The sequence below is a fragment of the Planococcus beijingensis genome, from assembly GCF_016820615.1.
Classification (GTDB): Bacteria; Bacillota; Bacilli; order Bacillales_A; family Planococcaceae; genus Planococcus; species Planococcus notacanthi.
The window spans coordinates 1-57671 of record NZ_JADHDZ010000007.1; the positions used below are offsets into that span (position 1 = coordinate 1).

Genomic DNA, 57671 nt, shown 5'->3' on the forward strand with positions numbered 1-57671 from the left:
CGAAGAGAGAAAATCTCAAAAGAATCGCTTTATAGTTGAATATAATCTATTGACTAATCGTAAGAAATGCCGCACCGAGGAAAATGGATTCCTTCAGTGCGGCAGTGTATTTATTCCAGACAAGCCTGTGGCATCAAAACGCTTAAGCTTGCGTCATCCTCGGTAAAGCGGAAAATAGTTGGGATTATCAACGTCGCCTCTGCTCAATTGATAATCCGACAGGAGCTTATAGATCGTTTCATTGCGGATTTTCTTGCCAGTCAGGATGTCGAGTGGCTCGGTTTTCGTAAACCCTCGCTTGAAGCGGTACAGTTCTTCTCCGGTAGAGCCGCCGAGATGTACGTGCTTCATGCCATGCTCAACTCCCCAGCGGCACCCTTCGTTCAGCACCAGGCTATTGCCCGCGACATGGAAAAAACAGGGTCATTCGCTGTCAGATGGTAATGCAGTAAATCCCCATGATGCGCATACAAAGAACCCGAAATATAATTCCCTTTGTATTTCGCATAGACGATGAATTGTTTTCCTTCCAGCAAAGAGAACGATTCGGCCAGCAGCTCTTTTGAGAAACGGTAATGATCCGGCATGTCGTTGCGCTTCGCCATGATTTCGTATAGCCGATGAAACTCGCCAATGGTGGAACCCGTGTAATCATACTCGATTTCCACATTGTTTTTTAAAGCTCCGCGGACTTGCCCACGCGTTTTGGAAGTGAATTCGTCCATAAAATAATCATCCACAGTCAAGTCAATATACGTTGATATTCCTCGGTTGTCGAGGCTGTAGATGTTCTCGAAGTCTTCAGCATTCTTCACCCATGTATTGAAGCGGACGTATTCAGAAACAATGTTGTGGTCATTGCAGTATTCCTGGAATGCTGCATCGAATGACGCCGCGAGTTCAGCTCTTCTGCCATCAGCACACCGGATAATCACCGGCCCACATGGTCCAAAAGGGGTGATGGTATCGTAGTACCTGACGCCTCCTACATCAATTGGAATCGGCCGCACCACAAATTGATAAGACACCTGTCCATAATCCGTTGCGAAATCAAAAACCTCATGTTCGCCCTTTTCCTGTCTCGCATAAATTTTTCCCTATTCCGGCAAGAAAAAGATATCAGGCATTAACGACTTCGACACAAGTGTCATTTCATCTTCCCCTCCTTTTTTAAACACAACTAAATCTCGAGATCAAAGAAATGGGCAATCCCCAGTGGCTTGGCCCTTCTAATAAATGAGGGTGTTTTCAGCCAGTAAATCATTCATATTTCCTGAAAGCCACCTCCCTTTCTTCGTGTCAAAATATAAAACAGTGCTGCATTTTTTAATTTGATAATACCATATTCGCATATAAATTATCTAAGTTTTCCATCATATCAAAAAACTTTTTTCAATGATATTTTTATAGATAAGATGTTGGCAAAAACTTTAATTTTTCAGCTGACGAAGGGGAATTATTTCGGGGTGTTGGACAGAGTCAAAAGTTGAGATAAACAATAAAACCCGCAACGTAAAAGAGGGGCTTTTACGTTGCGGGTTCTCTTAGTATTGCATCTTTTCTGGATCGGGTTTCCGATTTTCACTTTGGAATATACGCATATACCTTGCCTCCATCGGCCGTCTCCACTAATATTTCTGAAGGGACTTCTTGAGCCATGTCTTTTTGCTGATCGATTCTTGCCGGCACAAGTTCTTTTAAGCTTCCCAAATCCCGGTATTTCAAAGCTTTTATGCCTAAGTTGATCTTTACTTTGTAATTTTCTTCAATACTTCTGACTTTGTCTTCAATGTTATTGATAATTGAATGGTTCTCGACTATCAAGTCAGACAAGGTTTGTGATTTCACATTGACTTCCCCGTAATTCCGTATGGTGCTGAGATAGGGCTCGTAACATTCTTCGATAAACTTTATATTTAATCGAACCAGCTCTTGCTTCTTTTCAAACTGTTCAATGAGGGTTTCATACTCTTTTTTTACCGGGGCTTCACCCCATTTGCGAATGTTTTCATATTCCTTTAACCCTTCAATCTGATTGCCAATCGCTTTAAGGTCTTTCATTAAAACTTTCAAATCTTGGAGAGTGTCTGCGTAAAACCCTTCTATTTTATGGTCTTCCACTCCGCCAAGGGTAATCCCGTTTCTCCGAAAACGTTCGATGACTTCTTTAAAATAACCAAATCTCGATTCGATTTTTCCGGCAAAATCATTATCTCTATTTTGAACAAGAGCATCTAATTTCCTTTCAATGCTTTTCAGCGAACTTTGGATCTCCGCCAATTGTTGTTGTCCGACAACAGCTGCCAACAAACCGTAACTCGCATGTGCCACCAATCCTGGATTGATTTTCCTTACCAATACCCCTTGCTTATATATCCCTTTCACACCTTCTTTATTTACTGCTGGAAGATAGCCTTTGCCATTTGCCTTTTCAATCAGCGTCATGCTTTTATCCTTCAAGCCTTTTACAACTTCAGGGCTGAATTCCACTTTATACGTTTTATAATCTTCGATGATCATTGATCCGGCTGCAAGGGTTTGTTGGATATCCATCTTCAATACTGATGGAATTTCAATTTTTTTGTATTTGGATTTTACGCTTTCTTCATTTTGAACTTCTGTAACTTGGGGCAGGAAGGGTTCATTTGCATCTTCTTCCACATCCGGTTTGTCATTGTCGATTGGCGCGCCACTTTCTTGGGGCGATGTTTGGTCACCCTCTGGAACGATCCTGTTTTTTCTGCGGAAATAAATAACAATAACCATTACCAATAAAATGGCTAAGGCAGCTGATAATAGAAAGATGTTTTCCATATCTTATCCCTCATTTCTTTTAAGCTTTTTAAAGACAGCTATATTGAAACACCAAGTTTTTTAAAGAGCTTTCCAGTTTCCTGAAAAGCTCTTTTTGCAGTGTTCTATAGTATTTACCTACCAATATCGCTAAGTTTACCAGATTTCAGCGAAACGTGGTGGTATGTCATAAGCTGGTTTTCTCCCGCTCCATTTCCATTAAGCTAAGAAAGTGTGAGTTATTCCCGATCACGGTACCTGTAGAGAGATTCATAAGATTGGACTCGGCGATCCGTTTCAAAGGAAGAGCGGCTCCAGATGCTCGCTTCATCAAATGATTCCTCCGTTTCGACCAACTTTAATTCGCCTGCTTCCAGCGTCATGACATCCGAATCGATCACCTTCAATTCATTTTGTTCGGAATCGAGTGCTCGAATCCGCACTTGGACTTCTTTTTGTGTACTTAAGTTGTTTTTAAGGAAGAACGTGTTTTGGTAGGGTTGGGAATGGCAATTCGATGTATTCGTCCGCATGCATTTTCTTTCAGAACTCATAAACAATACTGTGATTTCCTCATCGCCTTGTTGTTGTTCGGACAATGCTAGAGCATTTTCAATTTTGTTGATATACGAGGCCTTCTCCGCCAATGGATACACCCACATAGTGAAAAACAAAATGACAGCACAGAATACTGCCATGAAACGCGTGACTGCCTTAGGATTGTGAACTGATTTAGGTGCGCCTTTGAACAGACGGCTGACAATCAAATTGACGATGACAATCACCAGCAGGAATGCGGCACAAAGAATGAGTGCAACTATGCTTTCAGATCCATTCTGAAAAAAAGAAAGCTGATAGGCATTGGAGAAATAATAATTTAAACCGACGCTGATCAGGACCACTGCAAAGAGAGCAGCCAGAGATATTTTCCAATGCGTTTTATTCTTTTTTCCACTTTTCAAATCCATGCTCGTCCAGAAAAACCAGGCGCATGGAAGGATAAAGAGGAAGATAACAAGTGAAACGGTACCCATTTAATCATGCCTTTCGAAAATAATAAGTGAATAACGAACCTTTAAAGTTAGTGGATCACGTGAAATCTTTTAAAGGCGTACTTTTATTATAGAGTGCTTTTCCGTTATTTATTTCATTATACGAAAGCCATGATAAAAAAGATTCAATAATTTAGCGTTAAGGCTGGGCAGCAAGCCTTCCTACCACTAATTTTTCCAAGTTCTTATAGCTCTATATAAAAAACCGTATTGGAACCATGTAGGTTTTCAATACGGTGTTAATAAGAGCTCCAGTTAGGAACGGCTTTCTTCTTTACTATAAAATTCGTAAGCAAAATAGCCGACCAGCATGCCGATTCCTGCACCTAATACAATGGCGTTGCCCAACGAAATGTTGAAAATGATACCAACAACTACACCGAGTGCGCTACCGAAAATCATACCGAGGGGAATCAAACTGTCCAACATCGTCTGGGCTTCTGTTGTCTCTTTCTTGCCGAGTGTGCCTCGCTTTTGTTTGGCTTTAAGCCGGGTAATTACAAATATAGCAATCGTCCCTACAAACACAATAGGCAAGACTATGAGGATAATGTCCATCAACAACTCCATTTGAAGAACTCCCTTCCGTAGCGTGTGAACTCTAGCGTAACAAACCAGAGAAAAATATCAACCTTTTAAAAAATGCCGAACTTCGCGCTGTTTCTGCGCAAAGTTCGGCATTTCTGGTAGTGATGAGAAGTTCCATCACCTGGTTTTCCTATTTAGTTCTTTTATCGAAAGCTTTCACCAATTCCTCAGCAAGTGCTTCAGAAGAAAACGGGTCACGGCCAGTCACCAATTGATCATTGCCCCAGACCACTTTTTGCTCAGCGGAATAGTTAGCCACTTTGCTCATTTCACCTTCCAAGCTGAATGGCAGGATTGCCGGAAGGCCTTCCGGTTCAACCGCTTCCGGATACCCGGTTACGTCCAAGCCGGAAATGATGCTCTTGCCATCGGGACGTGTTGTCCAAAGCAATGGAGCGGGTCCGTGGCAAACCGCTGAAACAATGTTTCCTTTGTCGTAAACGGCATTGATGATTTTATGCAAGGTTTCATCTTTAGCCAGGTCATACATCGCTCCATGGCCTCCGACGATAAATATTGCGTCGTATTCTTCCGGATTGATTTCCGAAAGTTTTTTTGTGTCATCTGCTAATCCCGATTCATACATTTTTTTGTATTTGCCGTCTGGATCATAATCTTCACTGATGCTCGCTTGGTCAAGTGTCGGTTTCCCACCTTTTGGTGAAGCCAGGTCGACTTGATGTCCTGCGTTCTGAAATACTTCCATCGGCGCAAATAATTCTTCGGCCCACCAACCGGTTTCGTAATTATTTTCTGTATCCGTATGTCCACTTGATAGAACTGCTAAAACTTTAGCCATTTTTAATTTCCTCCTCGAGTTTATAAATCATCCTAATACTAGGCTTTCCCGAATATTTTTCGCTTTAAACAAACTGACAATTCCTGCATTTTTTCTGAGCTAGTGAAAAAATTACTCTCCCATACCTTCTCTCAGCCACTTCGCCGTCACAGTTTCGGCCTTGAGCATGTCTGCCGGTATTCCTTCAAACAGGACTTCTCCGCCATTTTTTCCTCCGCCTGGCCCCATTTCGATAACCCAGTCGCTTGCTGCAATCAAGTTTAAATTGTGTTCGATGAGGATCACGGAATTCCCTTTGTTGACGAGTCTTTGGAACACGTCCAGTAATTGTTCACTGTCTTTTGTGTGCAAGCCTAAAGACGGTTCATCCAACAGATAGATTTGTCCTTCTTTTTTAAGGTGGCTGGCCAGTTTAAGGCGCTGCACTTCTCCACCGCTCAACGAACTGGTCGTCTGACCGAGTGTCAGGTACCCCAATCCGACATCTTTTAATGTATCCACTTTCTTGGTGATTTTCGGCATATCTAAATACTGATTGGTTTCCTCGATCGTGAGTTCCAAAATTTCCATAATATTTTTTCCGTTGTATCGATAAGACAGGGCTTCATCCGAATACCGAGTCCCTCTGCATGCTTCACATGTAACGGTAACGGGATCCGCAAAAGCCACGTCCGGTGTGGTGACGCCTTTGCCTTCACAGACAGGGCAAGCCCCCGACGAATTAAAGCTGAACAATCCCACCGGCTGTCCTGTTTCTTTTGACAGAATCGATCGAATGTCATCCATAATCCCCATGTAGGTCGCGAGTGTCGAACGGCTGGATGTCCCGATGCTGCCTTGGCCAACCGAGATGGTTTCCGGATACTTCTCTGCAAACGCGCCAAACAGCAACGAACTCTTGCCGGAACCTGAAACGCCGCAGACCGAGATCAGGACATTCTTTGGAATTTCCACGCTTACATCTTTTAAGTTGTTGGCTGAAGCATTCTTTATGGAGAAGCTTTTTTCTGATTTTCTCGGATTTTGATTGAGTGTCAGTGTGTGGTCTAAATTGGTGATGGCTGAAGCTTTTTTCAAGCCTTCCAGTTCGCCTTGGTAAACCACATCCCCGCCGCTCACTCCCGCACCGGCGCCCATTTCGATGATTTCATCTGCAGTTTTGATGACGGCTAGATTGTGCTCGATGACCACTACGGTATTGTAGTTGTCCCGTAAGCTCTCCAGCATTTTCGTCAGTTTTTCGATTTCTTCGGGATGAAGCCCCGCACTGGGTTCATCGAAGATATAGGTGATGTTATTTAAACTGCTGCCTAAATGGCGGGCAATTTTCACGCGCTGTGCTTCTCCGCCGGAAAGTGTGCCCATTTTTCGTTTCAGGCTCAAATAACCCAAGCCCAAGTCCACCAGTTGTTTGACGTTAGGCAATACTTGCTGGGCAATTGATTTTCCGACTGGGTCTTGGATTTTCTTCAGTTCCTCCAGCAAGTCCGTCAATTCCAAATGGTCGTAATGGGCGATATTCAAGCCGTTGATTTTGCATTCCAGCACTTTCGGATTCAGTCCCGATCCTTCGCACGTTGGACACGCGGTGTGCGTAGTCATTGCCAAGACATCTTCCTGAGACGTTATTTTCAATTTCGTGAGGTCCCTATTAATGTACAGGCGAATAAACCTGGGAAGGATGCCGTCCCATTCGATGTCCCGATTGCCTACTTTGTAATAATAAGTGCTGAATGCCCGTTCGCCTTCCGGCGGTCCGTAGACTAAAAGATTGTATTTTTCTTCCGTAAAATCTTTGATGGGGAGATCGGGGTCGAACAACCCGCCGTCTACCATCCATCTGCCTTGCCAGCCGGGCGGCGCCAGCGGCTTGAATCTCACTGCGGAATCCCTGAGCGACTTCGTGTGATCGATGAGTTTGGTGATATCCGGCGCGACAATTTCTCCGTACCCGCTGCATTCCGGGCATTTCCCGAAAGAACTGTCACTGGAAAACTCGGTGGCAGAACCGATCGATGGGCTGCCGATCCGTGAAAACAACAGCCGGATCAACGGATCGATGTCCATATACGTGCCGACAGTTGAGCGTGAATTGCCTCTTACCGGTTTTTGTTCCACAACAACGACCGGGCTCAAATGCTGCATCAAATCGGCATGCGGTCTTTCGTACCTTGGCATCTGGTGTCTGACATACAACGGGTAGTTCAAAGTCATTTGCCTTCTGCTTTCTGTCGCCAAAGTATCAAAGACAACCGAACTTTTCCCTGAACCTGACAAGCCGGTAAAGACATTTATTTTTTCTTTCGGGATATTTAAATCAATATTCTTCAAGTTATTTTCCTGAAGCCCTCTTAAAATGATTTCGTCTCTTTTATCTGTCATGTTGATATTCTCCTTTTTTAATCAAATCCAGGAATTACCCTACTACTAAAAGCTTTCCCTATTTTGGATGGGTTCACACAACTGTCTCTCTGGTTATGAGGAAGGCGAATATAAAAAACACACCCGCAACAAGAAGGTTGCGGGTGTGAGACTATAACAGAAAAAACTCAGATAGTGGCTCTCATCATTTCTTTAACGGTCCATCAAACGTTTTTTATACAAGACAAACGAAATCACTGTCAGCACAATCGCCCAAATGGAAATAATAACCAAATGAGTGACCAGTTCATCGGCCGCCGCACCGATTTCCAAAGCATTCAGCAATTCACTCAATTGGCTGCTCGGCAAATAGCGCAGGACTTTCACAAACGGGTAATCTTCTTCAAACACCAAAGCGAATGGCCCCATGGTAAAGATGATCAATACTGGGAAGATCGAAAGGGATGCTTCAATCAAGGTTTTTGAATACAAACCGCAAATGGTCCCGACTGCCGTGTAAAGAAGAATGGAAATGCCGATCGCTGCCACCAGCACCATCATATTCGATGTATCGTAACCGAAGATGTATGTCGAAAGCGCCAGTACGCCCGCGGAAATGATGAATACCAGTGCGTTTTTCCCAATCAGCACATCCAGCATAGAAGCCGGTGTCATCATCAGCGAACGCAGCGTGTTGCGTTCTTTCTCCTCAGCAATCAAACAAGCCTGGACAAAACTGGTGAGCATCGCCAGAGAAAAGTTCATGACAAATGCATACATGACAGCTTGTTCAGTGCCATCCGACCGGTACATAAAGGCAAAAAGCAATGGGAACAAAATCATGACTGAAATTGCATAGTTTCTGGAAAACTCTTTATAATCTTTCACTATTATGGCTTGGATGCGTTTTAATGACACGTTCATACCAATTCACTCCCTGTCAGTTTAATGAATATATCGCCTAAACTCAGCTCATTTGTGTAGATGCGATCAATTTGCCCTTGGCTCATCCAGTTGGCAACTTGAGTAGCCGAGTTTTCGTTCATCGGTAGCCGCTCGCTCTGGCCAGACGTCAATTCCACTGTCAGCGTGCCGTCGCGATGGGTCTTTTTAAGTTCAGCAGGTGCCCCGATTGCGCGGATTTCGCCTTTATGCAAAATCGCTACCCGTTCACACAGTGTTTCCGCTTCGGTCATGTCATGTGTCGTCAAAAAGATGGTTGTGCCTTTTTCATTCAAATAGCGCAAGCCTTTATGGATATGTGCCGTATTCACTGGATCCAATGCGGATGTCGGCTCATCCAAAAACAGCATTTCCGGTTCGTGGATGATGGCACAGGCCAAGGTGACACGTTGGCGCATCCCTTTTGACAGGACACTGATCCGCTTCTTGCGGTCTGCAGTCAAATTGACAAAATTGAGTACTTTATCAATGGATGATTTCGGCAAGTCGTACAAGCCGCGAAACAGTTCCAGGTTCTCCTCAATCGTTAGCCGTTCATATAATCCACTGTTATCGGTCAAAATGCCGAAGCGTCTTTTTTGATCGGTTTTTTGCATCAGTCTGGCCGGCTTATCCAGCACGGTTGCACTCCCGCTTGTCGGATCCAATTGTGCAGTCAAAATTTTCAGCAAGGTCGTTTTGCCGGAACCACTCGGTCCCAGGAAACCGAAAATCTCTCCTTTCGGAATATCGAATGAGACATTTTTTAATGCCGGTTTGCCAGCAAATGATTTTTGAATGTTTTGGACGGAAATTGTGTTCATGTGTTCCACTCCCTTTCGTTGATAGCCTAAGCATATAAAGAAAAAGAGAAGAACACCTCCAAATCAGGCTAAAATGTACCCTATCCCGGCTGAACTGTACCCCCAAAGCGCCGGTTTGACCAAATATTTCCTGGGAAATTTAAATGTTCAGAAGTTTTTTCAACTCCACTAATTTAGTCCGTGACAGCGGCACGACCGAATCCTGGCCGGTCGTCAGGCGCAGGCTATAGCTGTTTTTTGTCCACGTGATCAATTCCCTCACTTTTTGCAGGTTGACGATATATGAGCGGTGGCAACGGAAAAAGCCGTAATGCTGAAGACGCTCTTCCAATTCAGCCAAAGTCAATGCGCAACTATAGGTTTCGCCTCCGACATGTACCACAGCCATACTGTTGATGCTTTCAATGTAATCAATTTCCGGAGGATTGAACAAAATAACTTTGTCGTTCTTTTTTGTCGGGATCTTTTGAACTTTGAATTCCGCTTCCTCAATCTCTTCCTGCACTGGCGGCTCACTGTCTGAATCAGCAAAATCCAGCTGATGCAGTCCGGCATTGTCCAAGCGGAAGATTTCATCGCAGCTGATGAGCGCATCTTCCAGATTGGACGTAAGGATAATGATTCGTTTTTCTGCCGAAAGCTCCTGCAGCAATCGTGCAAAGACAAGCCTCTCCTGTTCTTCGAGCTGGAAATATGGTTCCTCCAATACAATGGTTTGCTGGTGTGCGTAATAAATGCGTAGCAGCGACAAATAGATTTGTTTCGATGAAGGCAAATGGCTGATTTTCATCTTCCTTAAATCCTCCAGCTGAAACAGGCGGAGCATCGTGCCAACCGGTTTGTCATGTCCACTGATGTTTTTCATAAAACGCAGCAACTCTTCCACCGTAAGGCGCTTGTACTCTCCCTGCTCAACAAGCGACACGTACGTATCCGGCTGCTTAGCCAGTTCAGCCAGCAGGATTTTCTTGCGCTGAACATTCGTCTGAATGCCGATGACTTTCTGCTTTTGAAGGCCGACTTCTATGGATGGAATTATTTTTTGACCATTTACAACCACTGCTTGAATTTTCATAGCTGCCTCCCGCATGTAAAAAAGATATCGATTCTACCATTTATTGTATCGCTAAATAGGGCGAGTAGAACAGCCCATTTCAATTCAAAACATGCACCCAGTTTAATTAAGGACTGGGTGTATGTTTTGATGGTTCAGTATTCATGACTTCTTCTCTGATTCCTTCCAAATATAAATCCCTTCAATCCAAAATCTCCAAGCAATCTCTCCTATCAGTAATTTCCAGCTAACGTCACTTAATTTTCCGAGTTAAAACTATCCGGTTGCGTTAGTGTACTATTTCTGTTCCAACAACTTTAAAATAAAGAAACTCAAAGAGAACGTCGGGTTTTGTTAGAGCAAATTCAAGAATGAATTAATAAAACTAAATATTTCCAGACAGGAAATTATCATCCCCTAGTATTTACCTTCTGAATCGTGTTATATTCATCTTTGGAAAATAGCAATATAGATCTAGAAAGAGACAAATCAGGGGGACATATTAAATGGATGTGGTATTTGTTTTATTGATATTGGTTGCCTTATTGGCTTTCGCTGCGAGTATTTTTTTGCTGCTCGTCAGTGCTTTGTTCAAAAAAGGGTTAACTGTTAAGCAGGCTGGTCTTGCGGCTGCTCTTTCATTCGCAGTAATAATTGGTTCTGGCGTTGGAGTCGCCTTTACAGCAGACGAAGTCGATACGGCGGCTGGCGTCGAAAGTGAACAAATGGAAGCACAGAAAGAAAAAGAAGCTGAAGAACAACGCATCGCCCTGGAAGAAGCCGAGATCCAGGCTGCAGAAGAAAAGGAAGAAGCACGCCTGGCAGCTGAAAAAGAAGCCGAAGAAAAAGCGGCAGCTGAGGAGCTGGCGAAAGAGAAAGAAGCGCAGGAACTGGCAGCGAAGAAAGAAGCTGAAGAAAAAGCAGCGGCCGAGAAACTTGTGAAAGAGAAAGAAGCACAGGAACTGGCAGCGAAAAAGAAAAAAGCTGAAGAAGAAGCCCGGCAAAAAAATGAACTGTTCGCAGGATATAAACTGATTGAAGTGGATGGCGGCGATGTATCTGGATACCGTGAAGCCAACATCGTCGTTGACATTGGATACGGGGACCGTGAATATTGGGCCTTTACGAATGAACACGGGCAACTGGAGCGTGTCGTTGCTGACGAAATCATTGTACAGGACGACAGCAGCGAATCTGTCTTGTCGTCCGGCAGGTATTATTCGGATGAAGCAAAGGTTCCGGGCGTCGAAAGCGACGTTTTAGATGAAGGGCATGTCATCGCCGATTCTCTTGGAGGGGTATCGAATGCCTATAATATTACCCCCCAGGAAAGTACGCTCAACCGGCACGGTGATCAAGCTTATATGGAAGACAGTATCCGTGACGCAGGCGGAGCGACGAATTTTGAAGCCATCATCACCTATCCGGATACGGAAACGCAAATCCCTTCCAGTTATCAGTACAGCTATACGATAAAAGGAAACCAAGTCGTCGATGCATTTGACAACGTGAACCCGGATGAAGTAAACGCCTCACTCGGTTTAACAGACAGTGAGCCAGATGCTTCATTCAGTGCGGCCACAAACAGTGAACCTGCCGAGTCAGCCGCTGCAGACACAGGCGGAGATGTATCCAGCGTTGATACGAATGGCAATGGACAAGTGACGATCAAAGAAGCAAAAGCAGCCGGTTTTAGCATGCCCATCATGAGTGATCATTGGCTATATCCATACATGCGGGACAATGATCACGATGGAATGGTCGGAGAGTAAGTTTATATGAGAACAATGACGAAGCCAAAATTTTCACAGGGCACCAATAGATTTATTTCCTTAACGGACTGAATACTGGTTTTCTTTAAAAATAAACTGGGTACACAGGAGGCAAATACAAATTCTGGAGGAATCAGCCGTGAAGAAGAAATGGATTCCAACGTTGCTGGCATTTGGTTTATTGGTTGCCTCTCCCCTCACTTTCCAACCGGTGGAAGCTACAAATCATCCATCTGCAGTCACCGAAGATAAGCTGCCAGCCCGCCTTGCGAATTTAATGGACATCGCCCCGGAACATCAGTTTATTTTGCGCAACGGAAGTGAACGCATTGAAGTGGAACTTCTCCAGTGGACATTGGATCATTACGGACTCGAAACCGCGGTTGATGGCATCTTTGGGCCTCAAACAGAAAAAAACGTCCGCCAATATCAGGCAGATAAAGGCTTGAGAGTTGATGGCGTTGCCGGTACGAACACGTGGGCCGCACTGTACGGAGAACATGATAAACCTGCAGACCCAGAAGGAGAACTGCCCGCCGAACTCCGGAACTTAATGGATATTGCACCGGAGCATCAGTTTATCCTGCGTCAGGGAAGTGCACGCATTGAAGTGGAACTTCTCCAATGGACATTGAATGAATATGGACTACCAACAACGGTTGATGGAATCTTTGGACCCGAAACCAATAAGAACGTCCGCCAATACCAGACAGACAAAGGCTTGAAAGTCGACGGCATTGTCGGCACGAATACGTGGACGGCGTTATACGGGGAATATTAGAAAACCTTATTTTCGTAGCATCGCTTATATAAGAAATACGTTTAAAACTTAGGCACTGTGTGCTCCAACAAGAAATGCCCATCCGGAAAATCGGATGGGCATTTTTCATTTAACATAGCACTTTATAGGTAACGCAAAACGACGTGAATACTCTAGCCGTTACAGGACAATCGGCGCTTTCTTCGCTTCTTGTTTGAATGTTCTTGTCGCCGCTACTGCTTGTGTCCAGCCATCGTATAGATGCTCGCTTTGTTCAGTTGGCATATCGCGTGTAAAGGTCTTGTCGATTTGCCATTGCTTGGCGATCTCTTCTTTGTCTTTCCAGAAACCGACTGCGAGTCCGGCCAGGTAAGCTGCCCCCAGTGCTGTCGTTTCCTGAATGACTGGACGCTCAACCGGCACATCCAGAATGTCGCTTTGGAACTGCATCAGGAAATCATTCGATACCGCCCCGCCGTCTACACGCAAGGTTTTCAGTTCAATGCCGGCATCTTTGATCATGACATCTACAACATCTTTTGTCTGGTAAGCCAGTGATTCAAGTGTCGCACGGATAAAATGCGCTTTTGTCGTACCGCGCGTCAAGCCGAAAATGGCGCCGCGGGCATCTGTATCCCAGTAAGGAGTTCCGAGGCCGACAAAGGCCGGCACCATGTAGACGCCGTCCGTCGATTCGACTGACGTGGCATACGCTTCACTTTCCGGTGCAGTGTCCAGAATCTTCAAACCGTCACGCAGCCATTGAATGGCGGAACCGGCAACGAAGATACTGCCTTCCAACGCATATTCCACTTTGCCGTCAACACCCCAAGCCAAAGTAGTCAATAGGCCGTGCTCCGAAACCACGCCTTCTTCGCCAGTATTCATCAGCATAAAGCATCCTGTGCCATACGTGTTTTTCGCCATGCCTTTCTCGAAGCAAGCTTGTCCGAACAAAGCAGCTTGCTGGTCACCGGCAATCCCGGCAATCGGCACTTCCTGTCCGAAGAAATGGTAGTCAATGGTATGCGCGTAAACTTCTGAAGACTGGCGGACTTCCGGCAGCATACTCTTCGGCACGGTCAGGATGTCCAGAAGTTCCTGATCCCATTCCAAATCGTAGATGTTGTACATTAACGTACGCGAAGCGTTGCTGTAATCCGTCACATGGGTTTTTCCGCCTGATAACTTGTAGACAAGCCAGGAATCAACGGTCCCGAACATCAAATCGCCGTTGTCCGCTTTTTCCCGTGCCCCTTCCACATTGTCCAAAATCCATTTCACTTTTGTCCCGGAGAAATAGGCATCAATCAAAAGGCCGGTTTTCTTGCGGAACAGTTCTTCATGTCCTTGTTCTTTCAGCTCTTTACAGATGTCGCCTGTCTGGCGCGACTGCCAGACAATCGCTTTATAGACGGGCTTTCCGGTATTGCGGTCCCAAACGACAGCCGTCTCGCGCTGGTTCGTAATCCCGATTCCCGCAATCTGGTCCGGATCCACATCCGCTTTCCGCAAAACACCCGCTATACATGCTAAAACAGAAGTCCAGATTTCGTTGGCATCGTGCTCTACCCAGCCTGGTTTCGGAAAGAACTGTTCAAATTCCTGCTGTGCCGTTTCAACGATTTCCCCTTTATGGTTAAACAATACCGCACGTGAACTTGTTGTTCCTTGGTCGATCGACAAAATGTAATCTTTGCTCATTCTCTATTCCTCCTCAGATGTTTTTATGAACGGACTTTCGTCACTTCGGTATCTTCCACTAAAGTGTCTTCAATTTCATTGGCCACTGTATGGCCTTTCTTCAGTTCTGCGTTAGCCGCTCCGACTAATATCAAGGCCATAATTGCACTGAGTCCCCAGAAAAGCAGATTAAAGTCTCCTGTAAACATGGCTTTGTAGAAAACGGCTCCATAGATACCGCCGAAAATCGGTCCGACTACAGGTACCCAGGCATAGCTCCAGTCTGAACTGCCTTTGTTTGGAATCGGCAGCAATGCATGCGCAATACGCGGTCCGAGGTCACGTGCCGGGTTGATGGCGTAACCCGTCGTGCCGCCGAGCGACATCCCGATCGCAATGATCAATGCGCCGACAATCAGCGGATTCAAGCCTTCCGTGAATTCATTGGCACCGATGAACAACAAGCCCATCACGAGAACGGCAGTCCCGATGATTTCACTGACCAAATTTGAGAACGGACTGCGCACAGCAGGACTCGTGGCGAACACGCCCAATTTTGCTCCTTGGTCTTCTGTCCGTTTCCAATGCGGCAAGTAATTTAAAAAGACAATTGTTGCCCCAATGATCGCCCCTAAAACCTGTGCTGCTATGTAAATCGGCACTTTCGCCCACGGGAAATCACCTACTGCTGCAAACCCAAGCGTCACCGCTGGATTTAAATGTGCTCCCGAAATACCGCCGACTGCATAAACACCCATCGTTACTGCCAATCCCCAAGCAATCGTAATGACGATCCAGCCACTATTCTCAGCTTTGGAATCTTTCAATACCACACCAGCGACTACACCCGCACCAAAAATAATCAGGATCATGGTACCGATCACTTCTGCTAAAAACTCCGACATCAATTATCACTCCTTTTTCCTGTTTTAAAGCAAAAATCGTTTGAAAAGCCATAAAAAAATTCGCACTCAATGAAAGCTCTCCTTGTCAGAAGTTCTCATTGATGTGCGAATCTCTCGGTCTCCAACACAATCTTTAACTTGTTACCTATAAGTTATACGTAAAAGAAAGCGCTGTCAATAACACATTTAGAATTTTCAGTAAAAAATCGATTAATAAATCTTTTCGAGCACGAGTCCATTTTTTAGCGGGAGTTCTCTACTTCTGAAGATGTTAGCTGCTCCAATCATTCCTTTTCGATTCAAAACACACCTGCAACGTGCTGCTGCAGGTGTGCCATTATTTACCTAGAGCTAATACCGATTTTAAAATTCTTCATGCGTAGCCGGGTCCATACCAAACAGCCGGCCATCCGGACGGGTCAATTTTGCAATGTCAGCCATTTCAGCTTCACTTAATTCAAAATCAAAAATGGCCAGGTTTTCCCGCTGCCGCTGAGGAGAAGTGGAGCGCGGAATCGAAACAGAACCGATCTGGTATTGCCAGCGCAGCACAACCTGCGGAACTGTTTTATTGTGGGTTTCGGCAATCTTGCGCACCGTTTCATTCGACAGAATATCTGCTGCTCTGGCAAGTGGGCTCCACGATTGCGTTTGAATCCCGTGTTCTGCGTGCACGCGCCGCTGTTCTTCCTGATTAAAGAACGGATGCAATTCAACCTGGTTCAAACTCGGCGTCACTCCGGTCTCTTGAATAATGCGTTCCAGGTGCTCCGGCAGGAAGTTACTGACGCCGATCGACCGGACAAGGCCCCATTTTTGCGCATCAATCAAGGCTTGCCACGCTTCCACATAGAGATCTTGATTCGGAAGCGGCCAGTGGATCACATAGAGATCGAAATAATCCAGATTGGAGCGGTACAGCGATTCCTGAATCGCCACCATTGCTTTGTCGTAAGTATGGTAACGGCCCGGCAGCTTGGACGTCACCCAAAGTTCTTCACGGGAAATGCCGCTTCGTTTGATGCCTTCCCCGACTGCGCCTTCGTTCTCGTAATTATAGGCGGTGTCGATCAACCGGTAACCCGCATTGATGCCGCTGCTGACTGCGTTCGCCCCGGCATTGCCCCACAGTCCGTATGTACCGAGTCCCGTAACCGGCAAGGTTGTTCCATCGTTCAACGTCACTTCTGGTATCGCTTTTTCCATTCACCTTCACTCCTCTCGTTTCTATTTTCAGATTACTCTTCCCTCATCGCAAACTCAAACGATTCGCCCCTTGTTGGACATGCTGAAATCTCTGATGAAGTTGAATTGACTTTGAATAAAGATAGAACTGTCCACCTGCAGTTCGTTATCCGTAAGCAGCACTCATTATTCCTAATTAAATTCCAGCATAACGAGACATTTTCCAACAACATAAAGATATATTTGTTACAAATAGCATAAATCCTATTCCATAATCATCCAATTAATGCTACTATTTATTAGATATTATAGTAGAAAAGAAAGATGGGGAATGAAAATGAAAAAATTAATGAGTTTAATGTTCGTCGGTTTTATTACAGGTCTTTTAGCAGGCTGTGGATCAGAGAATCCTAGCGCTACTGTAGATGACTTTCTAACTGCTGTCCAAAAAAATGATTTTGAAAAAGCAGGTTCTTATGTTCAAGGTGGTACTGACAGTCTGACTACTGATCAAGAAGCGACTGAAGAAGCAGATGAAGAATTAGCAATGACTTTATTTGAAAACATCTCTAAGAACTATGACTTTGAAAAGACTGAAGAAGTATCAGTTGATGGTGATAAAGCCGTTGTAAAAACTGAAATTACCTCTCTTGATATGGGAAGCGTTATGACCAGTACTATGGCAGAAATCATGCCTTTAGCTTTTGCTAGTGCTTTTGATGAAGAAACTCCAGAATCAGAAAAAGCTTTTGAAGAAATGACTGAAAAAACCATGATTAAACATATGACTGCAGAGGATGCTCCTCTTGTTACAAGATCAGTAGAATTGAATCTTGAAAAAGACGATGAAGGAAATTTCAAAATTCTAGATGACGAAAACTTAGAGGAAGCGGTCTTTGCTAATATCTCCCAACTTGAAGATATGTTCAGCGAAGAAGACGGTGAGTCTTGGACAGAAACGGAAGAAACAGAAGAAGAACAACCTGAGCAAACCTCTGAAGTATTGTCTGTTGTAACCGAGAATAAGTCTTATGATGCAAAACCAATAAACGTTACATTGGAAGAAGTATCGTTCAAAAAAGCGAGCAATGTCTCAGAAGATCAGCAGTTCGATATAAACAATATGTATACAGACGAACCAATTGGGGCAGAGTTCAATTACTTTTATATTAAATACACGGCTGAAAATACTTCAGATCAAGATATAACTTTTAGCGGAATCGATGAAATCGTCTTGTTCTCAGAAGGTAAACAAGAAAAAATTGAGGTTGCATATGATTGGAAAGACTTTATCGATTACGATGAAGCGCAGGATCCAGATTATTATGGAACTGTAAGTAAAGCTGGTGAGATTGGAGTAGTAATTAAAACTGATCCCACTAAAGTAGAAAAAGTTAGGCTTGTGATTAGTGAATCTATGTCCACTGAGACTTACGAAACTCTATCAGATGCACAAAATATTGAATTTGAAATAACTAACTGAGCCAGCTCTGAATATATAAATAGTGTTGATTATAGAACCGATGATCTATAAGTTAGATATGAAAAAGCCTATGCCAAAATCAATTAGGATAATACCTATAAAAAGTAAAGCCGCCACTCAAAACGCGGCTTTTTTTGTTGTCTTATAAAACTTATAACGGATTTTCAAAAGTTACCTGTGCGTGCTCCTATCAACCAAATAAAATTCGAGCAGCAAATTGCCAAACCAATTAATAAATACGAATAAATCCTCGAATATTTCAGTGAATGACAGCTTCATTCTTATTCACTTAAAATAAAGCTTACCTATTGGAATTCAAACTTTATTTAAAATTAAGAATTGGTGTACACTTAACTCTATTCCCATAACCAGTTAGGAGCCCAGAGATGAAGACAACCTCTTTTAAACTAATTGAAGCAACAATAGAAGAAATTCAACAGGCTTTCCAGGAAAACAAGCTGACTTCAGTCGAATTGGTGCAGGCTTACCTTGACCGCATCGAAACATTCGACCGGAACGGCCCGAAGATCAATTCCGTCTTAACTGTTAATCCAGATGCCTTGAAAATCGCTGCTGAGCTTGATGAGTTGCGCGGCCAGGATGGACAAGGGCCGCTATACGGCATTCCCGTGTTGCTGAAAGACAATATCGAAACGGTGGACCGGATGCCAACAACGGCCGGCGCCATTGCACTTGAGCACAATTTCGCCAAAGAGGATTCCTTTGTTGCCGCACAATTGCGCAATGCCGGCGCTATTATTCTCGGCAAAGTGAACATGAGCGAATGGGCTTATTTCATGTCGAAAGACAGTGTGAGCGGCTACAGTTCACTTGGCGGCCAGGTGCTGAACCCTTATGGAGTCGCTACTTTCAAAGCTGAAGATGTCGGTGGATCGAGTTCAGGGACAGGCGCTGCCATCGCCTCGAACTTCGCGGTTGTCGGTGTCGGCACTGAAACTTCCGGGTCGATTTTAAGTCCGGCAAGCGCCAATTCCATCGTCGGCATCAAACCGACGGTCGGACTCATCAGCCGCTCGCGCATCATCCCGATTTCTGAAAGCCAGGATACCGCAGGACCGATGGCGCGTACCGTGGCGGATGCTGCAATCCTGCTCGGCGCTATGACCGGCGTCGATGAGCAGGATTCGACAACACTGGGGAGTGCTGGAAAGGCACTAACCGATTACACACCTCACCTGAAAACGGACGGCTTGAAAGGCGCCCGCATCGGCGTTGACCGTACCTATATGAACAATGAAGAACCGGAAGAAATCGCCATTTTGGATGAAGCCATCGAACAAATGAAGTTGCTTGGTGCCACTGTCGTAGAAGTGAAGATTCCCCAACAGACATTCGAATCCGACGTTTTGTGGTATGAATTCAAGCGAGGCGTCAACGACTATTTGCGCACCGTGACGGACGAAGTGCCGGTCAAATCGCTGGCAGATGTCATCGCGTTCAATAAACAAGATCCGGAGCGCCGCATGAAGTTCGGCCAGGCGGAACTGGAAAAAGCACAGTCTTTAAGCGGCGATCCAACTGACCCGACGTACATGGAACACAGAGAAATCGATTTGCGTTCTTCCACTACCGAAGGACTGGACCTCGTCATGAAAGAACACCAGCTGGATGCGTTGCTGTTTCAAAACAACCGCGGCGCCGCCAAACCGGCAAGAGCGGGCTATCCGTCCATCACCATCCCTGCCGGCTACACCAGCAGCGGGCATCCCATCGGCGTCACATTCAGTGCACAAGCTTTCAGCGAACCGCGTCTAATCGAACTGGCCTACGCTTATGAACAAGCCACTCGAAAACGGCAGGCACCGGATTTCCACGATTTTATTGGTTGAATAGATGTTAATCACCTAACTAAAAAGACACATCCGCAATCGTCTTGCAGCGGATGTGTCTTCGCATTGAATTTAAATTGTCGTAGCGTCTAGTTAAAAGTAGATGATATACTATACTACAGCCCAAAAAACTACATAAAAAAGATGGTGATTAACATATGAATCGATCCTTCCAGGGCAGCCGGATTCTGAAAACAGGTATAGCCATATTTTTAACGGCTAGTATTTGTTTATGGTTCGGCTGGCCTCCTGTCTTTGCGGTCATCACGGCCATCGTGACGATTGAGCCGACCGTCAGCGATTCCATCAAAAAGGGACTCGTACGGTTCCCGGCATCTGCGATTGGTTCTGCATTCGCCGTTCTTTTTATTACACTCTTCGGGAATTCTCCGATCACCTATACACTCGCTGCTGTTTTCACCATATTGGTTTGCTACAAACTTAAGCTGCATGCAGGCTTACTGGTTGCCACATTGACTTCTGTCGCGATGGTGGAAGTCATCCACGATCATGTCCTGATTTCATTCTTCATTCGCTTGGGGACAACGACAGTTGGGTTGCTTGTATCCACCGCGGTAAACATGCTCATTTTCCCGCCCAATTACCGGACAGATATTCTGAAAAACATCGAGAGCATCAGCCGGCGTGCAGGAAGACTGCTGGAACACACATTTCACACAGTCCTCTTTGAGGGTGATGCGAACCTCCAAAAAGATCAGGAACTGGTGAAACGGCTGACGACGGAAATCAGAAAGACCGAGACATTGATTCAGTACCACCGGGATGATTTCAGCATCTACCCTTGGGTCCGGAATCGGGAAACAGAACTCCAGATGGCAGAAAGGCAGTTGCTGTTTTTGCACAACCTGGAATTCCATTTGAATGCTTTGCTTCGCATTCCGCTGTACAGCATCAAGTGGTCACCGGCCGAGCGGAATATCATTATGCGTGCCGTTGCAGAGCTGGCGGAAGACTTACAGAATGCCAATGAATACGATCAAGAAACGCATCAGCAGCAATTAAAAATCATCACCGACTTCTTTTGGGAAGACAGCAAAGGCGTCTCGACAAGCGATGCCATGCACCCCATCCTGTTCCCACCAGAGTTCAAGATTCTTTATGAGCTCATCACCATTTATGATTTGGTCGATAATTTCTTTGATCCGAATAGTGTGAAGGCTGCGCGGGAAGCGGAGAAGTGATAGAGCTGCAGAATTCTTAAAAACAGCTGTGCTTGAAACAGAAATGTTTCCGGCACAGCTGTTTTTCTATTTATTTCCGGCCATAAACCCCTGAAGGCAGATCGCATGATTTCAGGATCCCGGACTGCTATACTCCTCTATATGCAAACCTGCAGTTAACGAAAGGAAGTTAGATAGATGAAACTAAGTGTATTGGACCAAGCGCCTGTCACGACAGGAAACACGGCAGAAGCTGCTATGACGAAAGCGGTGGAACTCGCGGTTCTCGCCGACAAATTGGGCTACAGCCGAATGTGGATGGCGGAGCATCATGGCTCCGACGCATTTTCCAGCTCTGCCCCCGAAGTCACTGCCGCATACTTAAGCGCCAAAACAGAGAGGATCCGAATCGGCACTGGCGGCGTGATGATGATGCATTATTCGCCTTTGAAACTTGCGGAGGTCTTTAAAACATTGAGTGCACTGGCGCCAGGCCGCATCGATTTCGGCGTGGGACGTGCTCCGGGCGGCGACCACATTTCCATCTACGCCTTGTCCCAAGGACGCCGAACCATGACGGACGATATGTACGGAAAATTCGACACGGCCCTGAAACTGATCAACGACGAAACGCCGGAAGACAATATGTACAATAAAACCATCGCTTCCCCAACCCATATCCAGTTGCCTGAAGCCTGGCTGCTCGGTTCAAGCGGCAACAGTGCACTGGAAGCTGGTCGAATGGGTGTCGGCTATTCGTTTGCCCAATTCTTCAACGGCGGCATGACGAAAGACATTTTAGATTCCTACCGGGCAAATTTCACGGCTTCCGCTTTCATGGAAAAACCCGAAATCTCGGTATCGTATTTGGTGACAACAGCTGAAACAGCCGAAGAAGCAGAATACGAAGCATTGCCGCAGGATATTGCGCGCCTCATGCTGATGAAAGGACGCATCATGCCCCTCATGACACCTGAAGAAGCACAAAACTCGGCGCTCTCGGAAATGGACCGCATGCAGATCCAGGCAAGCCGCAAACTCCATCTAGTCGGTTCCGCCAAAGACGTCGCCGATCAATTGCAGCGGGAGCAGCTTGAATACGGTTTTGAAGAAGCCATGATCTGCAGCATTCCGCATTCCCAGGAAAAACGGTTGGATGTCTACCGTTTATTGGCGCAGGAGTTATTTTAAACGTGAATCAAATGAAAAAAGCAGTACGCGGCCGCGTACTGCTTTCTTTGTCTCACTTTCCTCTTCCAGCGCTTGAATTCCCTCTAAGAAGCTTATTCAAGCACACCTTCTTCTACAGAAACCTCCAGCAATTCTTTCAAATGCCCATCAATCTGGCTGTGATACCCTTCCCCTTCGCCGCCGAACAGACCGAAATGGCCGGCAATGCTGTTGATTACTCTCAGCTCACTGTTCGGAATCAGCTGTTGTTCGGGTTCACAATCACTCGGCGGGAAAAACATATCGGTATCAATCGGCATGACATACACCTTGGCTTTAATGCGGCCTAGTGCTTTTTCCAGATTCCCTTCAGTCAAACGGCTGACGTCACCCCGCTGCCATTTCCAAGCCATCGTCAATAAGGCATTGGGGTCCATCATCTGGAAAAATGGCTCAAGGAAACCTTGCACCAGTTCTTCCGCAGTCTCCACACCGAACAAGACCCATTTTTCCTCTTTGAAAAATTCCGGAGTGAAGCCCATCACGGCCCATATATCGGCATGGCGCTTCAATCCGTCCGCTACTTCTGTATTAGAGGTGTAGTTTCCGCCATTCCATCCTGGATCGGATGTGATCGCATCCATCAACGTCTGTGTAAACAGGAAATCATGGATCGTGTTTTTCGCCGTTCCAGCAATCGGCGCCGCTCGCTTTACCATATCCGGAAATCTGACCGCCCATTCATAGGTTTGCTGGGCTCCCATCGAACCGCCCACCACCAGTGCCAACTCTTCAATCCCAAACTTTTCTGTAATAAGCCGGTGCTGCGCTTTCACATCATCCCCAATGCGGACATTCGGAAAATCACTCATACCGATGGGATGAGGACTATTATGCGGCGAACTGGAGAGGCCGTTTCCAATCTGGTTGATCACAATGATGAAGTACTTGGTTGGATCCAGTGCCCTTCCTTCACCTATGTAAGTCTCGTAGTCTTTGCTGGTGCCGGAAAACCAGGTGGGAATCAAAATAACATTGTTTTTCTGTTCATTCAATTCTCCATGCGTCGCATAAGCCAGTTTGCAGTCCGGTATCCGTCCCCCTTCTTCCAATTCAAAATCCCCTAAGTCATAAATCTCGTAAGGCCCTTGGTTTTCTTGTGAATAAAATTGATTTTCAATCATTACACATACCGCCTTTTCTCAGGATTTTTTTGATCGGAAGCAGGAAACCATTTTACGCAGGAGCTATCGTTTCACTTCCTTATTTTCATTATACGTGAGTTCCAATATAAGTAAATGCAGAATTTTCTGATATTAAAAATCAGGTAGGATATGAACTTTCAATCGTTCCATCTTCCGTCAACTGCTCAACATGATCCTGTACAAAACAATCCTGTATCCTTAGAAATTATAAATAATCAACTTTTCTTTTAAAACTATAAAAGCCGTATCCGCTAACCCTTCAGGTTAGTGGATACGGCTCTGTTACCAATTATTTATGAACACCCGTTATCTCTTCCATCAATTGAACCCATTCTTCTCTTTTGAAATCATACAACTCCAGCTCTGTTTTTCTCAGAACCATATGGAGGCTGTCGAATTTCTGGTCCGATCGGAACCGCCACCAGCTTTTCGCTGTCGACGTCTTGGTGCCTGGCTCGTAATAAGTCAATGTGAATTCGGGATCGATGATGTCATCTAACCGATCAATCTCTATATAATTATGCGGGAAATCAATATAGAGTCCGAGCGCCGCTTTGTGAGGCGTAATGGACCCGATTTTATGCGGCGATTCAGTGTCACTCCAGGGAACCGGATTGTCGCTCACAATCAAAATCCGGCCGGCCTCATCGGTTTCAATCCGGCAATTCGGCAGGCTGTTAAATACTTCTGTCATCTCGCTCATTTTTTGTTCTACCATCTTGTTCATTTTGCTATCCCATTCCTTTCAACTCATCTATCAATAATGAATGCTGCATTTTCTGCTAGACAAGGCATACCGTTTATTTTTCTGTTCCACTACCTGTTATTCTATCACGTCCCGCTGATTGCTCCGTGTTTAAATTGTAGTGTACTGTCAAAATCGCTTAAAATTGTTTCTTGCACGGGGACACTTTTTTGCTTGAAATGGACCGATTAAGGATATAGTAGCTGTACAAGATCTTTTCGATTCAGTATCAGCTTTTTTTTTCTTATAAGAACTTTTCCTATACTCGATTTTATAACTTCACACGACACTTGAAACTAAATCGATCAGCAGGCGCGATACTCATTAGGAGGTCTCTAGGATGAACCCACAAATCTTAATCGTCGGAGCTGGCCCCACTGGCCTGGCTCTTGCCTATAGCCTGGCGCGTCAAGGCGTGCCGTTTCGGATCATCGATAAAAACGCAGGAACCGGCACAGCGTCACGTGCACTCGCCGTGCATGCGCGCATATTGGAGCAGTACGACCAACTGGGCCTGGCCGAACGCAACATCAAGCGGGGGCATCCGATTTTGTCGCTGGATGTCAGCGACGGCAAACGAGTGAGAGCCACGGTAAAATTCCATAAGTTGGGCAAAGGGCTGAGCCCATTTCCGTTTATCTTGAGTTTGCCGCAAGACGAGCACGAAGAAATTCTAGTGGACGAATTAAGTAAAATAGGCGTCGAAGTGGAATGGAACACTTCCTTGCTTTCGTTTGAAGACACAGGAGCTGGCGTAAACGCTGTGATGCAGCAGCAAGGACAACCAGAAGAAAGAGCGGAATTCGCCTATTTATGCGGATGCGACGGAGCCGGCAGCATGGTCCGGAAAGGACTGGGACTCGACTTTCCCGGCGGCACGTACAAGCAATTATTCTTTGTCGCGGATATCGAAACTGAGCAGCCGGTAGACGATATGGAAAAGATGGATATGTACATGGACAATGACGGCTTTATGCTGTATATGAACGTCCGCAACGCCAACACCAAACGAATCCTTGGCATTGTGCCCGATGAATTCAACGAGCGCACCGATGTCCAATACAGTGAAATCACCAATTACATTGAAAACAAAATCCGCGTGAGCGCGGCCAAGGTCAATTGGTTTTCGACCTACCGCGTCCATAACCGAGTCAGCGAGCGATTTGCCAAAGGGCGCGTCTTTATCCTGGGAGACGCCGGCCACCTGCACAGCCCGACCGGCGGACAAGGCATGAACACCGGCATTGGGGACGCCATCAATTTGGGGTGGAAACTCGCAGCGGTGGTTCAAGGCAAAGCTGCTCCTGGCATATTGAGCACCTACGAACAAGAGCGCATCGCCTTTGCGCGCCGGTTGATCGCGACGACCGACAAAGCGTTCCAAACGATCGTCAATCAAAAACTGCCCGGCACATTACTGCGGGAGTATGCGGTACCTTACGTCTTGCCGTCAGTATTCAAATTTTCCTTCCCCTCAAAAAATGCGTTTAAGATCTTGTCTCAAATCCACATCAATTACCGCAACAGCCTCTTGAGCAAAGGCAAAGCCGGCAAAGTTTACGGCGGCATGCGCTTGCCTTGGATCGAAACTGACATAGGCGATAATTTCGCGCCGCTGCGCTCCGTCGATTGGCAAATTCATATATACGGCAAAGCGCAGCCTGAGCTCATCGACTTTGCCCACTCACAGTCGCTCCAGCTCCACGAGTTTCCATGGGAAGCACAAATGAAAGACGCAGGATTCAAGCAAGATGCGCTGTACCTGATTCGACCGGATGGGCATGTGGGGCTTGCGACTGAAAAGCAATGGCTGCGTGTGTTGAAACTGTATTTGGAGACTTATGGGATTGTGGCTTTTGGAGCGGAGTGAGGTAGAAATAATAAAAGACATACTTATAAAGTTTGAGAGGTCAGCTTCATCGAATTTCTTCAAAAATCCTACATGTATAAGACTCGACACTACAGAAAAAAGAACCTTGAAAGTGTCAAGGTTCTTTAAAAATATATATTAAGCATTTAATTTATATTGCGCTGCTTCACCATACATGCCGTTTTCAGCTGTTACATCATTCAATTCTGCAATAATGACCTTAGGTCTAGAAGGACCGATTATTGTAGAAATATAGCTAACTTTAAATGTGTAAGTAGCTTTTTTGCGGAAGTTTCGATATTCAAGCGAATCTTCTGTAGTTGTCCAATAAACAACATTGCCATCTCTATCTATTAAAGCGATTACTCGATATTCATCGCTTTTAAAGCAAGAAACAAACTCAAGTTCCTTCGTATATTTCTTTCCTTTTTCAAATCCGTTCACTTCTTTGATTGCAAGCACCATCGAAATACACCTCATTCCATAGTGGTATGCATTTAATATAACAGAACCTATGTTCGATTACCAGCAAAAACATTAAAAATATTAGAATATTTAAATAAAACGGCAAAAGAGCGTTAAAACCATCCCTAGCACAAGCCATTCGTAACGCGCCTACTCCATAGTCGAGAAAAATAGTAGGAGGAGGATTCAAATAAGAAAGCCGTATCCGTTAACCATTGAGGTTTTAGGATACGGCTTATTTTTCATCCAATTGTAGTTAATCAACTGAATCCTTTTTGACACAGGGGCGCGTTTTCATTCACTTGCTGCAGTAATCTTATAAATCGCACCGCCATCAGTGGATGCAATAAGCGCGCCATCCTCAGTTACAAGAATATCACGGAAACGTTCGCCTTTATCAGTTAATAGACGTTCTTCTCCAACGATGGTGTCACCTTCAATAACGACACGTGCAATATAGCTCGACACTAAACCACCGATGAACAAGTTGTTCTCCCATTCAGGAATTGCGTCGTTATCATAAAATGAGCTACCACTTGGCGCACTTGTTGGATCCCAATAATATCTTGGTTCAATAAAACCTTGCGCCTCGTGTTCTGAAATTCCATCATTGATTAATTCACCAGTGTACTCGATACCATAAGAAACAATCGGCCATCCATAATTATTGCCTGGTTCAACAATATTCAGTTCATCCCCAGATTGTGGACCGAATTCAACAATCCATAAGTCTCCTGTTTCAGGGTGGAAGTCTATACCTTGAATATTACGATGACCGTAGCTGTAAATACCATCCAGTGCGTCTTCATCTTCGACAAATGGATTCGTATCTACTGCTTCTCCGTCTTGTGTAATGTGAATGACTTTACCTAAATAAGCATCTAGGTCTTGTGCACGTTCACGAATTGGATCATCTGAACGCTCACCAGTTGTTAAGAATAGGTTGCCATCATCATCAAAGATAATACGTCCACCATAGTGTAAGTCACCTTCATATGCTGGTGTCGCTTGGAAGATTACTTCAAAATCTTCAAGTGAGGCTTCATCTTCTGATAAAACACCTTTACCGACAGCAGTTACAGTACCACCTTCGACATCTTGAGAAAACGTCAAAAATACTAATCTTGATTCGTCAAAATCAGGTGCAACGGCTACATCAAGTAAGCCACCCTGACCTGAGTTATTTACTTCTGGTGTGCCTTCGATTGGTTCTGAAACAGCGAACTCATTAAGGTTTACAATAAGAAGTTCTGCTGTATCTCTTTGCGTAACAAGTAAGCGGTTTGGTTCAAACTCTGCCATACCCCAAAGCACGCCAAGACCCTCAACAATAACTTCCTCATTAAGTTCTGTTTCAGTCACTACTGCAGGTGCTCTTGTTTGTTCTGGAAATGCTGGTTCAAACTCAGTAATTTTTGGTTCAGTTTCTGCAGATTCTCCATCTGCACTTTCCTCAACACCCTCGTCAGTACCTTCTGCTGTTTCAGGGCTCTCGTCAGCACTCTCGTCTGTCGTAGCATCAGAATCATCCGTTGCTCCTTCGTCTGAAGTTTCAGCATTGCCACATGCTGCCAAAGCCAATACAAAGATCAGCATTATAAAGAACAGTAATCTTGACCACGAAACTTTCGTCATCGTTTTTCCTCCCCTTTCTAAAATATTAAACTGAATATATATTGAAGTTCAGTCCCCCTGTAAACCAGTATCAAAACTTGGTTAAGACTTTCATATCCTAACTAAAAATATGAAACTCCTTTGAAAATTATGTTATCACAATTTTCTGAAAAATAATAATAACCTTACTTTTTTATGATATTTATTAAATTCTTGTAATAATATCTTATTAATAGACAACAACCGGAGTTGCCGTCTTTTGTGATGTACTAAGCCCGTCTTTGTCTCGCATCCCCTGCACGGCGTAATGCTTCGCCGATGTTACGTAAACATAGATCCTGAATGCTGCCGGCAGCCATACCCACCATCTGTCTTGCAGGGCCTGGGACATAAAAAAAAGATACTCTTTAGAGTATCTGAAGTAAAAATTCTTTAGAAGTATAAGAGTAGTAACCTAATAAAAACACAATAACTATGAGTGAAAGTTATAGCAATTTATCCAGGTATACTTTTTTATTATTTAAAAACACTCGAATAATTATTAATATATTAGTTTTTTCCTTAATAGTATTTATAAATTTTTCTAATGAGTCTTCGTTTTCTTCATTTGATTCTAAAAAAACATAAAGTTCTGCTCTAGAAAATGAAGAACTTTGTTGAAAAATATAACAATCTATTGTCTTTATCGAAACCTCTGGAGGCAACAGATAGCCTAATTCGTAAGCAATTTTGACTATTCTTTTTTCTTCTACTTTATTTTGTTTCGGCTTAATATCTTTTCTAACTCTTAAATAAGAAATTAGAGTGGTACTAATAATTACTAAGGGAACTATTAATAACATACGAATTTTTTCATTATCTGAGAAAATCAAAAGCCCTATAGAAAATAGTGCTATCAAAATCTCTAAAAATATTAGTCGATGAAGTAAATATATATTAAAGAAATGAAAATAGGTATTTATTTTTTTTTTATTAACATAAGAATAAAAGGTCACTATGACAATATAGACGCACATTAAAAAGAGTAGGGATAAAATTAAAATTGCCATAGTAATTCCTCCTTTATTCTAATATTAAACTTTTACTATAAATATTTCTTTTGCTTTTTTTATTATCCTTAATTTCTATTTTCAGCTTAGTAACTGCTTTAGTTAAATACCTTGTATCAATTGAAAAGGTATAAATACCCCCCTTTTCTTTTTTTACAGCAGGTCTTTTTATATCCTGGACTTCATCTAAAATTGGCAACAAAGAATAGATAACTATGGGTTCTAATTCTTTAATAACTTCTCCTTTTGAATCATATACAGAAAAACTCATTTTAACCGTTTTTTCTTTTCTCTGGATAACTTCAGAATGATAATGGAAATAAACTTCTAGCTTATTAATTAATTTAATATTTAGAATAAAACTACCATACTTTACTACTAAATATTTTGCAGTGACAGGAATTTTATCAGATAGTTCTTTTTTGCTTTTCCCAATTAGAAATTCTGGTGTCCTATTTCCTATTCCGTCGATTCTTTCCGTTAAAGCTTCAAACGTCTCGTTGTATCCATCTGCTGACCATAAGCTTTCAATTAAATTTCCAAGATTGATTTCTTTTTCAATAAAGCTTTTATTTCCGAAGATATCTGTAATGATGATTTCGACAGAATTTTTTTTCGTTGGATCTAGGCTATCCATTAATTCTACTTCTTTATTATTAACCTTATACTCAAAGTTGTATTCATTTAAGCCTTCGTACTGTGATAAAATTTCAATTTCCATCAAAGAATCGGGTTCTAAATGTACATTATAGATAAATTTAGGTTCTTCAGGATAGATATTAATACTTCTACTTCTAGTTGCTTCTTTATTACCAAAGATATCTTCACTGTAAAATTCAATTTTACTCTTCCCATAATCAATATTTTTTTCGGGAATCAAATTAATTTCTCCATTATAGATTTTCCATTCACTTGAATTAATACGATAAAACGTATCTAATACGTATTCACCTATATTTTCTAAAAATAAAATTGCTCCATTGTAGTCGAAATTCGAATTAACTTTTTTTTCTCTTTCCACAATTCTGCTGCTTGTTCTAGGAATTTCTAAAATTGTTACATTTAAGGGGACTTCCATTCCCGTGACTTCTCTTGCATTTATATTCTCGGTTGCTAATTTCACAGTAGAAATTGGCTTCTCATTTTTAAAATCTACTTCAACAATTGCTTTTCTAGCCGGATCAGCCTCAATCGTTTTAAATTTAAACCTATTTATTATTTCACTGTTCTCTTGAACTATTGTTTCTATTTGGGTGATACCATCATCATAAGGATCTACTTCAATTACTGTATTACTTTCACTATTGTGTATTAAATATTTGGTATCCCCAAGCTTAATTTTTGTAACATGTGATTTAACGTTATTTACATCCTCTATTTCCCCATCATAAAAAACATCTACAGGACAGTCGACCTTAGTAAAAGTCCAATCTTCTTTTTGCTGATAAGTTTCTAAAATTTCTTTGTTTTTGTAGTGAGTATTTTGTATAATACTGTTTACTTTTTCTAACAGTGGAATATGCTTTATCATTCCCATATGAGAAGCATGTACATAGTATAACTTCGATTTTTTTGAAAAAGACGGCAAAGCAGAATATAGCGGAACTGTTTCATCACCATCAAGAGCTTTGAACTCTTCTTTATTACTATTATCTAAAGGAATTGTACCTAAGGTTCCATGCTTAATTCCTATAAAATTATGATGTTCAACATCATTCTCCCATTCTACATTAATGTATTTCTCTAGTTCTTGATTGACCTGCTCTCCATCTGTATAAGAATCTTCTATTATTTCATAAAGTTTATTAAAAGATTCTTTATGACTTAAATTTTTCCCCTTATCATTTATGTAAGTTAAGCCATTAAAATAGGTTTCTGAAGGTAATAGCTGAAAAGCAGAGGGAAAGGTTCTTGAAATTTTCCTTGTTATATCTACGCTCGGAAAGAATCTCCCTTTATCTTCTACACCATTTAATAAAACATTAAAGGAATCTGGAGATCCTTTCCAAGGGGTTCCTAGAGTTATAACTTTTGCAATATTACTATCCAAATTTCTGTCCTTTGCCCATTTAGTATAGGCTTTTGTCAATAGACCTCCCATGCTATGTGCTACTATTATCACTTCTTCATCAGGGGTTGTTTGGATTTGGCTAATGGTGTCATGAAGATATGAACAAGTGTCGTTTATAATATCTTTTCTCCAGTCATAACCAATTAAATGAACTTTATACTCTGAACTTGGAAGACTCTGAAGGCTTTTAATGATTGGAGAATATATTACATTTTTTCCAACCCATCCACCTATAATGGAAATTCCATTTTCGATTGGAGGGCCAGGAATAATTTTATCGCTGCCATCATTTCTAAAATCTAGACTTAGTTTCAATCTCAATACACTATTGGAATTCATACTATACCACCTATTAATTTGCCGTCCAAAAAAACTTCGCCCTTCGTACAAATGAGACCCCATAACACCGGGAATAAATAATATGTTTTTCATAAATAATTCCTCCAATAAAATATAATAATTAAATCTTTACTACATTAACAACTAGATTACTTAAATGATTTAAATAAATTTATTATCTTTTTATAAATTTTCATTAGTATTCTTGGAAAAAATCATTTAAATTCTCTGATACTAATCAGTCACAAAAATATTTATACAAAACACCAAAAATTCATCTAATTAAATATATTCACTAACTTGTATATCGATTACTTTTAAAATTATATATTTTTTATAAGAATACTGTTTAATGCTATATCCACACAATAAACATAACAACCCTTCATCCCCCGAGTCATCAAGGTCTTATACGTATTCCTCACCAACTGATCAAGCGGATCAACCTCATACTTACCCTTAGGCTTCGCCGGTCTGGCGCCTTTGTCTTTGAAGTTCTCTCGCTTCACTTCAATGGATTGGGTTTCTGGATTATAAGTTAAATCATTGCCGATAATGACACCGACGTATTCCATTTCAAGTCCTTGGACGGTGTGGATGCAGCCGATTTGTTCGGAGCCTTCCGGATGGATGGCCCAGTCGATGCGGGCGGAATCGTTCCATGGCATAGCGAAGTCATGAACTTCCACCACAACGTCTTTTGGCAGCTCCCCATCAACTCTTTTAGTGTTCCATTCCCATGCATAGCCCGCGAGCAGCCTGCCGCCTTTTTCTTTGACTACTTTCTCGTATAATTCGTGCGGGGAATCGACGACTTGAAAGTCGAAATCTCCGTCCAGTTGGATGTCCTGCTTGCGGTCGTAAAGGACGTTGTCGAGCCACTCCAGGTAATTGCCTGAACCGGCGCAGCGGAACTGTGAATCGAGTTCGACGACATGGACCGTGGAATTCTGCTTTTCGGCTTCATCTTTCAATAGATTGAAACGGCCGATGTCTTTATTGGAGACGACTTGCTCATCATCGATAAAGAAGACACTTACTCTGCTGGAGCGGATGATTTGAGTCGCCTGGTTTTCACCTTCGATTTTGCGTTTCATATGCCCCTGGTTCTTCAAGCGATGCGCTTCGTCACAGACCAGGACGTCATAGTAATTTGAAGGCGTTTCCACATACGACGCAGAACCTTTGAAAAGGCTCCGTATTTCTACAAAGCCACTCCGGCCGATCAGTTTCTTCCGGAGGATTTCGCGGAACGATTGGTTCGGTGTAATGTACTCAATCGTCGCTTCTTCGCCTAACAGGAAGTTCATCAAGTTCAAGCCGATGACCGATTTGCCTGTTCCGGGTCCGCCTTTGATAAGAATGGTATGCTTTTGGTCCGTTTCCAGATCCATGCCGTTATAGATGGACAGCACTTTCTCGTAAGCGACCTTTTGTTCATCAAGGAGAATGAATTCCTCGTTTCCTTCGAATAAGGAATTGACGGCTTCGACCAGTTTCTTGGATGGGCGAATTCTTCCTTCTTCGATTTTCCGGGCGATTTCCGTACCTCTTCCTTCTGAGACCGCATCATTGATTCGCTTCCGCAGCAGCAGGTCATCAAATTGAAAATAGATCGGCGACTGCTCGACATAGCTCGTATAGCGTTCATTGAGCAAAGGCTCTGCCAGGTTGTTCGGTATGTAATTATGCAGATAAGCACAGGAGCTTAAGCTGATGGATGTATCTTCGTATAGGGCTTCGTTGAAATTCTCGAGATAGCGCTTATAGGACAGCGACTGATAAGACGGATGAACGGTTTCGCGTTCCCGGCCGCCCAGGAAAGTTTTGACGATGCCGTCGCCTTCTGCCAGTTGTGATTTCTGCCATTGTTTCAGTTCAACGATGACCGCGTTTTGCCGACCGGTCTTGTCTTCCCCGGTAATCAGGAAATCAATGCGCTTTTCAGTGGAAGGGAGCTTGTATTCCAGCAGGACATGGGTACCTTCTTTCAATTCCGCGTCCCGCAGAATCTTGGCCATTTGCGGCAAGGAGTTGGTCCATGAACGGATTTCGCTCGGGGACACGGAGTGGTTCATCTTTTCCTGCACTTTTTCAAGGAGCACAGATTCGATGCGCTGTTCAAGCACGTGGTTGATGAATTTTGAAGAGCTTTCGTTGTAGATGATCATGAGGGTGCTCCTCTCTAAATATGGATATTCAATACAAATATATTAACATTATTTAACTGTTTTAAGTTGAGAAAACAAAATATTTTTACAATTTTATCATTTTTCTCTTTTAAATCTACTTTTTATTGATTCCAATATTCTATGTAAATTTATTTCTTCTATGCCCGTCTACCTAACAAGAGGTGAACCACAGAGAAAAATTAGTATTGGCATTCTGCTTACATTCTTTCTTATCTTTACCGGCTGCTCCAACGCCGACCCGAAGATTACAGAATCAGAAGTAGAAACCCTCGTAGAGCAACACCACGCAAATTCGTTAGGGACGGTTGAAATCACTTCGGTCAGCTATGAGCACGGTCAATATGTCTTTGAGCGGGAGAACGAAGAGAATTGCGAATGGGGCGTTGACTATGTGGATGGGCAGAGTGGTGATATTGAGATAAATGAGGCGACGATTTGCTGATAGCCATAAGTTATAGCTTTAATTGAACTGTACCTTTTTCCCATTTAGTCACACCATTTCATCTTTCCGATGCTAAAGGTATATGACGAGTGGAATACTAGTAAGGAACATTAATCAATTCCAGAGCCGCATCTGATACACCCTATTAAATAGGGTATAATTAAAAAAACGATAGATATGCGGTTCTTTTGTTGTCTTCTATTTATACCTCTGTTCTCAATCCCACTGCTTTCCTTCTGACACAAGAAAGGATGAATGAAAAATGACTGACGATCAATTCTTCAACGAGCTGCAAACAAGTCTAGGTCAAGCCATTGACCACGCTAAAGACGAACCTTCAAAAGCTAGAACCAAAACAGTCGAGATAAAAGAACTGGCTCACTTTACCTCTGAAGAGATCAAGTCACTTCGTCTTCAAATGAATTTGACTCAAAAATCCTTTGCCGCGCTTATGGGCGTATCAATCAAAGCCATCGAATCCTGGGAGCGTGGAACAAACCAGCCAAGTGATTCTGCGCGGCGACTGCTGGAAATTCTGAGAAACGAACCTCATGTGGTGGAAGACCAGGGAATTATTTCTGTATAAGTATTCTTGCCTTATAAATCACATCGAAGTAGGAATTCGATTTCAAAAACACTAATTCACATCATCGAAAAGACCACTAATGACAATATCATATAGCGGTCTCAACATTTTTAATGTAGTTTTGAACTTGTGAACTAAACGCCTCATCTAAAAGATAACAACACCTTTGATTTTATTATCAAAGCCCTGCCATATCCACAGCATAAGTAGCATCCGCATTACTAAACCCTTCAAACTGCAGTTGTTCAATCAATCCAGATCTGGAGAAAGGAGTGTACTCCAGATAATTCTGAGCCACTTTCACCGCTTGATCTCTCCAATTTACATTGAGATTTTCTACTGCAGAAGCAGCATCTGCATTATTAAAACCCTCAAATTCTAATTGTTGAATTAGCCCGCTCTTTGAAAAAGCAGTAAAGCTTATATAATTCTCAGCCGATTTTACTGCCTGTTCGCTCCAATTCACATTGATTTTTTCTACCGCATATATCGCATCCGCGTTACTAAAACCTTCAAACTCTAATTGTTCAATTAACCCGCTCTTCGAAAAAGCAGTAAAGCTTATATAATCTTCAGCCATTCCCACTGCTTGTTGCTGTGAAGCCGATCCCGCATTTTCTGCCGCTTGGCGTGCAGCTTCTTCTGCCTCAGCTTTTGCTTTTTCTTCTGCCTCAGCCTTTGCCTTCTCTTCTGCCTCAGCCTTTGCCTTTTCCTCTGCTTCAGCTTTTGCCTTTTCCTCTGCCTCAGCTTTTGCTTTTTCTTCTGCCTCAGCCTTTGCCTTCTCTTCTGCCTCAGCCTTTGCCTTTTCCTCTGCTTCAGTTTTTGCCTTTTCCTCTGCTTCAGCTTTTGCCTTTTCCTCTGCCTCAGCTTTTGCTTTTTCTTCTGCTTCAGCTTTTGCCTTTTCTTCTGCTTCAGCTTTTGCTTTTTCTTCTGCTTCAGCTTGTGCTTTTTCCTCTGCCTCAGCCTTTGCCTTCTCTTCTGCCTCAGCCTTTGCCTTCTCTTCTGCCTCAGCCTTTGCCTTTTCTTCTGCTTCAGCTTTTGCCTTTTCCTCTGCCTCAGCTTTTGCTTTTTCTTCTGCTTCAGCTTTTGCTTTTTCTTCTGCTTCAGCTTTTGCTTTTTCCTCTGCCTCAGCCTTTGCCTTCTCTTCTGCCTCAGCCTTTGCCTTCTCTTCTGTCTCAGCCTTTGCCTTTTCCTCTGCTTCAGCTTTTGCCTTTTCTTCTGCCTCAGCCTTTGCCTTCTCTTCTGCCTCAGCCTTTGCCTTCTCTTCTGTCTCAGCCTTTGCCTTTTCCTCTGCTTCAGCTTTCACCTTTCCCTCTGCTTCCGCTTCCTCTTTATCCGCAGCTTCGACTTCCGCCGTTTCAAGTACAGGTTCCTCTGTATCGATAGCCTGTTCACCGCACCCACTCAGAATAACCGTTAACCCTACTGCCGATAGAAGCTTTTTATTTCTCCACATAAACACGCACTCCCTCCATATTGTGAAGCTACAATATTGGGTTTCATTTCCCTTTTACTATTTGCTGCCGTGCCATCTAGAGCCGATAATTCTTTAAAAGCGCGATAGAAATTCATAGCTATCGCTTTTATTAATCCTATAATCCAAGGAACATATTAAGTTACTCTCTTAATAGGTCTTTTTCTATACTCACCCCGATTCATATGAACTATATTAGTATTAATTTATCATAATATTCAGTTAATTAATACATTTTTTTATTTAATTAGCACTTTAATCTTCATTGTTTTATCAGTTCTGTATGTTGAAAGTCTTCCACCAAGTGGGTAAGAGCAAGAAATCATTTCTGTATAAGCATCTTCCTAGTAATATAGATGATTCAAAACACAATAAACCGCATCCAGTAAATCCTTATGGACTCTGGCTGCGGTTTTTCGTTATTTAGTCGCTATAAGGTTATTCTGAATTTGAAACTTAATTAATGTGCATGCAATTATTCAGGTTCTCCTTCTAAAAACAAGCATGCCAACACCGATCAATAGAAAAACTACTCCGATGAAGATGAGCAGTAAAAGAACAAAGGCTAAGAAATAAGCAAACCCTTCCCCTTGCCCAGTGAGCTCACTAAACCTCGGAATTCCACCCATAACTATAAACAGCGGAGGAAAAACAATCAGCAAAATTCCGGTCACCAACAGCTTTTTGGGTTTGCCCATCCCAGTCAGTCCTCTCTTTTCAATTCCCTTCCAGTCATGCTTATGTAATAGTCATCAACAAAACGAAGCTTCACTGCTTCCACAGAAATTATTTATCGTTCATCGCGCTGTTTTCTGCTGTTCTTCCATACGGAGCTTATTACTTTGATGATAAGGACTATCAGAAAAGCAAATGGAATGAGCCAGAGGATATACTCCCAATAGGACATATCGGTGCTTCGATAAAATGCAGTACCGATCATTGCACCTAAAAAGGCCAGGAGGAAATTTAAATAGGGATCGACTTTCTTTGTAATTATCGGCTCTTTCAACCAAGTACCTATTTTACTTTTTTTCATAGATATCCCCTTTATCGCGTTTATTTCGTTTTTCCCAAGCCGGAAAGATAAATGCATACAACAGGAATCCGGCAATGGCTTGGCCGATGACATGGGTCCACACAGGTGTCCCATTTAATATATACGTCACTACAAACCCTATGATGCCAAAAACTAAAGTTCCTAAAATTGTGTTTTTAACGCGTTTATTCATACCATCCCACTTTCGGCTGTCTGTCTGAAAGAAGCTCTCTTTTTACTGATACCCTTTTATAATTGCTGGAAACTGATTGGGAATACAGGCTAAATTCTCTTTGTTTAGTCAATTGATTTAGTTGCTGAAATTACCTCTAAAAGTAATACCCCTTCTCCCTACTTCCAAGTTATGCCATACTGAAGACAGATACAATAAGGGGGAATTTTTTATGGCAGAATTAAATGCAATGTTGGCGTGGACATTTACGCAAGAAATTGATGTACCAGCATCGGTCAACGAGTTGCTGATTCCAGGGGAAGTAGCACAAATCGCTTATAAAACGGTGCGCGATACAGCAGTCGTGACGAACAAGCGCATCATTATTTCCGACAAACAGGGATTGACTGGCAAGAAAGTAGAAGTCTACACGATTCCTTTCAAATCGATCATCATGTACTCTTCGGAAAATGCCGGCACGTTTGATTTGAATACGGAACTGGAGCTATGGACGAAAGCTGGAAAGTTTAAATTGAACTTGGCGAAGAAAGTTGATATCCGCAAACTTGATAAGGTTATTGCGGAAGCGATTCTCTAAATGCCATTTAGCAGCCCTTCTCACCATGGAGGGGCTGTTTTTTCGGCTTAGCTTTCCCACTCTTTATCTGGTGATCATGTTTACAACTTAAATAGAGGCAATTTCATTTCATCAATTCCTATATCCCTATAATTAAAAACACCGAGCCGCTCCAACCAGTCTTTTCCTGGTCAGAGCGGCTCGGTGCCGTTTTATTGATTGGCTGCTGCTTTTGCGGCTTGTGATTTTTTCAAAATGATTTCGAGTTCTTCCAGTGATTTGCCTTTGGTTTCCGGAATGAACTTCCAGACAAACAATGCGGAAAGGATGCTCATGACGCCGTAGATTCCGTAAGTCATCGCACCGCTTACTTCCATCATCGGCGGATAGGTTGAAGAAACGAAATAGTTGGCTGCCCATTGGAAAGCCACCGCAATCGCCAATGCCTGTCCGCGAATCTTGTTCGGGAAGATTTCCGACAGCAAGACCCACACGACCGGTCCCCAAGACATCATGAATGATGCCGTGTAGATGATGATGAAGACCAGTGTAGCGGTACCGATTTGTTCGAAGTATGCCAGTCCGGCTACCCCGAACATCCCGATGGTCATACCGATGGAGCCAATGATCAACAGCGGCTTGCGGCCGACTTTGTCTACGGTGACAATGGCAATGACCGTGAAAATGACGTTGACCAAGCCCATGATGATGGTCTGCATTAGCGAAGCGTCACGTCCGGCACCCATGCTTTCAAAGATCCGCGGCGCATAATAAAGCGCTACATTGATGCCGACAAATTGCTGGAATACCGACAGCAGGATCCCGATGACAATGATTCCTCTGCCGTAGGCAAAGAGCTTTTCCTTTTTGTGATCGAAGGAATTTTTGATTTCATACAGCGTCGCTTTTGCCATGGTCATATCGTAGGTTTTCAACAAAATGTCCATGGCTTTGTCGTCTTTCTGTTGAGAGACGAGATAACGCGGTGTTTCCGGAACGAAAAACAGCAATAAGAGGAACAATAAAGCCGGAATCGTTTCAGAAGCGAACATGTATCTCCAGCCCAATTCGTTGATCCACGTCAGACTCTCGCCTCTTGCGATTCCCCAGTTGACGAAGTAAACGACCAGCATACCGAAAATGATGGCGAATTGGTTCAAGGCAACAAGACGTCCTCTTAAGTTCGGAGGCGCGATTTCCCCGATATACATCGGTGCGACTGCAGAAGCCAGGCCGACTCCGATTCCGCCGATGATCCGGTAGAAGTTGAATGTTGCCAGTAATGCGATGGAAGGCTCACCTGGTGTGAAGAACAGGAACTCCGGATAAGCAGAACCGAGTGCCGAAACCAGGAATAGAAATGCAGCGATGATCAATGTGAGTTTCCGGCCGAATTTCGATGAGAACGTACCGGATAAAAATCCGCCGATGATGCAGCCGATCAATGCACTGGATACCGTCAATCCGTGGATAAAGGAGCTGAGTCCCAGGCTATCTGTGAAATAAGTCTGCAGCGCACCTTCTGCGCCCGAGATGACAGCCGTGTCGTAGCCGAATAACAAGCCACCCAGTGTAGCTACTAATGTAATCCCAACGATGTATAAAAGCTTGGTATTTTTCATTTTGCCATCGAGAGCAGAATCACTTTCCTGCCCTCTCCTCCTCTCGCGTTGTAAGCGTTATCAGTTATTGTACCAATATTTAGTTACTTTGTGCAATGACTAAACTAAGTTTTTTGAGATTTTTTTATTATCTTGAAATAAAGAATGTTGAATTTTACTGCTCCAATGCTTGATGCACGGCGGTTTCAAATGAAGAATTGTTCTATTTTAAGAATGTAAGAATTCAAAATTACCACTTCCTATATTTGGTTATTAACCTTACAATTTGAAGAAAGGAGTGGATGGCATGGCTATCAAGTTTAAATTATCGAGGATCCTAAAACACTTGAAGTTGAATTCAATGTCCATTCAAAGGATGTCGTCCCTACAGAACAAAAATCTCTGACAAAAGCCGGCAAGTAAACCATCAAAGAAATGCCGAAAACCAAATACTATGACATCACACAGGATTATTTCTGCAGTTGCGCAATCCGGATTGCACGTGATATGTTCGCCATTCTGCCTTTTGATCTGGTTGTTGTCCATGCGATGGATGAAGTTTTGGACACCTCAACCGGCAGGACAGATATCCTTCCGATTCTTTCTGTTCGTTTTGATAAAACCACATTGAACAGCCTGAATTTTGAAGCCATCGATTGTTCAGATTCAATGGCTAATTTCCAGCACAATATGAAGTTCAGGAAGACACAAGGGTTTTCTCCCGCTGAGAAGGTTCAACTTTCTTGATCATAAAAACAGAAATTAAAAAGGTGAACGGCCAATCGTTGTAATAACGATTGGCCGTTCACCTTCTCTATTTCTACTTTGGAGATTCACTCCATCAAATTTGGCAAGAACATTACCAGTTCCGGTATATACGTCACCAATGCAATTACTATAAAAGAGACAATTAAAAATCCTGGTAAGTATTTTAGAATGGAGCCCATAGTGGCATCTGCTATTTTCCCAGCTAAAAACAAGTTGATGGCCATCGGTGGGGTAATCAGGCCTACCGCTAAGGTAACGACCACAATGATTCCCGCATGAACTGGGTCAAGTCCTACTACAGGCACTAGAATTGGGTAGACGATAGGTGTCACTAAAATAACTCCAGTTACTGAATCCATCAACATGCCAATCAAAGTTAAAAACAATAAGATTATCAACAAAATAATCCAAGTTTGATCCGTTAGCTCCAATAGGAATGCAGCAAGACTTTGTGGAATCTGTTCGATTGTTAATAATCTTGAAAAGATGGTTGCAAAAACAAGTGTCACCATCAGCATCGCCGTATTCAATGCTGATACTTTGGAGGCTGATAAAATTTCACTCAAGTTAAGTTCCCTGTAGATCAACGAACTTACTAAAATCGCATAAACCACTGCAACAACTGCTGATTCTGTTGGTGTAAAGAATCCCCCATAAATTCCCCCGATAATAATGAATGGCATCAGCAATGCCCAAAATGCAGTCTTTCCAGTCATAATGATTTTACGAAGCCGCTTTTCATTCCCTGCAGTAAGTTGTGACTCTTCACTTTCTTTCAAATCAAACTTCTTAACATAAATTTGATTGATAATGATGAATCCAATGATAAAAAGAAGACCCGGGATAATTCCTGCGATAAACAAATCGCCGATGGATGTATTGGATATGAAACCATACATAACCATCGGGATGCTTGGCGGGATTATAGCTCCAAGAAAAGCTCCTGATGCAGTTAAAGTAGCAGCATATCCAGGAGGGTACTTTGCCCTCTTCATCTCAGGGATCATCATTCCGCCAACCGCCGCAACCGTTGCTACTCCTGAACCTGATACAGCGCTGAAGAAGCCGCTGGCCAAAATAGTGATGATTCCAAGAAACCCTTTTACTTTACCAACTAATGAGGCAGAAAAAGCTACAATTCTTCGTGATATCCCTCCTTTACTCATCAACTCTCCGGCATATAGAAATAAAGGAATAGCCATCAATGGGAAAGAATCGAGACCGGAGTATAGTACAGCTGAAAACATATCTGGTGCTAGGTTCGATCCGAACAATATATAGACTAAAGAAGCAAAAGCGAAAGAGAACACAATTGGAGCACCGCTTAAGAGAACAATGATAAAAGTCAATAGCATTAATATCATTTAAGTCCCCTCATTTCTCTTAAGCTTTCTATAATTTTAATAAGGAAATGAACAAATGTTAGAACTCCACCAACCATCAACGGCAATAGGACTGCCCACATCGGAAGCCTTAAAATATTTGTTCGTTGCCCGAATTCTAATTGTTCTTGAAAATAACTGAAGGAGAGATAGACAAGTGCAGCCGCAAACAGGACGCCAAGAACTTGTATAAAAAGATCCACCATCTTCTTTTTCCGTGGGGTCTTTAAAAATGCATCAAGTAAATCGATACGGATATGATAATTCTGTTGGAAAGTTGCAGCCAGTCCCAAATAAGTAATCCATAACAAAGAAATTTTCGCTACTTCTTCTGTCCAGGGGATTGGAACCGGCATTAGCTTTCTTGCCACCACTTGTATAAAAACTACAGATGACAAAAGAATGAGTAAACCGGTCACAATGATATTCTGCAATTGCGTACTAAATTGCAGGTACTTTTTTAGCATGCCCTTTCCCCCTCAATGAAAAATAGGATATGTCATTCTTCGTATCCTGCTTCTTGCAAGACCAGATTGGTTAAGTCTTCTCCTGCTTCTTTGCGGATTTGATCAATGAATATAGATGATGTTTCTTTAAAAGCTGCACGCTCTTCTTCATTTGGTTTAAACGTTTCCACTCCTGCTTCTTCCATAGCTGCAATTGAAGTTTCATTGAATTCTCTGATAGCCTGACGCTCAACTTCACTCGCTTCCTTCGCAGTTTCTTCTAATGCCTCTTTTTGAGCATCTGATAATCCTGACCACACGCTTTCACTAATAAAGAATCCGAGTGGAGAATATTGATGGTTGGAAACAGTTAAATAGTCTTGGTGTTCAAAGAATTTGGCAGCGTAAGATAGAATTGGTCCATTGTCTTGTCCATCTACTACTCCTTGCTGCAAAGCTGCATAAATATCTGGGAAGGGCATAGGCGTTGCCATAGATCCCAGTTCAGAATACCAATCAGCTAATACTTTACTTTCAGGTACACGCATTTTTACTGCTGCTAGATCTTCCGGTTTTTCAATAGCCTGTTTATTATTTGTAATGACACGGAAATCATTATGTCCCCAGGCTAAATTACGAATACCTTTTTCAAGCATTAAGGCGGACAATTCTTCTCCTGCTTTACTGTCCATTAACGTTTCTGCTTCATCAAATGATGAAACTAAAAATGGAATATCAATTACAGCCATTTTGGGTTCGAAAACAGAAAAGACTGAAGAACTGATCAAACCGATATCAAGTGAGCCATTTTGGATCGCTTCGAGCATTTCACGCTCCCCACCTAATTGGCCATCTGGAAATACGGTCATCTTGATCTGACCATCTGTTTTTTCATCGAGTGCATCTGCCCATGCCTGTGCACCCTGATAATGAGGACTCCAGTCTCCAACAACAACTCCTACTCTCAACTCGAGTGGTTCAACCGAATCTCCTGAGGTCCCAGTAGCGCCCTCTGTTTCCTCATTACCACATGCTGTCAACAAGATTATTCCAAAAGCCATCACCATCATTAAAAGAATTCTTTTCATCCCATTCACTCCCTTTTCTTTAGAATCTATTTCGCTTCCAAAATCAGTAGTTCTGGTTTTTCCAGGATTTCCTTTACGTGATGCATAAATTTTCCTGAAGGTTCTCCGTCAATAATTCGGTGATCAAATGTTAATGACATGCCCATCATGTGGCCGATTTGAATTTCATCATCGACAACTATCGCCTGCTTTTTAATTTTATGAATGCCCATAATGGCCACTTCTGGATAGTTGATGATTGGCGTTGCATACCAGCCCCCTTGGCTGCCCGTATTCGAAATTGTAAACGTGCTTCCAGTAAGTTCTGCAGCCTTAAGCTTTTTATTTCGTGCCTTTTGAGTCAACTCTTCAATTTCCTTTGCGATTTCTAAAATGGACTTTTTATCTGCATGCTTAATCACTGGCACCACTAGTCCATTTTCGGTAGCGGTTGCTACTCCGATATGAATATCTTGGTGGTACTGAATCGTCATATTTTCTTCATCTACAGACGAATTAAAAATTGGATAACGCTTTAAGGTATGCGTTACCGCCTTAATAATGAAAGGTAAGTAAGTCAATTTAATTTGTTGCTGTTCAGCATTCGGCATAAGAGTCCTCCGCATTTGCACCAAGGAACTTACATTAACCTCATCCATTCCTGTACACATCACAGCATTTCGTTGAGCCTTTGTCATTTTTTCAAAAATCATTTTTCGTGTACCGGTAATTTTTTCTATTCGATCCTCAGTTGAAGGAAAAACTATATGTTGATTTGCTGCTAGTGGCGATATCTCTTGCTCTTCTGATTGCTCCCGCTTTTCCTGCTCTTGCTCGTTATCGAGATGCCGTTGAAGATCTTTTGACAGAATTTTGCCGCCTTTACCAGTAGGGTTAACCTCTCTTAAGTCAACTCCAGCATCCCTGGCAGCTTTTCTTATGGATGGGGCCGCCAATATTCTGTCGTTCGGATTCTTTTTAACAGGATTTTCTTTAGATGCCTTAGATACCTGGACTTCTTCTGGTGGAGTAGGAAATTCTACTTCTTCCGCTATAGCTCCTTGAGCTCTTTCATCTGAAATCCCGCTGAATCTAACGAGTATTTCTCCCACTTTTATGGCGGTTCCTTCTTCACCACCCAGCTTTTCAATTTCTCCTGAAACAGGTGCTGATATTTCCACTACGGCTTTATCGGTCTGAACTTCTACAATACTGTCATTTTCTTTTACACTATCTCCTTCTTTAACCAACCACTTAACAATCTCTGCTTCATGCAATCCTTCTCCGATATCAGGAAGTGTAAAGTCATATGTAGACATGCAAGTCCTCCTTTCTTTTTTATTCCTCGTCCAACACAGCCGTTATTGCTTCATTGATACGCTTTTCGTTTGGCAGCCATTCTTCTTCCACCATTGCAGTTGGGTAAGGAGTGTCGTAACCGGTCACCCGTAAAATAGGAGCTGACAAGCTGTACAATGCTTTTTCACTGATAAGCGCAGCAATTTCTGCTCCGACTCCTCCTGTTTTCACGGCTTCGTGCACAATGATTACATGTTCCGTTTTCTCTACTGAAGCTACAATGGTTTCTATATCCAAGGGAGCTACTGTTCTAAGATCTATAACTTCTATAGAAACCCCTTTTTCTTCCCACCATTTTTCAGCTACAAGTTTAACTGTATGAACCGGTGGTCCCCAGGTGATAATGGTAAGATCTTCACCTTCACGCAACCGATTGGCTTTACCGATTTCTACCGTATATTCTTCTTCCGGCACTTCTTCTTGAAAAGCCCGATACAACTTCATAGGCTCTAGGAACAGTACAGGATCCGGGTCTCGCATCGCCGCTATGAGTAAGCCTTTCGCGTCATAAGGATTGCTTGGCATGACAACTTTCAAACCAGGGGAATGGGCAAATGCGCTTTCTAAGGAATCGGAATGTAACTCTGGTGCCCGAATTCCTCCCCCATATGGTGCACGGATAACCATTGGAGCTGTTTGGGTTCCCCCTGAACGAAAGCGGAGACGTGCAGCTTGTGCTGCCATCTGATCCATCGCTTCATAAATAAAGCCCATAAACTGAATTTCAGCTACTGGCCTCAAACCTCGTGCAGCCATCCCGACTGCTGCACCAATAATCGCCGATTCTGCAATCGGTGTATCCACCACCCGCTTCTCGCCAAATTGGTCAAATAATTGGTCAGTAGCACGAAAAACACCGCCATTTTTACCGATGTCTTCTCCCAATAGAATGACTCGATCATCTTTTTCCATTTCGCTTTTAAGCGCTTGGTTGATTGCTTGAACAATATTCATCATGGTCATGGACGGTTTGCTCCTTCCGCCTGCTTTTGTTGTTCTTCTAATTGCTTCGTCTTTTCTTCGAAGATGTTATTAAATACATCCTTTATCTGACTTGGATTTGTGGATTGCGCTTTTTCGAATGCTTGTGTAACCAGATTTTCCATTTCTTCAAATAACTCTTGATCCTTTTTTTCATTCCAAATCCCTAAATTTGTTATATATTTTTTCATTCGCAGCAAGGGATCTTTTTTGCTCCATTGGTTCTCTTCGTCCGGTAAGCGATATTTTGTCGGATCATCCGCGGTAGTATGTGGTCCTTGTCTGAATGTAACGGCTTCAATTAATACCGGTTTTCCCGCTTTGGCTTTTTCAATTGCTTGCTTCATCGTTGTATACATGGCAACCGCGTCGTTCCCATCTACTCTTATACCGGTAATTCCATAAGCTAAAGCTTTTTGGGCAATGGTTTTACTGGCTGTTTGCTTTTCAAACGGCACACTGATTGCCCATTGATTGTTCTGTACAATGAAAATGATGGGTAATTTATAAACGCCTGCAAAATTGAGCGCTTCATGAAAATCACCTTCTGAAGTTCCCCCGTCTCCAATATAGGCAACACTCACACTGTCTTCACCTTTGTATTGACTTGCCCATGCTCCGCCGACTGCATGCAAATATTGGGCTCCGATAATGATTTGAACCGGAAAAACATTGGCCTTTTTTTGCGCCAATCCCTCTAAATGGCCCATCGTATATAAAAACAATTTTTCCATGGGCATTCCTTTCATCAAAGAAACACCAATTTCCCTGTAGCTTGGGTAAATCCAATCTTTCTCTCCAGTTGCGAAAGCGCTTCCAATTTGTGCCGCCTCTTGGCCTTGTAAGGGTGCATAGGTACCGATTCTTCCTTGCCGTTGCAGTTTCATAGCTCGTACATCAAAGACTCGTGCCTTTACCATGCCGTGATATATTTTGATTAGTTCTTCTTCAGGTATATTTGTATCCGTACTTACAGATTCTCCATTTACATCAATGTGTTGAATCATTTCTATAGCCAGTTGCTCCTGTTCGATCCACATACCTTAACCCCGCTTTCTGAAATTACTATATTTTCTGTTAATTTATTATATAAAGATATTGACACCGTGTCAACTTGTTGCAAAAGAAAAAATCCACTGTAAAAAGAGGACTCTCAGATTTATTTATATAAACCGTAATTGTAAACTTCTGCAATATTGCGGGCGATTTCTTTATGATCTTGAGTTGTTTTTCCTAATGCAATTTTCCACAGGAATTTTTCACCTGGATAATAAAGTGAACCTGCTACGATACGGGAATCGTAGTTCGGATTCCGGCTGTCGCCTCTTTCTTTAACCAGTTCGACATTCTTGGATATCCGTTCAATAAAACGTTCTGTGATTTCTTCCCATCTGTTTAATATGATTTCGGAGTGTCCGAAAGCTTTGTAAAAAAGAGCTAACCACTCTTTATGGGTAATAGCTAACTCAAGAAAGTCGGTAATATTCTTTGTAGTAAATTGAAGAGCTTCTTCTTTAGTATTTGGCGTGTAATCTCCTGAAGCTACTTGATAAAAATCTTCCATGATGTCTTCCATAATATTCATCAGCACTTCATCTTTCCCATTATTAAAATGCGAATAAACAGTGCCGTAGCCCACCCCCGCTTTATCAGCAATCAATGTGATGGTGGTGTCTCTATAGCTTTTTTCTAAGAATACTTCTCTTGAGGCATCTAGAATTTTTTTGCGTGTTCTTTCCGCGCGTATTGCATAGCCACTCTTCTTCTCAGCGTCCATCTTAAGCGCCCCTCTTCTTTTAATGTGTCTGTTTAAGATTTAAAATAGTTTAACATATAAATATATAGAGTTGTAGATTATCAAAATAGCCTAGTGTTTTCTTGAAAAAAGTACGCTTATGAAAAACTTATATTAGTTCAATGAATTCTATGTTCTTTTGCATAAAAAGATTGGACGGGTTTCCCTGTCCAATCTTTTCTGTCTCTGCAATTTCAGTTTTCTTCAGTTAATAGAGGAACCTGAACCCCGCTCCACTCACTGACATTGCACTCTTTCATCATTCCTTCCTGTGGCTGACATGGTTCCATCCGACCGGAGCCCAACACTGTGAAGATAACTCGCCGCGGTCTCCACGATAGGGTGCCAGTCACTGACATCGTCAAAAAGATTGGACAGCATGAATCGTCTAATCTTTTTGCCTTTATTCGGTTAAAACTACCTACATATCACAACACAATAACTTAATCAGCAGTGAGTTTCGCATAAGATAGATAGCTGGATACAAGTTTCGAAAGTTTCTTTTATTTCTTTATTTTCCTCTCGATTTCTTGTATACTAAAAAGAAAGAGGAGTGGTGAAAATGGTGAATCTGTTGGATAATGTAAAACCTCGTCCTTCTGATGAAGCGATTAAAAGTGAACGCGTGAAAGAATATGTTCAATTGATGAGACTTCATGAAGAGCTTGAAAGAAAAAAGAACAAACTTTATGAAGAGCTGATAGAAGAAGAACGCAAAGAAGCCTTTGAAGCACTGAGCAGCGAATTTAATCTTCCTCCTCATGTGACGGTTCGCGATGCCGCAGAGATCATGGATATCAGTCCTCAGATGGTGCGGAGACATTGTGCTGAAAGAAAACTTATCGCTCAACAGACCTTTGAAGGCAGCGGAAAGTGGCGGATTGAAACCAAACAATTGATGGACCAGCCCAATTGGGAACGTTTTATTGAAAAACGTGCTCGAATCAAAGATCAGTCGATTGGATTCGCTGGTGAAATGCTGAATCAATTGCTGGAAGAGGAATAAGCTAGCTATGGTTAGATTTAAGCAGTATACAGTAGATACGAATTTTTTTCGTTACCATGCCAACAATAATGGTGACCAGAATCTAAGGAGAGCAGCTGCTCTTTTTTGGAGAACTGCAAAAGAAGAAATAGAAAAAGGTGAGGCGGTTATTCTCGTCCCCGCAGAAGTTAGAAGAGAACTGGAGGTTCAATCCCATACCTTGCCTGACAGAGAGAACAATAAGATACAGCGTCTTTTGGCTAATTGCCAGGAAGTATCCCCTTCTGTCTCAATAGAATTGGAGCATCAAGTCAGAACGATGTCTGCTTATCTGCGGGCCAATTTCCGGAATGCTCTTGGCGATTTCTCTATCACATACGGTGGTGTTTCAGACTCTCGTATTCTTTATAGCGCTTATTATGAAGACAGCATTCTTGTCACAGCGAATGTTAAAGACTTCATGCTTTACCCTTTTTTATTTAACCAGAGTGAAGATCGATTGTATGATTTAAAGCAAAGTCAATTTGTTTACATACCTGAGGAAACTTATAATCTGGTCTGGCAAGACTCGGGCTTTCAGAACATGTTTCTGGAACTTAGCAAATTAGAGGTTGAATTAGAAGATACAGATGATTGAATGGCAATTAACTCAACCCCCTCCAGGCAGTCCTGCTGCTTGAAAGGGGGTTTGTTGTAATTCTACATTTCATTATATGCAAACTTATTTTATTGAAGGTTTAATCAACTATGTTTATTAAATTCCACTCACCTCACACTGCCCTTCATCATTACGCCCTACCGCTACCATACTTCCATCTGCTTTAAGACCAATCGTATGAGCATTGCCTGCCGAGATCGCTACAATATCGTGCCAGTCACTCGTTTCGCCTTGCCCGTCAGTATTTCGCCCGACTGCCACCACTGTGCCGTCAGCCTTCAACCCAATCGTGTGATTGCTGCCAACCGCTATTTCCACAATATCTCGCCAACCGCCTACATCGCATTGGTCTTCTTTATTCAATCCAGCAGCCACGACAGTTCCATCCGAGCGGAGACCGACACTGTGAAGATAACCCGTTCCCGTTTCAACGATGTTACGCCAGTCCTCTACATTGCCTTGCCCGTAGCGATTGTTGCCCGCTCTCTTTACCGTGCCGTCTTTTTGAAGGCCAAGCGTGTGCCAGTCACCCGCAGAAACGGAGACGATTTCGCGCCAATCACTTACATCGCATTGCCCTTCATTATTCCGACCTATCGCGATGATTGTGCCGTCCTTTTTCAGTCCGAGTGTGCGGCGCCATCCTGCCGCGATTGCTTTAATATCCCGCCAATCATTTACGTTACATTGCTGGTATTTATTCCAGCCGACTGCGACGACTTTTCCATTCTTTTGGAGTCCGACCGTATGGGAATTTCCGATATGGCCCGTTCCCGCTGCCACCGCTGTGATGTCTCGCCAGCCGTTCACTTGGCATTGGCCGTATTTATTATCGCCCACCGCGGTCACCTTACCATCCGAATGGAGCGCGACAGTATGGCGATAGCCTGCCGTTATGGTCTTTTTCGGCCAACGCTTCATCTGCAACGGTTGTTCTTCTGATGAAAGACGGTCCATATTCAACCTCCCCGACATGTTTGTCTCTGAACAACGAACAGTGATGATCGACAGCTGTTATTCTTCCAAAAGCTCAATCAAACGGATCACTTCTTCATCTTCTCCGGTCTCTATCTCCACCAGCTCAGTGTTCTCGATGATGTCGTTGTAGAAATCTTCCCCTGCAGGATACTCGCCATCCCAGCGCAATGGCACATTGTACAGATTGATCGTGCCGTCCCCGTTTCCGCTATACGTCACCGACCCGTCTACTAAACGCGAGCCTGCCAGTTGGATAACCGCTTCCGGATAAGCGGCGCTCGTTTCATCGTCGGGATTGAGCGGTGTGCCTTCAGGGATTTGCTGGACGTACAGCCCGTCTATTTTCTGATTCGGACCGAGCTGCAGCCACACTCTGGCGTATTCGATCTGTTCGCTGGAATACTCGGATAAGGCATCTTCCCCTGAGTCAGTCGCCACCGTAGAATCCTCCTCTCCTGCTCCTTCTTTTCCGCCTTCTTCCAATGCTGTTTCCTCCGGCTCGCCTCTGGCTTTTGAAGCGTCCATGATCGGCGCATCCTCTTCCCCGCAGCCCGCCAACAGCAATAACGCCGCACTCACACAGAAGAATTTCTCCACTTTTTTCATCGGTCCCACCTCTCCTTTTTTCTGAAATCCTTAGTTAGCAGTACATTCGATAGTTAAAGATCATTTTCCTGCCGAAAAAATTTCGATAGCAGCTAAAAATCCCTATTAAGCAGATTAACTGCTTAAAAGGGATTTACTTTTATACTTATACTGTCTTCGTATCTTCTTGCAGTCTAGCTTCTGTGTGTTCTTCAACCGGTGCTGTAAAATGATCCGGTTTGATGACAGCCTTGGCTTTCATGACTGCGAAGTAAACGATTCCGGACACAATCAAAGATTGTACTGCTGGGATTCCAAAGGTGTTGACATATTGAGTGAAATAGCCGACCAACACACCGACGACAAGGGCGATGGTAGCCATCCAGTTCCATCCTTTGTTGTCAGCCCATTGCTGCTTGCGGATAAAGAAGAAGTCAGCCATCATGACACCTGCAATTGCTGGATAGATTAAGGCAGTCATGTACAGGAAGTCCATGAAGTAATCCAGAATTCCAGCAAGCGCAATGACGATGGCGATTAATGTTCCGATCAAGGTCAAGATGGCACGACCTTTATTCGAATTGACGTTGAAGATATTGGCCATAGCCAACCCCATACTGTAGTTATTGACGAGCTGGCTAGTCCAGGTTGCAAACCAGAGAATCAGGAATCCCCATACCGGAAATCCAAGGTTCATCATGACATTGACGATGTCTGCATCGCCGACGCCGACTGACATGATTGCCCCTACATAAAACAAGGGGAATCCGACAGCAATGATGCCCAGAGGAATAAGAACATTGTCTTTTACTTTCGGTTTTGCATAGCGAGTATAATCAGATGCAATCACCCACTGGGAGACATTGATACCGATAACCAAGCTTAAGGCAGCCAGAAACGTCATGGAAGGTTCAGGTCTCCATGCCATAATCGTGCTCCAACCTGTATTTTGAAGTGCGTAGAAAATACCGCCTATAATCAGAAGTAATCCTGCAGGCACAGCAATATAGTCAGTCCATTTCATCGAACCATAGCCGATGATTGATGGGATAGCGAATAATAAACCAACCACGATAGTAACGAGGGCCCATGGACCAAATTCATTCTCGTAATCGATGCCAAGCATCGCCGATATCGCATTTCCTGCAACTGCTGTTTGCAAAGCCCACCAACCGAGTGACACGATGAAAATCGTTAAACCGACGATAAAGCGGGCTTGTGCCGCTCCAAAGCTCGAGCGGGCAATTACGGAAGATGACCGGCCTGTTTTGGCGCCGATATAACCGGCGATGGCATTACCAATCCACTGAACAATAAACAAGGAAACCAAAAGAATCCAGAAAATTTCCGACATGCCGAAAGATCCCGCAAGTGTTGCACCAACCATTAAAACAGGAATCGTGAATTCAAGTCCTCCGAAAATCATGGCTGGTGTCAGCCAGTGCTGCCGTTTATTTGCTGGAATCGCCGCTAAAGCCTCATCCTGCCCTACTGCATTCTTAATCCCTTTATCCTCCATTGCTCATTCCCCCTTTTAGATATGAAGCTTTCTCTGTCAGCCCACCATTACAAAAACCAATTCACACTCTTCCTCGCCGTCATTCACCGCAATATGTTCTTCACCTTTTGGAATGAATGTCGCCTGCCCTGCTGAAACGCGGTATTGCTGACCATCGATTTCCGTCAACAAAGAACCTTTTACAATAACCGAGTATTCATTTTCAGCATGCTTGGAAAAACCAGATAAAGGAACCGTTTCACCAGGATAGATGATGACATGCCCCACCTGCACTGTTCCATCTTTTGGCTGTTCTTTAAAGATTGTATGCATCGAATATGCTTCATTGCCTTCTTGTGCCAAATCTTTGATGTTCAAAATGTCCATGTCTACACTCCTCTTCCCATTAGTCCCTCAACTTTGAAGGTTTCTTCGTTAACTAACACCCCATAAATTTCTTTCGCCTGTTCGATGCTGATATAACCGTTTCTTACATCTTTCGCCACCTGCTCATGAGGACGCTTTAAAGGATCTCCATAACCGCCGCCAGTAGCCGTCATCAATCTGACAACATCCCCTTTATTAAGTGGGTAACGGGGATAGATGCCAAAAGGTCCATCTGTTTCTCCTGTAGTTTTTTCAATAACAAATTCATTCGGTGATCCTTCATCTCCACCATTCAATCCCCACGGGAAGAATTTATTGCGTCCGAAGGTAGCCGATACAAATTGCTTGTCTGTCATTGCACGATACGTACGGGTAACTCCTGCCCCGCCGATGAATTCACCAGATCCTGCTCCATCTGTGCGCAAGCTGTATTCGTCGATCATCACACCATAGCGGGTTTCAGCCACTTCGACTGGTACGTTATATGTTTCTCCATCACCGATACAAAATTGCCCACGCGCGCCATCCTGTCCTTTCGCTGCTCCCCATCCGCCTGCCGATGGTTCTACAATCAAGAATGGTTCTTCCGTTTCATGATGATTACCGGATAATGTTACAGCACAGACAGACAAGAGCTGCCCTGCAGATAGGCGCTCCGGAAGAGATGGTGCCAGAGCCTGCCACACAAGATCGGCTCCTCCCTGCATGCTTTCCCAATAGATGGAGACTGGAGCAGGACGTTCCGCAGCCAGTATGGATTTTCGGTCGGTTATGATTTCCAAAGGACGGAAGACTCCGTCATTGACATCCTGCGATGGATTGGTTGCCGCCAGAAAAATTGTGCGCACTGCTGATACGAGTCCGGTATAAGTACAGTTCACCGGACCTGGCACCTGAGGATGGCTGCCTCGGAAATCACAGATGAACTTGTCATCGGTAATCGTTACTTTTACTTTGATCGGAAAAGGGCCGTTGCCGAATCCATCATCATCAACATAATCTTCTGCATAGAATTCACCTTTCGGCAATTTCGCCAACTCTTTTCGGGCCAATTGTTCGCCATGATCCAAATGGTGGTCAATAGAGGTCTGTACGACTTCTACACCATTTTTCAAGCAGAGCTCTTTAACGCGTTTTTCGCCTGTCCGAAGTGCCGCAACCTGTGCCCATAAATCACCAATCGACAAATCAGGGAAACGGATATTCGATTTGATGATATCGAGTACTGCTTCATTGAGCTGCCCTTCATTGAATAATTTCACACATGGGAATTGCAGGCCTTCCTGATAGATTTCTGTCGCATCGTTACTGAAAGAGCCAGGATCTTTGCCTCCGACATCCGTCCAATGCGCTTTGTTGGCCGAGAATGCAACGATCTTTCCTTCATGAAAAATCGGCAGGACCAGTCCAACATCAGATAAATGAGATCCACCACCAACATAAGAGTCATTAATGATAATAATATCGCCTTCTTTTAATCCCTCTTCGCCGAATTTATTGATCGTTTCTTTAACCATAAACGTCAGCATACCGATAAAACCTGTCACACCATTTCCTTGTGTCAGCAATTGGCCCTTAGCATCTGTCAGGCCGCTCGCATAATCAAGCACCTCATAGATGATCGGACTCATCGAGGTCCGCGCCAAGGCATGGAACATTTCATCCCCTATAGCGATTAATGAGTCTTTGACGATTTCGATAGTAAACGGATCAACTTTCACATTTTTGATTGAAGTCATCTTACTGCACCTCCGTCTCGATAAGTAAGTTTCCATAAGTGTCCACTGTCAATGTCTGTCCTTCATAGAAAACGGTCGTCGCGGTCGGCTCTTCGATGATGGCAGGGCCTTCAACGGACATTCCCGCTTCGAGCAAATCGCGGTGGTAGACTGGTGTTTGAATCCAGCCGCCATCTTCATAAAAAACCTGTCGTGTTTCTTTTAAAGCTGACTCTAATTCTCTGCCGGTCGACTCCAATTTTTGCAGCTCAGGCTTTTGAACATTCCCGAAGGCGGTCAAATGCAGGTTGACGATTTCTGTTTGCGCTTCGACTAACTTGAAGGTGAAGCTCTGCTCGTGCATATCATGGAAGAGAGCAATCAACTCTTCAACAGATTGCTTAGTGATTTCTCCACCTGCAAGCGGCACTTTCACGGTATGCTCCTGGCCTGCGTAACGCATATCGACAAAGCGGTTAAAGATGATTTCTTCCTCTTTGACGTTTTCTTCAGCGTATTGATTTCTCGCCTGATTTTCGAGTTTATTCCATTCATTATTCAGTTCTGTCAAATCCACGTCCTGAAGGCGATTAATATAGGTTTGGATGTAGTCGTGCCGCAAATCGGTCATCAACATGCCCCATGCAGAGAAAACGGATGAAGCGACCGGAACGATGACTTTTTTGACACCCAGATCACGCGCCAAAGCGGGTGCGTGCATCGAGCCGCCTCCACCGAATGCTACAAGTGAGAAATCACGCGGATCGTAGCCTTTTCGAACCGATATCAGTTTCAGCGCATTCAGCATATTGGCATTGGCGATTCGGATGATGCCAAGAGCCCCTTCTTCTGCGTCCAATCCATAGACTTTCGATACTTTTTCTTCGATGGCGGACTTCACCGAGGCTAAATCGACTTTGTAATCGAAGTTCTCAGGTGACAGGCGCCCTGTCAAAAGATTCGCATCTGTCGTTGTTGGTTCTGTGCCGCCTTGTCCGTATGCGACCGGACCCGGTACAGCTCCAGCTGAATGCGGGCCAACTTTCAATGAACCGCCCTCATCAATCCAGGCAATTGAACCTCCACCATTGCCGATTTCAACGATATCAACAACCGGCGCTTTGATTGGATATCCTGCATTGAGATCGTCTTTTTCAATATAATAATCAGTCGAAACTTTCACTTCTCCATTGCTGATCAATGAACATTTCGCTGTCGTTCCTCCAATATCAAAAGCGATGACATTTTTCTCCCCAATGATTTCCCCAAGATAAGCTGCTCCATAGATTCCGGCAACCGGTCCCGATTCCACCATATTGATCGGAGTTTTTTTGGCCTGCTCAAAGGTAGTTGTTCCGCCATTGGACTGCATAATGTAATTGAAGCTATCAGCTTCGTTTTCCGAAAGCTTTGTGCTGAGTTTATCAATATAAGTAGAGGCGATTGGCTGGACATACGAGTTAAGGACCGTTGTATTCGTCCGTTCATATTCACGCCATTCCTTGGTCACTTCGTGTGAAGCCGTAACGGCGATTTCCGGCCACAATTCCTGTATCAGTTGGATGGTCTCCAGTTCGTGTAGCGGATTCTTATAAGCATGGAGATAGGAAACAGCAATCGCCTCGACCTGTTCTTTTTTGAAATAAGCAATGAGCTCTTTAATTTTTTCTTTATTTAGAGGAGTGACGATTTCACCTTTTTGGTTCAGGCGTTCTTCCACTTCCTGCCGCAGATAACGCTCAACGAAGGGTACTGGTTTTTTGTACCGGACATTAAATAGATCCGGTCGATTCCCCCTGGCGATTTCCAGGACATCACGGAATCCTTGCGTGGTGATCAACCCCGTTTTCACACCTTTTCTTTCTGTTAGCGCATTGATGATTACCGTCGTTCCGTGGATAAATGTTTCAATGTCTTTTTGATCGATTCCACTTTTCTCGATAACATCAACCACGCCTTGCTCGAAATTCGGCGGTGTCGTATGGCTTTTGGCCACCCCTACTTTGCCATTTTTATCTACGTATACCAAATCAGTAAAAGTTCCTCCAATATCAGTAGCAATTCTCATCAACGATCAGCCTTCTTTCCTTTGATTTAAAATAACACCGGCGTCAGTACACAAAGAATAAGGGTTTCCTCGTTCAATGGATTTTCCCATGAATGAGGTACTTCAGATGGATAATGGATTGAATCACCTTCTCTTACGAAATACTCTTTTCCGTCCACTTTGAACAATGCTGCACCTTTTAACACGTAGTAAAATTCTTCACCCGGATGGCTGGATGACTGACTTTGTTCTTGTTTAGGCGCCAACCTGACCAATAAAGGCTCCAGTGAGCGCCCATTGAATTCTCCATTTAAACGTGTATACGTGGTAGGTGAACCTTCAAGTTGAAATGGTTTACGATCCTTTCTCTGCAACATGTAATTATGATTAGTATCTGTGTCAAAGAAAAATGTGATAGGGACGTTGAAAGCATCCGCAATTTTTTTCAATGAGGTAATGGCGAGAGAAGAAGACCCTCTTTCAATCTGAGATAAAAAACTGACTGATAGCTCCGTCTTTTCACTTAAATCTTTTAACGTTAATCCTTGATCAATCCGCAAGGTCTTAATTTTTTGATAGATTCCGTCCATAATTTAAAAATCTCCTTTTCATTAATACAGTACGACAGTAAAAAATATAGTTTAAGTAAACTTTTTCTTATGATAGCATAATCCTTTATTAATTTGTAGAATATTTTTTAAATTTAGAATATTTATTTTTAATAAGTCTGAGCGTGATAGTACTCAGGCTTAATTTCTTATTTATTCAAACCCCGGTCTGAGCCAAACAATCAAGATTCCAGATACTACTGAAAGTGATTCTCTTCTCATACATTCTTGAAAGCTCCATGCAATGTACTGTTTTACTTCCCATAAAGAACTTCGGTATACAATAGAAAAACCCATATGGACCGTTCCTCCACCGTCAGATTAATATCCGACAATTTCAGTGCAGTCCACATGGGCTCTTCGTCTATTCACTTGTCTTCTATTGTTCTCTATAAATTGAAATAAAGAAGTAGCAGTTCATCGGCGCTTCCTACTCTACATTTACACTTACCATCCTATTAACCAGTAGGATATGGAGCAAACCAGCGGAGACTCCCGCGGGCAAGCGAAGTGCCGAAATCCACTCGGGCGTATAGCCCGAGTTAGTTCGGCGCAAGCCCGTAGGAAAG

At 43.2% G+C, this 57671-nt stretch carries 52 protein-coding genes; 12 read left to right on the forward strand and 40 right to left on the reverse strand.

Translation table 11 applies throughout. From position 1 onward, the window contains the following. Positions 1 to 153: 153 nt before the first annotated feature. The 10 genes from IRE19_RS15230 to IRE19_RS15275 form a co-directional block, all read right to left on the reverse strand. Complete coding sequence (locus IRE19_RS15230) at positions 154 to 351, reverse strand: hypothetical protein (RefSeq protein WP_203341041.1); 198 nt, start codon at positions 349 to 351, stop codon at positions 154 to 156. A 32-nt stretch (positions 352 to 383) separates the two neighbouring features. Beyond that, on the reverse strand, positions 384 to 1028 hold the full coding sequence (locus IRE19_RS15235; protein WP_203341042.1) for a hypothetical protein: 645 nt from the start codon (positions 1026 to 1028) through the stop codon (positions 384 to 386). A gap of 553 nt (positions 1029 to 1581) precedes the next feature. Then, a complete protein-coding gene (locus IRE19_RS15240) occupies positions 1582 to 2814 on the reverse strand; it encodes a DUF1572 domain-containing protein (protein ID WP_203341043.1) in 1233 nt (410 codons plus the stop codon). A gap of 218 nt (positions 2815 to 3032) precedes the next feature. Next, on the reverse strand, positions 3033 to 3755 hold the full coding sequence (locus IRE19_RS15245; RefSeq protein ID WP_203341044.1) for a hypothetical protein: 723 nt from the start codon (positions 3753 to 3755) through the stop codon (positions 3033 to 3035). Positions 3756 to 4100: 345 nt separating this feature from the next. Further along, on the reverse strand, positions 4101 to 4403 hold the full coding sequence (locus IRE19_RS15250) for a hypothetical protein (RefSeq protein ID WP_432419936.1): 303 nt from the start codon (positions 4401 to 4403) through the stop codon (positions 4101 to 4103). Between the two features lie 160 nt (positions 4404 to 4563). Next, positions 4564 to 5232: a type 1 glutamine amidotransferase domain-containing protein gene (locus IRE19_RS15255; RefSeq protein WP_203341046.1), complete on the reverse strand. Its 669-nt coding sequence runs from the start codon at positions 5230 to 5232 to the stop codon at positions 4564 to 4566. A 111-nt stretch (positions 5233 to 5343) separates the two neighbouring features. Beyond that, a complete protein-coding gene (locus IRE19_RS15260; protein WP_203341047.1) occupies positions 5344 to 7614 on the reverse strand; it encodes an ATP-binding cassette domain-containing protein in 2271 nt (756 codons plus the stop codon). A 192-nt stretch (positions 7615 to 7806) separates the two neighbouring features. After that, positions 7807 to 8517: an ABC transporter permease gene (locus IRE19_RS15265; RefSeq protein WP_203341048.1), complete on the reverse strand. Its 711-nt coding sequence runs from the start codon at positions 8515 to 8517 to the stop codon at positions 7807 to 7809. Then, entirely contained in the window at positions 8514 to 9359 is an 846-nt protein-coding gene (locus IRE19_RS15270) for an ABC transporter ATP-binding protein (protein ID WP_203341049.1), read from the reverse strand. Before IRE19_RS15270 ends, IRE19_RS15265 begins: the two co-directional genes overlap by 4 nt. A 139-nt stretch (positions 9360 to 9498) precedes the next feature. Then, positions 9499 to 10434, reverse strand: coding sequence for a LytTR family transcriptional regulator DNA-binding domain-containing protein (locus tag IRE19_RS15275; RefSeq protein ID WP_203341050.1), 936 nt, complete (start codon positions 10432 to 10434; stop codon positions 9499 to 9501). A gap of 869 nt (positions 10435 to 11303) precedes the next feature. Here IRE19_RS15275 and IRE19_RS15280 point away from each other — a divergent pair. Further along, positions 11304 to 12185: a DNA/RNA non-specific endonuclease gene (locus IRE19_RS15280; protein WP_432419937.1), complete on the forward strand. Its 882-nt coding sequence runs from the start codon at positions 11304 to 11306 to the stop codon at positions 12183 to 12185. Between the two features lie 139 nt (positions 12186 to 12324). Next, positions 12325 to 12966, forward strand: coding sequence for a peptidoglycan-binding protein (locus IRE19_RS15285; protein ID WP_203341052.1), 642 nt, complete (start codon positions 12325 to 12327; stop codon positions 12964 to 12966). A 159-nt stretch (positions 12967 to 13125) separates the two neighbouring features. On the opposite strand, the gene glpK is transcribed toward IRE19_RS15285, so the two are convergent. The 3 genes from glpK to IRE19_RS15300 all read right to left on the reverse strand — a co-directional run bounded on the left by glpK (position 13126) and on the right by IRE19_RS15300 (position 16739). Further along, entirely contained in the window at positions 13126 to 14649 is a 1524-nt protein-coding gene (gene glpK / locus IRE19_RS15290; protein ID WP_203341053.1) for a glycerol kinase GlpK, read from the reverse strand. Positions 14650 to 14672: 23 nt separating this feature from the next. Then, positions 14673 to 15533 (reverse strand): MIP/aquaporin family protein, encoded by an 861-nt coding sequence (locus IRE19_RS15295; protein WP_203341054.1) that lies wholly within the window; start codon positions 15531 to 15533, stop codon positions 14673 to 14675. 363 nt (positions 15534 to 15896) lie between these two features. Continuing rightward, complete coding sequence (locus IRE19_RS15300; RefSeq protein ID WP_203341055.1) at positions 15897 to 16739, reverse strand: aldo/keto reductase; 843 nt, start codon at positions 16737 to 16739, stop codon at positions 15897 to 15899. A 316-nt stretch (positions 16740 to 17055) separates the two neighbouring features. Here IRE19_RS15300 and IRE19_RS15305 point away from each other — a divergent pair, with 316 nt between their 5' ends. The 4 genes from IRE19_RS15305 (at position 17056) to IRE19_RS15320 (ending at position 22423) form a co-directional block, all read left to right on the forward strand. Beyond that, positions 17056 to 18201, forward strand: a complete 1146-nt coding sequence (locus IRE19_RS15305) for a hypothetical protein (protein WP_203341056.1) — start codon at positions 17056 to 17058, stop codon at positions 18199 to 18201. A 386-nt stretch (positions 18202 to 18587) separates the two neighbouring features. Continuing rightward, positions 18588 to 20051, forward strand: a complete 1464-nt coding sequence (locus IRE19_RS15310; RefSeq protein WP_203341057.1) for an amidase family protein — start codon at positions 18588 to 18590, stop codon at positions 20049 to 20051. A 158-nt stretch (positions 20052 to 20209) separates the two neighbouring features. Then, a complete protein-coding gene (locus IRE19_RS15315) occupies positions 20210 to 21253 on the forward strand; it encodes an FUSC family protein (protein ID WP_191716303.1) in 1044 nt (347 codons plus the stop codon). A gap of 177 nt (positions 21254 to 21430) precedes the next feature. Continuing rightward, complete coding sequence (locus IRE19_RS15320) at positions 21431 to 22423, forward strand: MsnO8 family LLM class oxidoreductase (RefSeq protein WP_203341058.1); 993 nt, start codon at positions 21431 to 21433, stop codon at positions 22421 to 22423. Positions 22424 to 22515: 92 nt separating this feature from the next. Here IRE19_RS15320 and IRE19_RS15325 read toward each other — a convergent pair whose 3' ends face one another. Continuing rightward, the gene (locus IRE19_RS15325) at positions 22516 to 23586 is read right to left on the reverse strand and encodes an alpha/beta fold hydrolase (RefSeq protein WP_203341059.1); all 1071 of its coding nucleotides are present in this window, start codon (positions 23584 to 23586) and stop codon (positions 22516 to 22518) included. A 310-nt stretch (positions 23587 to 23896) separates the two neighbouring features. Further along, positions 23897 to 24334 (reverse strand): hypothetical protein, encoded by a 438-nt coding sequence (locus IRE19_RS15330; protein WP_203341060.1) that lies wholly within the window; start codon positions 24332 to 24334, stop codon positions 23897 to 23899. A gap of 358 nt (positions 24335 to 24692) precedes the next feature. Here IRE19_RS15330 and IRE19_RS15335 point away from each other — a divergent pair, with 358 nt between their 5' ends. Beyond that, positions 24693 to 26222 (forward strand): FAD-dependent monooxygenase, encoded by a 1530-nt coding sequence (locus tag IRE19_RS15335; protein WP_203341061.1) that lies wholly within the window; start codon positions 24693 to 24695, stop codon positions 26220 to 26222. Between the two features lie 138 nt (positions 26223 to 26360). Here IRE19_RS15335 and IRE19_RS15340 read toward each other — a convergent pair whose 3' ends face one another. The 5 genes from IRE19_RS15340 to IRE19_RS15360 form a co-directional block, all read right to left on the reverse strand. Continuing rightward, positions 26361 to 26687, reverse strand: coding sequence for a hypothetical protein (locus tag IRE19_RS15340; RefSeq protein WP_203341062.1), 327 nt, complete (start codon positions 26685 to 26687; stop codon positions 26361 to 26363). A 294-nt stretch (positions 26688 to 26981) separates the two neighbouring features. Beyond that, the gene (locus tag IRE19_RS15345) at positions 26982 to 28322 is read right to left on the reverse strand and encodes a PQQ-dependent sugar dehydrogenase (RefSeq protein WP_203341063.1); all 1341 of its coding nucleotides are present in this window, start codon (positions 28320 to 28322) and stop codon (positions 26982 to 26984) included. A 464-nt stretch (positions 28323 to 28786) separates the two neighbouring features. Further along, positions 28787 to 29350, reverse strand: a complete 564-nt coding sequence (locus IRE19_RS15350) for a hypothetical protein (RefSeq protein ID WP_203341064.1) — start codon at positions 29348 to 29350, stop codon at positions 28787 to 28789. Between the two features lie 13 nt (positions 29351 to 29363). After that, complete coding sequence (locus tag IRE19_RS15355; protein ID WP_203341065.1) at positions 29364 to 31853, reverse strand: lipase family alpha/beta hydrolase; 2490 nt, start codon at positions 31851 to 31853, stop codon at positions 29364 to 29366. Between the two features lie 230 nt (positions 31854 to 32083). Next, positions 32084 to 33931, reverse strand: coding sequence for a DUF2075 domain-containing protein (locus IRE19_RS15360; protein WP_203341066.1), 1848 nt, complete (start codon positions 33929 to 33931; stop codon positions 32084 to 32086). A gap of 725 nt (positions 33932 to 34656) precedes the next feature. Here IRE19_RS15360 and IRE19_RS15365 point away from each other — a divergent pair. Then, positions 34657 to 34980 (forward strand): helix-turn-helix domain-containing protein, encoded by a 324-nt coding sequence (locus tag IRE19_RS15365; protein ID WP_203341067.1) that lies wholly within the window; start codon positions 34657 to 34659, stop codon positions 34978 to 34980. Positions 34981 to 35158: 178 nt separating this feature from the next. On the opposite strand, the gene IRE19_RS15370 is transcribed toward IRE19_RS15365, so the two are convergent. From IRE19_RS15370 to IRE19_RS15385, 4 genes are all read right to left on the reverse strand, one after another. After that, positions 35159 to 36436 (reverse strand): Ltp family lipoprotein, encoded by a 1278-nt coding sequence (locus tag IRE19_RS15370; RefSeq protein WP_203341068.1) that lies wholly within the window; start codon positions 36434 to 36436, stop codon positions 35159 to 35161. 497 nt (positions 36437 to 36933) lie between these two features. After that, the gene (locus tag IRE19_RS15375; RefSeq protein WP_203341069.1) at positions 36934 to 37152 is read right to left on the reverse strand and encodes a hypothetical protein; all 219 of its coding nucleotides are present in this window, start codon (positions 37150 to 37152) and stop codon (positions 36934 to 36936) included. Positions 37153 to 37244: 92 nt separating this feature from the next. After that, entirely contained in the window at positions 37245 to 37490 is a 246-nt protein-coding gene (locus IRE19_RS15380) for a hypothetical protein (RefSeq protein WP_203341070.1), read from the reverse strand. After that, the gene (locus IRE19_RS15385; RefSeq protein WP_203341071.1) at positions 37477 to 37683 is read right to left on the reverse strand and encodes a hypothetical protein; all 207 of its coding nucleotides are present in this window, start codon (positions 37681 to 37683) and stop codon (positions 37477 to 37479) included. Before IRE19_RS15385 ends, IRE19_RS15380 begins: the two co-directional genes overlap by 14 nt. Positions 37684 to 37894: 211 nt before the next feature. Between IRE19_RS15385 and IRE19_RS15390 the strand changes: the two genes are divergently transcribed. Further along, on the forward strand, positions 37895 to 38260 hold the full coding sequence (locus IRE19_RS15390) for a PH domain-containing protein (RefSeq protein WP_203341072.1): 366 nt from the start codon (positions 37895 to 37897) through the stop codon (positions 38258 to 38260). A gap of 191 nt (positions 38261 to 38451) precedes the next feature. Here IRE19_RS15390 and xylE read toward each other — a convergent pair whose 3' ends face one another. Beyond that, a complete protein-coding gene (xylE, locus tag IRE19_RS15395) occupies positions 38452 to 39861 on the reverse strand; it encodes a D-xylose transporter XylE (protein ID WP_203341073.1) in 1410 nt (469 codons plus the stop codon). Positions 39862 to 40275: 414 nt separating this feature from the next. Between xylE and IRE19_RS15400 the strand changes: the two genes are divergently transcribed. Then, complete coding sequence (locus IRE19_RS15400; protein WP_203341074.1) at positions 40276 to 40587, forward strand: hypothetical protein; 312 nt, start codon at positions 40276 to 40278, stop codon at positions 40585 to 40587. An 86-nt stretch (positions 40588 to 40673) separates the two neighbouring features. Here IRE19_RS15400 and IRE19_RS15405 read toward each other — a convergent pair whose 3' ends face one another. From IRE19_RS15405 to IRE19_RS18540, 8 genes are all read right to left on the reverse strand, one after another. Continuing rightward, entirely contained in the window at positions 40674 to 41972 is a 1299-nt protein-coding gene (locus IRE19_RS15405) for a TRAP transporter large permease (RefSeq protein ID WP_203341075.1), read from the reverse strand. Further along, positions 41969 to 42457, reverse strand: coding sequence for a TRAP transporter small permease (locus tag IRE19_RS15410; RefSeq protein WP_203341076.1), 489 nt, complete (start codon positions 42455 to 42457; stop codon positions 41969 to 41971). Before IRE19_RS15410 ends, IRE19_RS15405 begins: the two co-directional genes overlap by 4 nt. Before the next feature lie 32 nt (positions 42458 to 42489). Further along, the gene (locus IRE19_RS15415; protein WP_203341077.1) at positions 42490 to 43524 is read right to left on the reverse strand and encodes a TRAP transporter substrate-binding protein; all 1035 of its coding nucleotides are present in this window, start codon (positions 43522 to 43524) and stop codon (positions 42490 to 42492) included. A gap of 26 nt (positions 43525 to 43550) precedes the next feature. Beyond that, positions 43551 to 44822: a dihydrolipoamide acetyltransferase family protein gene (locus IRE19_RS15420; protein WP_203341078.1), complete on the reverse strand. Its 1272-nt coding sequence runs from the start codon at positions 44820 to 44822 to the stop codon at positions 43551 to 43553. A gap of 19 nt (positions 44823 to 44841) precedes the next feature. Next, positions 44842 to 45825, reverse strand: coding sequence for an alpha-ketoacid dehydrogenase subunit beta (locus tag IRE19_RS15425; protein ID WP_203341079.1), 984 nt, complete (start codon positions 45823 to 45825; stop codon positions 44842 to 44844). After that, on the reverse strand, positions 45822 to 46883 hold the full coding sequence (gene pdhA / locus IRE19_RS15430) for a pyruvate dehydrogenase (acetyl-transferring) E1 component subunit alpha (protein WP_203341080.1): 1062 nt from the start codon (positions 46881 to 46883) through the stop codon (positions 45822 to 45824). The genes IRE19_RS15425 and pdhA overlap by 4 nt, the downstream gene beginning before the upstream one ends. Before the next feature lie 119 nt (positions 46884 to 47002). After that, complete coding sequence (locus IRE19_RS15435) at positions 47003 to 47620, reverse strand: TetR/AcrR family transcriptional regulator (protein WP_203341081.1); 618 nt, start codon at positions 47618 to 47620, stop codon at positions 47003 to 47005. Positions 47621 to 47875: 255 nt separating this feature from the next. Beyond that, positions 47876 to 48019, reverse strand: a complete 144-nt coding sequence (locus tag IRE19_RS18540; protein ID WP_349291288.1) for an RCC1-like domain-containing protein — start codon at positions 48017 to 48019, stop codon at positions 47876 to 47878. Between the two features lie 181 nt (positions 48020 to 48200). Between IRE19_RS18540 and IRE19_RS15440 the strand changes: the two genes are divergently transcribed. Together IRE19_RS15440 and IRE19_RS15445 are read left to right on the forward strand one after the other, a co-directional pair. After that, complete coding sequence (locus IRE19_RS15440) at positions 48201 to 48644, forward strand: MerR family transcriptional regulator (protein WP_203341082.1); 444 nt, start codon at positions 48201 to 48203, stop codon at positions 48642 to 48644. Between the two features lie 7 nt (positions 48645 to 48651). After that, complete coding sequence (locus IRE19_RS15445) at positions 48652 to 49260, forward strand: PIN domain-containing protein (protein ID WP_203341083.1); 609 nt, start codon at positions 48652 to 48654, stop codon at positions 49258 to 49260. Positions 49261 to 49377: 117 nt separating this feature from the next. On the opposite strand, the gene IRE19_RS15450 is transcribed toward IRE19_RS15445, so the two are convergent. The 7 genes from IRE19_RS15450 to IRE19_RS15480 form a co-directional block, all read right to left on the reverse strand. Continuing rightward, positions 49378 to 50238: an RCC1 domain-containing protein gene (locus tag IRE19_RS15450; RefSeq protein ID WP_203341084.1), complete on the reverse strand. Its 861-nt coding sequence runs from the start codon at positions 50236 to 50238 to the stop codon at positions 49378 to 49380. A gap of 57 nt (positions 50239 to 50295) precedes the next feature. Next, positions 50296 to 50865 (reverse strand): hypothetical protein, encoded by a 570-nt coding sequence (locus tag IRE19_RS15455; protein ID WP_203341085.1) that lies wholly within the window; start codon positions 50863 to 50865, stop codon positions 50296 to 50298. A 145-nt stretch (positions 50866 to 51010) separates the two neighbouring features. Continuing rightward, entirely contained in the window at positions 51011 to 52363 is a 1353-nt protein-coding gene (locus IRE19_RS15460) for a purine-cytosine permease family protein (protein ID WP_203341086.1), read from the reverse strand. A gap of 36 nt (positions 52364 to 52399) precedes the next feature. Then, on the reverse strand, positions 52400 to 52729 hold the full coding sequence (locus IRE19_RS15465) for a cupin domain-containing protein (protein WP_191716332.1): 330 nt from the start codon (positions 52727 to 52729) through the stop codon (positions 52400 to 52402). A 2-nt stretch (positions 52730 to 52731) separates the two neighbouring features. Further along, positions 52732 to 54468 carry a hydantoinase B/oxoprolinase family protein gene (locus IRE19_RS15470; protein ID WP_191716333.1) on the reverse strand — a complete coding sequence of 579 codons (1737 nt, stop codon included), beginning with the start codon at positions 54466 to 54468 and terminating at the stop codon, positions 52732 to 52734. 1 nt (position 54469) lies between these two features. Beyond that, positions 54470 to 56515, reverse strand: coding sequence for a hydantoinase/oxoprolinase family protein (locus tag IRE19_RS15475; RefSeq protein WP_191716334.1), 2046 nt, complete (start codon positions 56513 to 56515; stop codon positions 54470 to 54472). A 26-nt stretch (positions 56516 to 56541) separates the two neighbouring features. After that, the gene (locus IRE19_RS15480) at positions 56542 to 57084 is read right to left on the reverse strand and encodes a helix-turn-helix domain-containing protein (protein ID WP_191716335.1); all 543 of its coding nucleotides are present in this window, start codon (positions 57082 to 57084) and stop codon (positions 56542 to 56544) included. Positions 57085 to 57671 lie beyond the last annotated feature (587 nt).

Excerpts from the sequence above, each read along its gene's own strand:
- IRE19_RS15230 (WP_203341041.1), bottom strand. The coding sequence starts at position 351 with ATGAAGCACGTACATCTCGGCGGCTCTACCGGAGAAGAACTGTACCGC.
- IRE19_RS15240 (WP_203341043.1), bottom strand. The coding sequence starts at position 2,814 with ATGGAAAACATCTTTCTATTATCAGCTGCCTTAGCCATTTTATTGGTA.
- IRE19_RS15250 (WP_432419936.1), bottom strand. The coding sequence starts at position 4,403 with ATGGACATTATCCTCATAGTCTTGCCTATTGTGTTTGTAGGGACGATT.
- IRE19_RS15255 (WP_203341046.1), bottom strand. The coding sequence starts at position 5,232 with ATGGCTAAAGTTTTAGCAGTTCTATCAAGTGGACATACGGATACAGAA.
- IRE19_RS15260 (WP_203341047.1), bottom strand. The coding sequence starts at position 7,614 with ATGACAGATAAAAGAGACGAAATCATTTTAAGAGGGCTTCAGGAAAAT.
- IRE19_RS15265 (WP_203341048.1), bottom strand. The coding sequence starts at position 8,517 with ATGAACGTGTCATTAAAACGCATCCAAGCCATAATAGTGAAAGATTAT.
- IRE19_RS15270 (WP_203341049.1), bottom strand. The coding sequence starts at position 9,359 with ATGAACACAATTTCCGTCCAAAACATTCAAAAATCATTTGCTGGCAAA.
- IRE19_RS15275 (WP_203341050.1), bottom strand. The coding sequence starts at position 10,434 with ATGAAAATTCAAGCAGTGGTTGTAAATGGTCAAAAAATAATTCCATCC.
- glpK (WP_203341053.1), bottom strand. The coding sequence starts at position 14,649 with ATGAGCAAAGATTACATTTTGTCGATCGACCAAGGAACAACAAGTTCA.
- IRE19_RS15295 (WP_203341054.1), bottom strand. The coding sequence starts at position 15,533 with ATGTCGGAGTTTTTAGCAGAAGTGATCGGTACCATGATCCTGATTATT.
- IRE19_RS15300 (WP_203341055.1), bottom strand. The coding sequence starts at position 16,739 with ATGGAAAAAGCGATACCAGAAGTGACGTTGAACGATGGAACAACCTTG.
- IRE19_RS15305 (WP_203341056.1), top strand. The coding sequence starts at position 17,056 with ATGAAAAAATTAATGAGTTTAATGTTCGTCGGTTTTATTACAGGTCTT.
- IRE19_RS15310 (WP_203341057.1), top strand. The coding sequence starts at position 18,588 with ATGAAGACAACCTCTTTTAAACTAATTGAAGCAACAATAGAAGAAATT.
- IRE19_RS15315 (WP_191716303.1), top strand. The coding sequence starts at position 20,210 with ATGAATCGATCCTTCCAGGGCAGCCGGATTCTGAAAACAGGTATAGCC.
- IRE19_RS15320 (WP_203341058.1), top strand. The coding sequence starts at position 21,431 with ATGAAACTAAGTGTATTGGACCAAGCGCCTGTCACGACAGGAAACACG.
- IRE19_RS15325 (WP_203341059.1), bottom strand. The coding sequence starts at position 23,586 with ATGATTGAAAATCAATTTTATTCACAAGAAAACCAAGGGCCTTACGAG.
- IRE19_RS15330 (WP_203341060.1), bottom strand. The coding sequence starts at position 24,334 with ATGAACAAGATGGTAGAACAAAAAATGAGCGAGATGACAGAAGTATTT.
- IRE19_RS15335 (WP_203341061.1), top strand. The coding sequence starts at position 24,693 with ATGAACCCACAAATCTTAATCGTCGGAGCTGGCCCCACTGGCCTGGCT.
- IRE19_RS15340 (WP_203341062.1), bottom strand. The coding sequence starts at position 26,687 with ATGGTGCTTGCAATCAAAGAAGTGAACGGATTTGAAAAAGGAAAGAAA.
- IRE19_RS15345 (WP_203341063.1), bottom strand. The coding sequence starts at position 28,322 with ATGACGAAAGTTTCGTGGTCAAGATTACTGTTCTTTATAATGCTGATC.
- IRE19_RS15350 (WP_203341064.1), bottom strand. The coding sequence starts at position 29,350 with ATGGCAATTTTAATTTTATCCCTACTCTTTTTAATGTGCGTCTATATT.
- IRE19_RS15355 (WP_203341065.1), bottom strand. The coding sequence starts at position 31,853 with ATGAAAAACATATTATTTATTCCCGGTGTTATGGGGTCTCATTTGTAC.
- IRE19_RS15360 (WP_203341066.1), bottom strand. The coding sequence starts at position 33,931 with ATGATCATCTACAACGAAAGCTCTTCAAAATTCATCAACCACGTGCTT.
- IRE19_RS15365 (WP_203341067.1), top strand. The coding sequence starts at position 34,657 with ATGACTGACGATCAATTCTTCAACGAGCTGCAAACAAGTCTAGGTCAA.
- IRE19_RS15370 (WP_203341068.1), bottom strand. The coding sequence starts at position 36,436 with ATGTGGAGAAATAAAAAGCTTCTATCGGCAGTAGGGTTAACGGTTATT.
- IRE19_RS15375 (WP_203341069.1), bottom strand. The coding sequence starts at position 37,152 with ATGGGCAAACCCAAAAAGCTGTTGGTGACCGGAATTTTGCTGATTGTT.
- IRE19_RS15380 (WP_203341070.1), bottom strand. The coding sequence starts at position 37,490 with ATGAAAAAAAGTAAAATAGGTACTTGGTTGAAAGAGCCGATAATTACA.
- IRE19_RS15385 (WP_203341071.1), bottom strand. The coding sequence starts at position 37,683 with ATGAATAAACGCGTTAAAAACACAATTTTAGGAACTTTAGTTTTTGGC.
- IRE19_RS15390 (WP_203341072.1), top strand. The coding sequence starts at position 37,895 with ATGGCAGAATTAAATGCAATGTTGGCGTGGACATTTACGCAAGAAATT.
- xylE (WP_203341073.1), bottom strand. The coding sequence starts at position 39,861 with ATGAAAAATACCAAGCTTTTATACATCGTTGGGATTACATTAGTAGCT.
- IRE19_RS15400 (WP_203341074.1), top strand. The coding sequence starts at position 40,276 with ATGCCGAAAACCAAATACTATGACATCACACAGGATTATTTCTGCAGT.
- IRE19_RS15405 (WP_203341075.1), bottom strand. The coding sequence starts at position 41,972 with ATGATATTAATGCTATTGACTTTTATCATTGTTCTCTTAAGCGGTGCT.
- IRE19_RS15410 (WP_203341076.1), bottom strand. The coding sequence starts at position 42,457 with ATGCTAAAAAAGTACCTGCAATTTAGTACGCAATTGCAGAATATCATT.
- IRE19_RS15415 (WP_203341077.1), bottom strand. The coding sequence starts at position 43,524 with ATGAAAAGAATTCTTTTAATGATGGTGATGGCTTTTGGAATAATCTTG.
- IRE19_RS15420 (WP_203341078.1), bottom strand. The coding sequence starts at position 44,822 with ATGTCTACATATGACTTTACACTTCCTGATATCGGAGAAGGATTGCAT.
- IRE19_RS15425 (WP_203341079.1), bottom strand. The coding sequence starts at position 45,825 with ATGACCATGATGAATATTGTTCAAGCAATCAACCAAGCGCTTAAAAGC.
- pdhA (WP_203341080.1), bottom strand. The coding sequence starts at position 46,883 with ATGTGGATCGAACAGGAGCAACTGGCTATAGAAATGATTCAACACATT.
- IRE19_RS15435 (WP_203341081.1), bottom strand. The coding sequence starts at position 47,620 with ATGGACGCTGAGAAGAAGAGTGGCTATGCAATACGCGCGGAAAGAACA.
- IRE19_RS18540 (WP_349291288.1), bottom strand. The coding sequence starts at position 48,019 with ATGCTGTCCAATCTTTTTGACGATGTCAGTGACTGGCACCCTATCGTG.
- IRE19_RS15440 (WP_203341082.1), top strand. The coding sequence starts at position 48,201 with ATGGTGAATCTGTTGGATAATGTAAAACCTCGTCCTTCTGATGAAGCG.
- IRE19_RS15445 (WP_203341083.1), top strand. The coding sequence starts at position 48,652 with ATGGTTAGATTTAAGCAGTATACAGTAGATACGAATTTTTTTCGTTAC.
- IRE19_RS15450 (WP_203341084.1), bottom strand. The coding sequence starts at position 50,238 with ATGGACCGTCTTTCATCAGAAGAACAACCGTTGCAGATGAAGCGTTGG.
- IRE19_RS15455 (WP_203341085.1), bottom strand. The coding sequence starts at position 50,865 with ATGAAAAAAGTGGAGAAATTCTTCTGTGTGAGTGCGGCGTTATTGCTG.
- IRE19_RS15460 (WP_203341086.1), bottom strand. The coding sequence starts at position 52,363 with ATGGAGGATAAAGGGATTAAGAATGCAGTAGGGCAGGATGAGGCTTTA.
- IRE19_RS15465 (WP_191716332.1), bottom strand. The coding sequence starts at position 52,729 with ATGGACATTTTGAACATCAAAGATTTGGCACAAGAAGGCAATGAAGCA.
- IRE19_RS15470 (WP_191716333.1), bottom strand. The coding sequence starts at position 54,468 with ATGACTTCAATCAAAAATGTGAAAGTTGATCCGTTTACTATCGAAATC.
- IRE19_RS15475 (WP_191716334.1), bottom strand. The coding sequence starts at position 56,515 with ATGAGAATTGCTACTGATATTGGAGGAACTTTTACTGATTTGGTATAC.
- IRE19_RS15480 (WP_191716335.1), bottom strand. The coding sequence starts at position 57,084 with ATGGACGGAATCTATCAAAAAATTAAGACCTTGCGGATTGATCAAGGA.